The sequence below is a fragment of the Paenibacillus cisolokensis genome, assembly GCF_018403665.1.
GTDB lineage: Bacteria > Bacillota > Bacilli > Paenibacillales > Paenibacillaceae > Paenibacillus_AH > Paenibacillus_AH cisolokensis.
In genome coordinates, this window is sequence record NZ_BOVJ01000106.1 from 1 (window position 1) to 48,070 (window position 48,070).

Sequence of the window (48,070 nt, forward strand, 5' to 3'; positions counted from 1 at the left end):
GAGGTCAAAAATTCTGTATTATCGCAGAAATTTGAGCGTTCGGGCTGTTAATAGCGGAGAAAAAACTGCACTTTTGCAGTATTGGTTTTGAGCCGGGAAAACGTATCGAATATCCCCTCGCACACCACGCTGACATATGAGCCATGAACATGTGAGACAGCCTCTTCGACTTGCTGCACGCCGCGTCGTCAATTCGTATTTTTCTCGAGCAGCAATCGTTCGCCGGGCGCCATGACTTTGCCCTTCAGGCCTTTCTCCGCCAGCATCCGGACGAACGTCTCGGCGTCCTGCTTGATCAAGTCGAATGTATTGTAATGGACAGGCACAACCAGCTTCGCCCCGAACCATTCGGCCGCCTGCACCGCATCTTCCGGCCCCATCGTGTAATTATCGCCGATCGGCAGGAAGGCGAGATCGATATCGTACCGGTCGCCAATCATTTTCATGTCGCCGAACAACGCCGTATCGCCCGCATGCAGCACCGTCAGCCCTTCGGCCTTTATAATAAAGCCGCCCGGCATGCCGCCGTAAATGATCTGCCGCTCGTCTCCCAGCACGATGCCCGAGCTGTGAAACGCCTGGATCATTTTCGCTTTGGCAAAGCCCAGATCGACGGTTCCTCCGAGGTTGATCTCCTTCGTTTTCAACCCTTTCCATGCCATATAATTGGCCAGCTCGTAAGTCGCAACGACCGTGGCGTCGTTCTGCCGGGCAACCGGCTCGGCATCGCCGATATGGTCGCCGTGCGCATGCGTCAGCAGCACGTATTCGGCTTTAATCTCTTCCGGCTTGGTGACGGCAAGCGGGTTCCCTCTCAGAAACGGGTCGATGACGAGCGAGTGCGTGCCGACCGTCAATTGGACGCACGAATGTCCGTGATAAACAATTTCCATTATGTATCCCTCCCTCAAAATTAAGGTTTGTCTCCCGACGAGCGTTCTACGGGTGTTCTATATCAAATTATGAACGGGATCGGAACAAACTGCAACCCATGGCAAACAGGCCTTACCCTGTCAAGGATAAGGCCTGCCGATGACGGTCCCGGCAAGAGACGGTCAAATCCACGCTTTCAGGTTAATTTGACGGATGAAATCCTCCCGCGACTGAACGTCTTTGCTGCCGCCCGATTTTTCCGACTGGTCTCCGCCGTTCATAATTCTGCGAAACAACTCTTCGTTGCGGGTCGCCAGCGCAAAATCGATCAACGCTTCCCGTTCCACACGGTCGACTTCCTGCGAAATGAGCGTTTCTTCCAATTCCACATCGTCGCCCGGCACGAGAAAATTGCGATTGACCTTCGGCACCCGCACCACGTAGTCAAACACATTATCCGCGTTGCGATCGTAAGCAATAATATAGCCATACTCCCCGACGGGGAGGTTCTGTTCGAATCGGTCGGACACAATGACCACTTTCTGGCCCAGTTTCAGCATATTCGCTTGCCCCCTGTCACAAAACCGCTAGTCTGTCGGACGATATAAGTCAGACGATAAGTTAAGATTCTACTAAAAATGATTCTACTAAAAAAAGTAACGGTGTCCATGAATGGGGCAAACAAGTCGTAACTGAATCGGCCGAACTTGCGAAAACGGGCTTAATCCGCCGGATGAGCGCGCACCGCCCGCACCGCGATCAAGACGGAGCCGATGACGCAAAGCGCCGTGACGGCAACCGTCGGCCAGAGCGACCCGGCGGCGCCTTCCAGCAACAGCTCCCGGGATGCCGCAGGCAGTCGTCCGGGCGACCAGGCCAGCTGCCGCGGAAAGAGCGACGTCAGCAGCGCCAGCGCAGCGAACGTGCCGAGCGCCGAGAAAGCCGCGGCAGCCGGGCTTTTCCACAGAGCGCTGAACATAAGGGCGGAGCTGCCGACGACGAGCAGCCACAGCGCATAAAGAGCCGCGCCGGCCATTGCGTTCCCGACCGCAACGGGGCCGATCAGCACGACGGTATAATACCAGGATGCTGCATAGCCGGCGGCCAGCGATGCCGCGACGAGCGCCGCCATCGCCAGCCACTTGGACAACACGAAAGCGGCCGGGGAAACCGGCTTGACCAGAATAAGAGCGCCAGTCCCGGTATTCCGCTCCTGTGAGACGGCCCCCATGAATGACAGGGCGATAATGAGCGCGCCGAATATGCCGTACTGCTCGAGCGTTCCGGCCAATATTTCGCCGCCCGACGGCAGCGGGATCGAAATGACCGCCCCTTCCGGCAAGTTGCCTGCCGCGTCCAGCAGCTGCGGGAGGAAATAATACGACACCGGCTGCATAATTCCTAGCAGAATGAAAACGAGCGGAACCCACAGCCATTTCCAGCTCCTCGCCAGTTCCAGCCATTCCTTGCCGAGCATCGCCGCCAATCCGCGCATCACGTCGACACCGCCTTCATAAATACGTCTTCCAAAGTCGAATATCCGGCTTCGATCCGGGCCACCTTTACTCCTTCGTCCGCCATTTCGCGAAGCAGCAAGCGCCGGGCCGCATCCAGATCGGAAACGGCAAACCGGATGCCGTCCTCAAACGGCAAAGCCGATACGACCGGTCCGCCTGCCTTGCCGGCGCGTCTCTTCACCCATTCGAGAGACGCTTCGTCCCGTTCGGTACGAACCGTAATGACCGGCTCGCGATAGCGTTCCCGGATATCCGGCAAACTGCCCTGCACGACGATCCGTCCGTCGCGGACAATCATAATGTCGTCGCAAAGCTCCTCCGCATCGGGCAGGACATGAGTGGAAAACAGAATCGTCGTCTCACGCTTCAGTTCCTTCAACAGCTCCAGCACCTCTCTTCTTCCGACCGGATCGAGCGCAGAGACCGGCTCGTCCAGCACAAGCAGCTTCGGCCGATGAACGAGCGCCTGGGCCAGCCCGAGCCGCTGCTTCATGCCCCCCGAATATGTGGCGATGCGGCGGCGGCCGGCACCGGCCAGTCCGACGCGCGCCAGCAGCTCGTCCGCCGTCCGTTTGGCGTCCGCCGCGCGCAGACCGCACAGCCGCCCGGCGTACATCATATATTCGCGGCCGCTCATCCAGCCGTAAAAGGAAGGCGACTGCGGCAAATAGCCGATATGCGCCCGAATGTCGCTCCGCTCAGGCAAGCCGGTAAAGGCGATCCTGCCTTCCGTCGGGCGGAGAAGTCCTGCCAGCATGCGGATCGTCGTCGTCTTGCCCGCTCCGTTCGGCCCGAGCAATGCCGCACACCGGCCTTCGCCGATGGCGAAGCTGATGCCGTCGACCGCGCGGACGCCGCCGAACGATTTCACCAGTTTTTCTGCCGTCAGCAGCGGCTTCATCCGTCCATCCTCCTGCCGAACAGGAAGAAGGCGACCGGACCGATAATATTGACGACGACGATGACGATCGCCCATACCCATTTCGGGCCGCGCGTATGTTCCGCCTTGATCAGCGCCGTGAGCGCCGCGACCATCAGGATCAGCTGCACAACAACGACCGGACCGATAATTTGCCACAGCTTCGGGTCCGACCAATGGAAATCCATATCATTCACTCTCCCTTAGCTTCCTTCACTTCACTTTGCGCTTGCGGCGAACGAGCAGCCAATAGAAGAGGAGCGGCAGCGGAAACTGAATCAGTCCCCACAGCCCCCAAAACCACGGATACCGCTTCCGCTTGCGGGCATCGATAAACAGCCATGTCGACTGGGTGAGCATGATCGGGGCGATGACGAGCCAAACCCAATACTCGACTTCGGCCAGTTCTTTCAACGATTCGGCCAATCGCGCTTCACCCGCTTTCCGAACCGTCTGAAGACGAACCACAAAGCGCCGGCCAATCCTGCAGCCTGCAGGACGGCGAACAGAGGCAGATCGTAGTTCAGCAGCCAGAACATGACGGACAGAACCGCAAACGATGCCAGCCAGAACAGCCCCAAGTCCCGCCACAGCGTCCGCTTGAGCCGCCGCCGCTCCTCAACGAGCGCTTTGAACCACCATTCCGGCGGAACGCCCGGCTCGTGAAGCTCTTCCATACGGTCCAATGCCCCTTTGATTTTGCTGTGAAACCACAGCTCATCGCGATCCCGTTCACGCATCGTCGCCCAACTCCTTCCGCAGTTCGTTTATTCCGTTATGAACTCTCGATTTGACGGTTCCCGCCGGTATGCCCATCATCGCGCCGATTTCATCGTATCCGTAGCCGTAATAATGCTTCAGCAAAATCGCCATCCGCACGCCCGGCGGCAGTCGGCCGAGCGCATCCATAGCAGCCGGCCATTCCCCTTGCGCCTGCAGCGTCTCGTAACGGAGCGAGCGCGCTGCGTACTCGTCCTGCCGCCACCTTCGTTCCCTCTTGCGCCGCCGGGCGGCGTCGATGACGAGCCGCGACGCGATGGCGACAAGCCAGGTTGAAAACTTCGAGTCGCGCCGGAACGCGGCGATGCTCTCGATGGCCCGGATCATCGTCTCCTGCGCGATATCTTCGGCGAGCGGACGGTTCATCGTCACCTTCAGCAAATAGTTCATGACGAAAGGGTAATGCTCCCGAAGCAGGGCGGCCAGCGCATCCGCATCTCCGCGTACCGCACGGGCTATGCGAACATCCTCGTTATCCAAGCGAGAACATCCTTCCTTCTGTATTCTGTATTCTGTGACGAATATTTGCATTTGCCAGTATGACGTACAGGATGGCCAAAACGTTCACAGCGATGCAAACCGTTTCGAAAAAACATCTTTGCAAATAACACGGAAGCGGAAGCTCCGCTTGGAGGAGCTTCCGCTTCCCATTCGCTCATTACGGCAGAACGATAAGCCCTTCGGGGTAGCAAGTCAACGGCCGCGGCCCGCCTTCCGTTACAAGATACGTATCCTCCACACCGACGACGCCGCGGCCCGGGAACGCAAATTTCGGCTCCACCGCAACGGTCATGCCGGGTTCGAGCGGATCGTCGAAACCGTTCGCCAGCACAGGCCATTCGCCGACCTCAAGCCCGATGCCGTGGCCGAGAAACTTGACCCGATCGGCGCCGAACCCCATAAAATGTTCCGGCCATCCGGATTCGTCCGCCAGCCGCAGTGCTTCCTGATACAAGGCGGAACATCGCACGCCCGGAACCATCCTCCGCCTGGCTGCCTGAAGGATCGCTTCGGACCGCTTGTACGCTTCGGCCAGATCATCGGGCAATGCGCCGATGACGGCCGTGCGCGTCTGATCGATAACATAACCGTCGACGCAGCAGCCGATATCGATCAGAATCGGCTCGTCGCGCGCGAACGTCTTGCCGCTGACGCCTTGGGCTGCGGCGGGGCCGAGACCTCTTCCGCCCGCCGGCCCGTCGAAAGCGGAAGGCTCGGCCGCCGCGGCTCCCGAGCCGACCATACCGGTGACAATCTCCTGATTGTAACCGCGCACGCGCATCATGCCGATATGCCCGCGAATCCGCAGCTCATATTCGAGACGGGCCATCCAGGCAAGCTCGGTTACGCCTTCGCGCAAATCGTTCAAAGCCTCGGTCAGCGCGTCGCTGACGATGCGCGCGGCCCGCTCGATGCGCGCAATCTCCCAAGGCGTCTTGACCGCCCGGACCCGCCTTACGAGCGCTGAGCCGTCCGCCAGCGTCGGCGCGGAAGCCGCTTCCCCGCTCCGCAGTGCTTCAAGGAGCCGCAAATAGGTTTGCGCCGGCATCGTATCGAGATCGGCGGCCAGCGTCCTGCCGCCGCCCGCCGCAAACAGCTGCGGGCAATCCCGCTCCAAGGCGGCCCGGAAGCCGCGGAGCGAACCGAGCGGCGCCGTGCGGACCGCAGACTCCCGGGCCGCCCGCGTCAGACTGCGGCGGACGTAGAATACCGCTTCCCCCTCGGCCGGGATCACCGCATAGCCCGTCTGCATCGACCCGGTAGCGTACAAAATATCGACGTTCTGCGTCAGCAGCAGCCCGTCGTATCCTTCCCGCCGCAGCGCCTGCTGCAGACGGACGATGCGTCCGTGCACTTCTTCTCTCGGTATGCGATATTGGTCCTCTATCATGAAGCAGCTCCTCTCAAGTCCTGACTTTCTCCTTTCATTAGAGCAGGTCGGCATCCGGCTCGTCAACCTCATCTCTAAAGCCTTCCTGTCGTCCGCTGTCGCGAAAGGGATTGTCCGCGAGATCGGCGGGACCGAGTGAACATACGAATAAAATGGCCCGTTGCGGTCATGATAAGGTTTGAACTTTCACCTATGTGAGGAAGCATGCTATGAAATGGAGAAACTGGTTTTCGAATCGATCCGATCAATCGAATTCCCGCACCGATCATAACGGGGCGCTTCCCGATGCGAGCGGTCCGCCGACGCTGGAAAACATCAAGTTATTGTTTCAGGATATTCACGATGCGCATGTCCATGAGCTAATGGCGGACGGTCAAATCGTGAAGCTGTTTTATATCCGCTCCCTGGTAGACGGAACCCAACTGCAAAGCGATATAGTGTTTCCGGTACTTCACAGTACCGCAGGTCAAACCGGGTGGAAAGTCATATCCGACGACGTTATACAAGTCAAGACATTATCGCAGGCGCAAGAACAGATTTTGACCGGATCCGTGCTCGTTATTTATGAAAACGGGCTCGTCTACGCGGTCAATAAAAAGAATACTCTCGGCCGCTCTATCGATACTTCCGAACAGGAAGCCATTATGTACGGTCCGAAAGACAGCTTGAGCGAACAACTCGAAAACAGTTTGACGTTAATTCGCCGCAGACTTCCGGTCCCGAACCTGAAATCGAAAAAATATTCGCTCGGTTCATTAAGCAAAACCACGGTCATCCTTCTTTATATGGAAGGCATCGTCAATCCGGAATTGGTCCGAATAGCCGATCAAAAAACGAAGGCGATCGATTTCGACGCCTTTTTCGATTCGGCGCATCTTTCCGCTTTTCTGGAGGATCACGTGTTCAGCGTTTTCCCCCAATTCCAGCAAACGGACCGGCCCGATGTTTTGGCCTCGGCGCTTTCAAGCGGCAAATTAGTTTGGGTAGTCGACAATACGCCGTTCGCATTGGTTGCGCCCGTTACCTTTTTCGACCTTTTCCAGACTCCCGAAGACTACGTGCATCGATGGATGGTCGGCAGTTTTCTGAGGGGTCTTCGATTTGTTGCCTTTATGATCGCACTTGTTTTGACACCGATCTATGTGGCGGTCACCGTGCATCATTATCAAATGATCCCTCTGGAAATGTTGTTTGTGCTCATGCAGTCCCGAAGCGAAGTTCCGTTCACTCCGCTATGGGAGGCTTTGTTAATGCTTTTGACGCTTGAAATTTTGAAGGAAGCGAGTTTGCGTATGCCGACCAAATCGGGCCAAACCCTAGGCGTCGTAGGAGGTATCGTAATCGGACAAGCTGCGGTCCAGGCAGGGATCGCCAGCAATATCCTGATCATCTTTATTTCCATATCCGCCATCGCGTCCTTTTTGGTCCCCAATTATTTGATGACCAACTCAGGAAAATTAATCCAGTTTATTTTTCTCATTTTGGCCGCATGGCTCGGAATGTGGGGCGTCGGGTTCGGAATATTTTGGCTTTTCATCCATCTGCACGGTCTGACTTCGTTGCGCCAGCCTTATCTGGCGCCATTAGTCCCGTTTTACAAAGGCGACTGGAAGGACACCATTGTCCGCTTCCCGATCAAGGCACTCAAAACCCGTCCCCGTTACTTAAAACCGTTGGCGCTATATAAAATATCCAAAAGGAGGACATGATGCATTCCAATGTCCGTTCTATCGATTTGTTTGCGATTTCCAAGCCGATCAACCCGCTGACATGGATGTTTCTTGTCAACCGTCTGCAGACGCTGTACTATATCTTTTTTTGCCGAACATCGTGACGGACCCGTCCATGATCTGGCTCATTCTGCTTGCCGCGGCATGCTCGCACTTCAATATATGGCTGCTCGGCAACTGGTTTCGGCAGGAAGGCTTGCCCGAAGGATATTTGGGAACCTTCCGTCTGTTCGGCAGGAAGGCGTTATGGCTCCTCTCGTTAATCGGTCTGCCTGTTCTTTTGATAAAGTGCGCCTTGATGATGCTTGGCTACGTGGAAATCGTGCATTATATATTGTTTCCCTCCCTGACTCCGAAACTGTTTGTCGTGCTGCTGCTGTTCGCCTGCTTGTATCTGGCGCGATTGGGCATGGAACAAACGCTGCGTTTTAGCGTCATCGCTTTTATCGGAACCTTTTGGATTATCGTGTTCTATATTCCGTTCATTTTACCGCCGAAAGCCGACTACTATCATCTTCTGCCCTTGATTCCGGATCGGGTCGTCCCGTATTCTTGGCAGATGTTTTTGATGCTGTGGACGGCTTTTGCCGGTCCTGAATACTTGCTGGCGCTGCCGAAAAAGCAATGGACGATCGACGGTTCAAAAGATATTTACGGATTGGAAATGTCTTGAGCGCCATTGAATATGTCTTCTTTATCGGCATAGCCTTATTATTTTACGGGTCGGAATATTTGCAGAAACTGGATTTTCCAGTCGTTCAACTCATTCGCTACATACAACTTCCGATTGCCGAACGTCTGGAAATGTTTATTATTCCGGCATACGCCCTTTCCGTCATTTATGTTGTAGCCGTTTTTCTGCTGTATGCAACGGGGGCACTCCAGATTGTAACCGGCACTTCACACCGCTGGTCCAAACGAAATCTGGGGGTAACGTTTGTGCTTCTTCTTTCGACGACGCTTGCGATACAACACTGGGGGTGGGCAAACGAAACGGGGAAGGTTCGGTGGATCGAGTGGCATAACTGGCTTGATGCATCGACCTATGCCGCTCTCCCTCTTCTCCTTCTTATTGCAAAATTACGGATCCAAAAGCGAGGGGCTCGCCATGCAACCCATAAGCCGACAAATTAAACGAGGGATACTTTTTCTTTTTTTCCTGATCAATTGCGGCTGTTCTTCATTTAGCGTAAAAGCGAACACAGTCGATGAGATATCCCCGATCATCATGCAATATATTGACCAGAAGGACGGCCATTTGCAAGTATCAACGATTATCCCTCCATTGAAAAAGGAGCAAAAAAGGGTCGTTACGACTCAAGCAGCGTTAATGGAGGAAGGGAGATACAAATTGGATCATAAATATTATCGGGAAATGAAAAACGGGCAATTGCGAATGGTGCTGATCTCCAAGACATTGGCCCGGAAAGGTCTTATCAATGTGATCAATACTCTTATACTTGATCCGGAAATCTCGGATCGAATTTATCTCGCCGTCGTGGAAGGCGATATGATCGGCTACTTAAACGGCCAATTGCAAAGAAGGCAGGAACAGATCGATTTTTATTTGTACAGGATGATGAGCCACCATGAAAAGCAGAGGGAATTGACGATCATTAATCTTCATCAATTTATGGAAAATTGTACGACCCCTATGCCGATCCGATCATGCCTTTATTTTCTGTCGAAGGTAAGGATTTTGTTTACAAAGGTACGGCGTTGTTTCAAGACGACCGGATGATTGACGTAATCCATCCGCCGGAGGACTTGTACTTTCAGATGCTCTCTCGAAAAAACCGTCAGCTCAAAATTATCCCGATGCCGGCTATGCAAACGGCCATCGGCGAAGTGTACACGACCCGCCATATTCGGTTTTCCCGTTCGTTCCGTGAAGTCCGGATCGATGTCACCCTAAAGGGAAGGGTAGAAGAATACAAGGAAAACACCAACTTAAGCGATTCGGCAGATACGGCTTCCTGGGTCCGTTCACTGGAAAGCCACGTCGAGTCGGAGATGAACCGGTTAATTCGCCGGATCCAGTCGCAGTCTATAGATCCTATTTCCGCGGGAAAGCATACGCTGGGACTTGCAAGCCGACCATTTAGCGGAGAAAATGGAGGCAACGTTGGCCTCATATACAGGTTCGCGTGAAGGTACACGTGAATCTGGAAAATATGGGTACGCTGAAACCGGGAGAATCCAGATTCACGCCAAGACATAACTACAATCTTTTTTGACATACGGGCAACATCTCGTCTTCTTCTTCGATCAAACGATGATGACGGAGATGGACGCCAACGACCGATGTCGAGGTTACCCGCGTCAGGCCGCCGCTCGATGCGAATGGAAGCTTCGCGCTCGACCAATCGATCGCTTCCGGCCAGTACAAAGAGAAATTGCTGTACGTTCTCGCCCTGGGCAGAATATTCGAATGAACTCGCTTCCGCTTCGCCGAACATCGGGAAATCGGACGGAGACACCCGGAACACTTCAACCGTACACCAGCTCCGCCGCCCCTTTCACTTCCCACTCGATCGGCTCCAGCACGCTGAAAATACGCGGATATTGAAGCCGGATAATCATGACGACGCCCGGACGCTGCAGCGTCACCTCGTAGCCGTATTGTTCATTGCGGTACGTGTAAGGAAACGTCCGGTCCGCATTGACGATTTCGAACGCCAGCACGTCGACTCTGTCCCGCCAATAGCTCCCGGGCAGCGGCTGACCGTTCGTATCCAGCCGCAGGTTGGCTTGCAAATAACGGAGCGCCTCTTCGGCGGCCCGCTTCTCGTCGATGCGGAAGCGCCCCGCCGCGAGCGCCGCCTCATCCAGCTGCTGGGCCGCCGCGTGGACGGCGCGGTTGACCGCATGCTTCCCCTGGAAAAGCGCCTGAACCGCCATTTCCTCGTCGATCTGCAGCGCGCCGCCCCACAGCCATATCCCCATCATCAGCAGGAGAAGCAGCAGCTTGTACAACCGATCTCCTCCTTTCGCACCTTTTTGCCTTATGGTACGTATTCGCTCATTTTCAGCCCGCCCGCGCTCATCCGCTCGTCCGGCGACGGCGGGGCGAGGCCGATCAGCCGGTCGATTTCGAACAGCCGCTCGAACGGGTAGCTGATCGCAAGCCCCAGCCCCGTGCCGCGCGGCAGCGGCTGACCCGGATCGTCGGCGGGCCGGCCGTCCGTGGCATAAACTTCGTACTCGAGCCGTTCAGGCCGCATGCCGAATGCGGCCAGACGAAGACGGGACTGCTCGATCATACGGCTGTCGATATAGCCGTGATCGCCGTTCGCCCCGATCTCCAGCATGTAATCGACTTCTTTCTGCAGCACCGCCTGCCGGACGATCAGCACATGCTTGTAAATCGGAGAGAACATGACCCAACACAGCATGCCGGCGAACAGAACGAACACCAGGATCTGCTTCATGGGCTGAGCCGCCTCAGCGAATCGGCGAACGCCCCTCCGGCTTGCTCGAGCTGCCGCTTCGTCCCGCTCTCTCCCCCGGCAATGCTCGTGAACAGAACGATGGCCGTCACGATCAGCAGCAGCGTCATTAACAGCGCTCTCATAGCGGATTCCCCCCAGTCGTCAGGCTGCCGGCTCTACGGCACCAACGTGCCGATGCTCGTATTGGCCGCGTTGCCCTGGCTTTGAATCTGCGCGCGCGTCCCTGTCGTATCTTTGGCGATAATGTTGTTGAACAGAAAAATGACGACCACGAGCAGCATCACCGTCATCAAAATATTCCGCATCCGATCACCTCCCCGATCAAGCTTCAAGCCGGAACAGAGTTACCCGTTCAGCGATGAAAACAGCTTCTGCCCTTCCTGCACCCAGGGATAAATGAAAACCTGAAACGTGTACAGGATCGGAATACCGGCCAGCACGAACAGAACGTAAGAGGCCGATTCCTTGCGGCTTTCCTTCGCGAACTCCAGCTTATCCTTATAGTCCTGAATCCGCTCGCGAAGCAGCCTGTAATAATCTTCGCTGTCGTGAAGCCGGAGCGAATCGATCGTTTCGACGAAGCTTACGCCTTCGTCGGTTCCGATCCGCCGCTTGAACCGGCGCAGCGCTTCTTCGGCGTCGTGGTACCATTCCGCGAGCAGCCGCTGCATGTCTCCCCGCAGGGCATGCGTGAAAGGCAGGCAGCGCATCAGCTTCGCGTGGATATGCAGCGACGAGCCGGACAAATAAAGCAGTTGGTTGCTGACGACATAGATTTCCTTCATAATCCGCTGCGCCCTCAGACGGGACAGCGAACGCAGCCAGATGCGATCCCACAACGCCGCCCCGTACAGCACGGCCAATCCCGACAATACGGCAAATGGCGACAGACGAATCCACGCGTCCAGATCGAGCAGAACGTACGCGGCCGCAACTGCGGGCGCCGTTACGACAATGACGCGCCTGGCCAGCACGTAGACGGCGGCGTCTCCCGTATAGCCGCAGCCTGCCAGCAGCGCTTCCCGCTCGGCGAAGGCGGGCTTGTCCCGCTCGATGCCGAACGCGCGCAGCCAGCGGTCCGATACCGCCCGCCCGTACCGCTCCGCTCCGCTTAGATGCGTCCAGCGCGGCAGCCGTTTCGGCAGCATACGCAGCAAGAACAGCAGCGCCAAAAACGCGAACAAATACTGTCCCGCCAAAGCGGCGCCAAAAACGGCTTTCGAAATCCAATCCTGCATGAAGCGGCCTCCTTTACATTTTTTCGGGACAGCCACAAGCCCATCAGAAACGAAGCGAAAATCAGCACCGCGGCGTTCAGCAGCATATCCCGTCCCTGCGGGTCCAGCACGTAGTACAGATAGGAATTGTCAGGGTTGTAATGAAAATTGATGCCCATAAACAGCGCCAAAAACAAAATCGGCGTAAAGTTGGCCAGCCGGATTTCCAGCAGCCTGGTGCGTTCCTGCTCGTTGGCGCGGCGCGCCTTGCGCATATCCGTTATCAGTTCCTTGACATTGTCGGTGACGGGGTGCCCCTCCGTCAGCGCCGCGCTCAATATATTGACAAAATAATCGGCCCAGACATGCCCGAGCGACGCCGCGAAGATCCGCAGGCTTGCTTCGTCGTCGCCGCGCACCGACAAATTGCGGTACAGCTGCTCGAATACCGCCTGTATCTGCGCCGGCATCCGCTGTTCCTCGACCGCCCGCTGCAGAGCGGTGCGGATATGCCGTTCTCCGGTTACGAGGTAGCACTGATAGAACAGTTCAACCGCCGGCAAAAAATCAAGTCTGGTCTGCATTTGCCGGTGAACGAGCAGCGTCCGCAACAGCGTATAAGGCAGCAGGGCGAGCACGGCGCCGAGCAGCAGGCATCCTTTCACGCTCTGAAACAGCAGCGCTCCCGCTGTCATGCCGGCGAGCATCAGGAGCCCCGACAGCATCACAAGCCCTTCCGGCCGCATCGGCACGCGCATCGATTCGAGCAGCTCGGACAGATGTCGGTACGGACGTTCGAAGCGCCTGACCGAGTTCGCAACATACAGGTAAAGACGGTGGCGGCGGCGATAAACAAGCCGTCCGGCATAATGGCGGCTATCCGTCCAAAGCCGAAGCAGGCTGAAAAAACATAGAAACAGCAAAACGAACAGCAGCGCCCCCGCCCCTGCCGCAGCCAGCGCCGTCATCCGGCATCGCTCCATCCTTCAGCCGCGGCTGCAAGCCGCTGAGCGGCGCGCGGAGACGGGGCGGAGGGATAAATCCATTCGCCGGCCGCTTCGTCGTAACGGACCCAGTCGCGCACGATTACGGTTCCGTCCTGCCAGCCGATCTCCCCGATGCGGACGATGCGCCGCCGGCCGCCGATCTGCCTCATCTCGACGCCGATCTGGGTGACGTACTCCGCAATTCTGCGCGTCAGACGTCCGGCGTCCATCCCCCGGCCGTCGAGCATGCACATGTCGGCGATCGCGTCCGGCACATCTTCCAGCGCATTCGCGTGCACCGTCGTCATGCTGCCGGCATGGCCGCGCGTGCAGGCGCGGACGTAGATGTTGGCGTCGTCGTCGCGGATCTCGGCATGAATGATGCGCTGGGGAGATTGACGAAGGGCGAGCTTGAACGCCTGGGCCGAGCCGTGAAGCGGGTCGTCCTCGTCGATTTCGTATTCGATCGCGTTCTTCGCAGGAAAGTCGCGGCGAATCATCATCTCCAGCCTGCTTTCGATCGTCACGATTCGCTCGGCGTCCGGCAATTCGGCCACGAGCGCCTTCAGCAAATGCGTCTTGCCCGAATTCGTCGGACCGATGACGACCAGATTGAAGCGGGCTCGCAGCACGTCCAGCAGCATCTGCCGGATCCGCCCGTTGATCGTGCCGTAACGGGGCTCGCACAGCGCCTCCAGGCTGAAAGAGCGGACCGTATAGAAACGGATCGTCAACGTCGGTACGGCGGTAAAGCCGAAGCCCGTCATCGTCACGCGCGAGCCGTCCCTCAGCATCACCTCCGCCCATCGTTTGCGCGGATTGATCCGATCGTTGTTGTACAGCACCAGGTTTTGCTGGATGCGCTCGACGTCCCGCACGGACTCGAACGAATACGCCGAAGGCCGGGCTTCCCCGCCGCGCACTTCGAATATGTCGGTGCCGACGACCTGAATCTCCTCAAGCCCTTCCCGGTGCTGCAGCACAAGCTCCAGCACGTTCATCCCGATCACCTCGGAGAAGAGCGCTTCGGCCAGCGACTGGTACGGATGGCGGAACCCGGGAAGCTCGTGGATGCGGCGCCGGATCAGACGGTCGGTAATGAGCGCCATAATTTCCGCCCGTTCACGGGGGAAGCCGAGCACGGCCCGGTTCAGCTTCTCGCCGTACAACCGCCGCTCCTCTTCCGTGGCGCCGCGCGGCGCGGCCAGATAGGCGCGGATATCGTCGGCAAGGCGCTCGAAATCGCCGGTTTCCTGTACGGCCAGCGCCGCCGGCTGCCATTCGTCCGAATCGGCCTCCGGAAGCTCCAGCCGGATTCGGGCGGAGAAGGCCGAAGGCGAGAACTTGCCGGCTTGTCCGGCTGCGCTCTCCTTCATGACCCGGCTCCGTTGCGGTATGCGAGCAATTTGCGATACCATGGCTGCGATCCGGCGGCCTGACGCCGCGCGATACCGTACCGGCCAAGAATCGCATCGGCCGTCTCCCGCATCGCCTTGCGGCCCTGCTCGTCGCTCCGCAGCCATTCCTCGATCCGCCCGCTGTCCAGCTGGGAAAACAGCGATTCCGTCAGCCGCAGCTCGCCGATTCGGGTTAAACCCATCTCTTTGCAAATATCTTTCACGCTGTATCCTCCATTCTTCCAAGGGGGGTGTATAATAATTGCTTCATACGCTTGCGGCGGAATGCCGAACAAGGGCGAGACCTGGCCGATCCAACGCTTCCCGTCTTCCTGAAAGTGCGACAGCGCGCCGGTCGTTACGAGCATGCGGGCGTCGGCCCTGCGCAGCGAACAGACGGTTGCGGCATTGTCCCAATATGCCCCGAGGTCCAACGTAACGAGCGAATAGGTGGAGGCGGCCACCGCAAGCAGATGATCGGCCTCCTCCGGCGTAAAAATTCGGCCTGGTCCCGCAGCATGTTGCCAAACAGCACATGCAGGTTTGGCATACCTTTGACCCGGTGCGAAGCGTGCAGCAGCTTCTCCGGCGTCAGCGACCCGGCGCGCAGCTCGGGGCGCAAGCCGTCGAGCGTCGAGGACGGACCGTCCATTCCGAGAAACCGGTGAATCTTGGCGCTCTTCAGGTTCATGCACAGAAAACCGACAGGCTTGCCGCTCGCTTCGGCTGTCCGATAAGCGAAGGCGAAAGCCGCCGAAGTGACGCCGATATTCGGGGTCGTGCCGACGAATGCGATTAACGGAGCAGGCTTCACCTTCCGCTCACCTCCGGCGCCGCGCCGGTTACGTCCAGCGACAGCGGGCTGTAGGCGATGACCAGCTTGCTCTCGCCTGTTCTGCACAAATTGTCGATGGTCAGCCATTGCTGCTCGGTCAGATTCAGGTTAATGTAATCGATCATGCCGTTCGCGTCGCGGCGCGACGCATACATCCGCTCGCGGTCTCCGCGCGCCAATGACAGCAGGTTCGGATTGCTCAGATCATCGATCTCCACATTGCCCGACGTCTTCACGGAAGCGACGGTCACGACATCCTCAAACAGTCTGGCCGATTCCGTCGGCCCTCCCGAAACGTAAACGACGACTTTGTCGCCGGCGCGAATGCCGTTCGATACGGAGAGCACATATTCGCGCGGAATTTGGAAGGTCGATTGATCGCTACCCGGCATCAGCCGGAAACGGTCGATCTTCCACAAGAGCAGCGGCTCTCCTTGCCCGAGCGGAACAACCGCCTCCATTCCTTCGACCTGCGACGCATCGAGCAGCATCTGTTCCGCATCGTACGACGACCTGGCGATAGCGCGATATTCGAAGTCGTCCGCCGATAGCCTCGCTCCGGCAGGGAGCAGCCGTTTCGGCACGACGACGCGCACCGTCTCCTGCCGTTCGAGCTGCTGCAGCTGGAACGAATAGATTCCGTACACGAGCAGACCGGACAGAACAGCCGCCGCCAGACTGATCATTGCATTTCTCCTTCTGTTCATCGTCACTCCTCTCTCCCCGGCAAGCGAACAAAAAAGAACGCAGGCAGGAGCCGCACGGGCTCTCCGCTTGCGTTCTTCGCAAAGCGTTCGCTTAATCATTCTGAAGGATTCATAATATCGAGTGACTATATATTACCAGCGGATTTCGATTTTGTCCACACTTTTTATACAAAATTCTCCTTTTTTGCGAGTTATCCACCTATTATGTCGAATAATCGCGAAAAATCGTCCGGCAGCAAATGTGGTACGGCCGCCCCAAATCGGTTATGATGGGGAAGTAAAAGCCGCCAATCAGCGGTAAATGCGGCCGACCTGCCGCATCATCTGGAGGAAATAACGAAAAGATTATGAAACGGCTTGCCAAATCTCTGTCATCCAAAATTACACCGGCGCGCATACTCGTGCTCGGCTATCTGATCGCCGTCATCCTGTCGTCCGTCGTTCTGACGCTGCCCATCAGCCTTCAGGAAGGCGTTCGTATCGGCTGGTTCGATGCGCTGTTTACGGCCACCAGCGCGGTAAGCGTCACCGGCTTGACCGTCGTGCCGACGGACTCCACGTTCAGCTTCTTCGGGAAGTTCGCGCTCATGTTTATGTTCCAGCTCGGCGGAATCGGCATTATGACGATGGGCGCGTTTGTGTGGCTTATTCTCGGCCGCAACATTACGCTGTCGCAGCGGCGGCTTATTATGGTGGACCAGAACCGCCCGCAACTGTCCGGACTCGTTAACGTCATGCGGATGGTGCTGATGATGTCGCTCATCATCGAAGGAACCGGCACGCTGATTCTGACTTTTTATTTCAAAGCCGCCGGATACCACGAGGAATGGCTGGAAGCGCTGGGCTTCGCGATTTTCCACTCCGTCTCCTCGTTCACCAACGCAGGCTTCGACATTTACGGCGATTCGCTTTACCGTTTTGCCGCGGACTACTTCGTCCAGTCTGTCACGATCGTGCTGCTGGTGCTCGGAGCGATCGGCTTTCCGGTTCTGATCGAGCTGCGCGAATATTGGCTTCGCCGGAATGAGAAGTTTCGCTTCTCCCTGTACACGAAGATGACCGGGCTGATGTATATGCTGCTTGTGGTCGTCGGCACCGTCGGCATCCTGCTGTTCGAGAGGGGGCAGCAGATGGAGTCGCTGCCTTGGCACGAGCAGCTGTTCTATGCGCTGTTTCACTCCGTCAGCACGCGCAGCGGCGGGCTTGCGACGACGGACGGGAGCTTCTTCAGCCTGCCGTCGCAGCTTCTGCTCGCCATACTGATGTTCATCGGGGCCAGCCCGTCCAGCGTCGGCGGCGGCATCCGCACCACGACGTTCGGCGTCATGCTGCTTACGCTGTACAATTATGCGCTCGGGCGCAATGAAGTGCGCGCATTCAACCGGGCCATCAAGCAGGAGGACGTCACGAAGAGCTTCGTCGTTTTCTCCGTGGCGTCGATACTTGTACTCGGCAGCACGATGCTGATCGCCAGTATGGAGCCGCCTGCCATGTCGCTGGCCGCGATCCTGTACGAGGTATGCTCGGCATTCGGAACGAGCGGTCTGACGCTCGGCATTACGACCGAATTGTCCTTGGGGAGCAAAATCGTGCTGATCGTGCTGATGTTTATCGGCCGGATCGGCGTACTGGTGCTGCTGTACCTGTTCCGCAGCCGCAAGCAGAAGCAGCTCGTCCACTATCCGAAGGAAGACATCATCATCGGCTGAACGGTCGGCCGAGCGTCCGCAGTCCGCGCAAAAAAAACAAGAGCTGTCTCCTTGCAGATTGTGCAAAGAGACAGCTCTTGCCTGCGAAATGCCGGCGGTTTAAAAATCGATCAGTCCGACACTGATCATAAGGGATTCGTTCACTTTCCGCATCATGTCGTCGTCCAAATGGGTAATTTTGTCCGTTAAACGCTGCTTATCGATCGTGCGGATCTGCTCCAACAAAATGACCGAGTCTCTGTCAAATCCGTGCGCGGCGGCATTGATTTCGACATGGGTCGGCAGTTTCGCTTTTTGGATTTGAGCCGTAATAGCGGCTATAATGACAGTCGGGCTGAAACGGTTGCCGATATCGTTCTGGATAACGAGCACCGGCCGCACTCCGCCTTGTTCCGATCCCACCACGGGCGATAGGTCGGCAAAAAAAACATCACCGCGTTTTACAATCAAGCTCTACACCCCGCTTACGAGACGGCCGAGTGTATGGTCGGCATCTTCCTCCGCATGAAAAGCTTCCGAGGCCATGTTCAGATTGATGATCGCCATCTCGAGGTACCCGCGCTGCATCGATTCCCGGATTTGCCGCTTTCTGCGCTCCATAATATACAGCTTCATAGCCTGACGGATAAATTCGCTGCGATTTCCGTTCTCCTTGGCGACAATTCCGTCAACTTCCTCTAACAGCTGGTCTGGCAGGCTGATCATAATCCGTTTCGTATTCTGTACGTTGGCCACCGAACTAGCACCTCCAAAACTTTTCCAATACCATCATTATGTCAATAAAAGCCGCGCACTATACTTCATCATATCTATGAACTGCATGGATTCGATATGCAGCTTTCCCCTGCAAGCTATTATTTTCGCCTTTACCCTCCAAAATCCTCCACGAAAGACAAAAAAATTCGAGAAGAAATATCTTACATCCCGAACCGACCGTCATGGATTCGCCAGCATATTCGTAATCGCCACCGTTTGGCCGTTGCGAATGTAAACCCTTGGCACGCGGGCGGCGATCATGCACGTCACCTCGTAATGGATCGTGCCGAGCCATGCGGCAAGGTCGTCGGCATGAATCGTTTCCCCGCCCTGGCTTCCGATCAATACCGCCTCTTCTCCCGCTTCGACAGGGCCCAGGCGGTCCGAATAGGCCGGATCGAGGGCGATCATGCATTGGTCCATGCAGATCGTGCCGAGCACCGGCACCTTCACGCCGCGCACCAGCACCGACGCCTTGCCCGACAGCATCCGGCTGTAGCCGTCGGCGTAACCGACCGGAAGCGTACCGATCCGCTCCGTCTTCTCCGTCACGTACCGGGTGCCGTAGCTGATGCCGGAGCCCGGCGGCGCATCCTTCGTCATCACAATTTCCGTCTTGACGGACATGACCGGCTCAAGCCGGATGCGCGTACGGTTCACTTCGTCGGACGGATACAAGCCGTACATGCCGATACCGAGACGCAGCATGCCGCCGCCCCATTCGGGCGTATCGATTCCGGCCGCGCTGTTGCCGGCGTGCACGAGCGGCAGCTCCACGCCTTCTCGGCGAAGTTCGTCCGCCAGCGCCCGAAACCGTTCGTGCTGCATGCGGGTGTAGCTCTTGTCGCGTTCGTCCGCCCGCGCATAATGGGTGAATAGGCCTTCCACTTCGAGCTGCGGCACGGCGAGCGCCCTCCGGATAAACGACAGCGCGGGCCGGCCAGGCGGCAAGCCGAGCCGACCCATGCCCGTATCGATCTTGATGTGAACCTTCAGCCGTTTGCCGCCGCCCGGCAGCGCCGCCGCGGCCTCCAGCACATCGTCGCGGAAAAGCGCAATCGTGATGTCCGCCTCCCGCGCGACGGCCAGCGCCGAAGCCGGAACGTATCCGAGCACGAGAATCGGCGTACGAATGCCGGCTCTTCTGAGCTGCAGCGCTTCGTCAAGAAACGCCACCCCCAAATAATCGACACCCCATGCCTCCGCTTCCCGGGCGATTTCGACCGCTCCATGGCCGTAAGCGTTCGCTTTGATGGAAGCGAGCAGTTTCATATCCCGGGGGATGGCGGCCCGGTAACCGTTCAAATTGTTCCGCAGCGCATCCAGCGATATCTCTGCCCTGGTCGGGCGATAGTATGCATCCATACGCTTCACCTTCTCCTCTTCCCTCGAAAACCCAATAGCATTAATGTTAATGGTTGAGGATAGCACTGTCAATGAAATGGAGCACACCGCCCGCAGGTACAAAATGGAAACGTGCCGGATGCGCTATTTCGTCATTTCGTCGCTTCGTTCTGGACGGATTGGGCGATTTTAATCATCTCTTCCTCGGTCAGATCGCTGCTCGTCAGCCGATATTCCATTCCGTCGTACGTCCAGGTCAGCGTCATCGGCTCCTCGCCGCTAATCGATCCCATCGTAAAGCCCAGGTCGATCATAAAGCCCGGTACGAACGATGCGGCCACATCTTTCGGCTGCGTCTGAATGAGCGTATAATTGTACGTTCCGCCATAACGATGCATGACGCCCGCGTTGCCGCCGAATACGATATCGATCGAATCGATATGCGATACGCCTTCCGGCAAATAGGTCGGTTCGCTGGCGACGAACTCCGGGGCCACATCGGCGGACGCGCCGGCATCCGGATCGGAACCGATTTCCGCATCGCTCTCCGATTCTTCCTCGCCGGACGTGCCAGCCTCCGAGCCCGTCTGGGCGTCCTGACCTTCGCTCGTCCCGGCTTCTCCGTCCGCACCGCTTTTCGGGCCGGGAGCGGCGACATCCTCTCCGCCGGTCTCCGGCGTTGTCGCGGCTTCTCCGCTCTTGGCATCCGGCGCTTCCGTCTCCGGCTTGCCGCCTTCACCGGACGCATTGCTGCCGTCGGCGCCGGCCGTCCCCGCATTCAAATTCGTTTGCGTATCGAATGCGCTCTTGTCAAATTGCGTATCGAATTCAAAGCTGTCGAATTTGACCTGCACCATAACCGTCGCATTGCTGTCGCTCACTTCAACCTGACGCGGCGCATAGTCCTTTTTATCCAACCAAATTTTCTGGCGGGCGAGCGAGCCGTTCTGGTAGCTGGCCATGACATCGAACACATAAGCGTTGTCGTCGACGGCAAACTGGCGCGAATTGTCGAGCACGATGCTGCGGACGAGCGTCTGATACAAATACACTTGCCCCTGATTTTGCGGCCAGTCGCTCTGGAACCGGAACACCTTGTTCAGTTTGGGCGTCAGGACAAACACGCCTTCGTCGTTGCGCAGCACGATCTGGGTGATATCCTTTTTGGCGTTCGTGAGGGCGATCCGGTAATACTGCGGCTTCTGGTACCATACTTCAACCTTGTACTCCAGCGGCTCCTGGCCGGTATGGAGCGTCATCGTCCCGCTTCCTTTGTAGCTTTCCATGCCTCCGACGACTTTGTCGAGTTCCTTGACGATGGAATCGGCGTCTTTGGCTCCGCAACTGGCGAGCAGCATCGATAAGCAAGCGACGATGGCCGCAATCCATGTGATGCGACGCATTGACAATCATCCCCTCTGCACAATGTTTTTGCAACTGGTTCATGTCTATGAGGGAACTTGGACATTTATGCGGACTGGCGTGAACAAGCGTGACAAGTTTTGAGGAGGGGACGCAACCGAATTGCGTCCCGCGCGAATCCGTGCGGAGAAGAGGGGTTCCGTCCGGACCGTAACCGGGCATGGTTACGGTGATTGCAGCATTCGTGCCGCTATGTCGTACCGGAAGAGCAGGGAGGAGGGGGGAAACGATGCCCGGACCCGCACGCCTCGTCAGCCGGCTAGTTGGCGCGGCCGTCCGGCGTCTTCATGCGGACCGTGAACGCGAATACCGCTCCGCGGGGCTTGTTGCTCCGCACTTCGATCCGCCCGCGCATCAGCTCGACCAGGTTTTTGCATATGGCAAGCCCCAATCCGGTGCCTCCGTATTTGCGGGTCATCGAAGAATCGAGCTGTGAGAACGGCTGGAAGAGGAGCGGCCTTTTTTCCTCGGGTATGCCGACCCCCGTATCGCGAACTTCGAATTCCAGCTCGACGACTTCACCGTCGGAACGAACCGGGCGGACGAGGACGTGAACGCTGCCCTCGTTCGTAAACTTGACGGCGTTGCCGACCAGGTTGATGAGCACCTGGCGCAGCTTCGTCACGTCGCCGACGACATATTCCGGCAGCGCCGGGTCCATGGAATAGCTCAGCTCAAGATTTTGCTTTCTGGATTTCGCCACGAACAGATCGATCGCTTCATTCATGCATGACTCGAGATGAAACTCCACTTCCTCAAGCTCCATCTTGCCTGACTCGATCTTGGCATAATCGAGTATGTCGTTGATGACCGACAGCAAAGCGTCGCCGCTATTCTTGATAATTTCCGCGTATCCCCGCTGCTCCTCGTCCAGATCGGTTTCCAGCAGCAAGGCCGCCATGCCGAGGACGCCGTTCATCGGCGTGCGGATTTCGTGGCTGACCATCGCCAGAAAATCGGTTTTGGCGCGCGCCGCGATTTCCGCTTCCTCCTTGGCTGCGACAAGCTCCATCTCGCTTTGCTTGCGCTGGGTAATATCGCTGACCGTGCAGGCGTATATCCGCTCGTTGTCGACGATCGTGCCGCCCAGCTTGATTTCCGCATCGAAGACGCTGCCGTCCTTGCGCACAAGGCGGATTTCGAGCGGCATCGAAGCGCCGGACGGGCCGTCGGCGCCGCCGACCATATTGGTCGGGATAAGATCTCCGCTCATCAGGGAAGGGAGAAGCATCGTAACCGACCGGCCGAGCACTTCGGTTTCGGTATACCCGAACATCGTTTCCAGCGCCGGATTGACGGACAGGATGCGCCCTTCCTGATCGAACGTGATCATCGTATCGACCGACGTGCCGTTGACGATCCGCGCCTGGGCTTCCGCCTTGGACAGCTGGTAGGCGGTGCGCATCAGTTCCTTGTTGATTCGCTCCAGTTCCTTCGTCTTCTGATGGAGCAGTTCGCTTTGCAGCTGCAGCTTCTTGTTGTTGACGAACATGCTGACGAACCCTTCGATCTTGGTCCGCAATATTTGCGGGTCGAAGGGCTTCAGCATGTAATCGATCGCGCCCACGGCGTAGCCGGTAAACTGATGGCGGTTGTCGTTGCCCGCCGCGGAGATGAAAATGATCGGAATTTCCTTCGTTTTCTCATGCGACTTGATCAGCCGGGCGGTTTCGAACCCGTCCATGCCGGGCATCTGCACATCGAGCACGATAACCGCGAAATCGTCGTACCGCAAGCAGCGAAGCGCCTCTTCCCCGGAGAGGCATTTGACGAGACGATAATTCGAATCCCCCAGCACCGCTTCAAGCGCCAGCAAATTTTCCGGATTGTCGTCGACCAGCAAAATATTGATGGGACCGTCAAACACGACCATGCCTATCACCTGCCTGATCATAAATTTTACCATAAAGCCGATTCTGCCAATCCGGTTCTTATTAGTCCGATGCTCACTATATACCACGAGTCGGAAGACGCCAAACGGCAAAGAACTGCGCCAAAAGAAGGATATATTTGAATCCATTTTCCTACATGCCGGTAGGCTTTACGTTTCATTTTTTTCCAAACGGCGGAGATTTGCCGGTAAACGTGGACCTGAAAGCTTTTCTGCGCGTAAATGTACATATGATACATTAAAATTTTATATGGAAGAGGAGGAATTATATGAGGAAATACGGACTGCAACGGAAAATTTGGGGAAGTTTGCTTGCCGCCAGCGTCTTCATTGGCACCGTATTTGCGCCGGCTGCCGCTTCGGCCGCAGACTCGAAATTCGTGGATTCGATCTGGAAACGCTATACCAATATCGAGAAAGCGGAAGAAAAGCTGTACCTGGAAACTCTCAAACATCGGACACTGGAGTTCAAAACATTGCTGCAATCGGCAACCGAACAGCAGAAGGAGCTGGAACGCATTATCGCGGAGGACCAGAAATACCTGGAGAACTTGTACGAAGAGGATCTTGAACAGCTGGAGCGCACATACGGAGACAATCGGGACTACAGGGCAAAACTGGCCGACTACAGGAGGCAGCTCAGTCCAAGCTATACGCCAGGGGTCATGTGGGACTACTATAAGGCGGCCAACAAGTCCTACACCTCGAGCGCGCACTGGAAATTCGACAAAGCCGTTTCGCCAAGCTATTCGATGGGCGTCATGTGGAAATACAGAAATGAAGTGAATCCGTACTACTCGACGAGTACGATGTGGAAGTACCGCAATACGGTCAATCCGCATTACTCGACAAGCACGATGTGGAAATTGCGCAATGAGGCGAACGAGAACTACAGTGCCGGCACAATGTGGCGCTATGCCAAGGGGAAAATCACGAAAGCCGCCGCCCAGAAACAAATGGATCAAATATTCCGTGACGCCCAGGCCAGTCTGCAGCAATTCCGTTCGGATACGAAGCGCAAGCTCGACAACGTCCGCGACAGCTCGGTACGGCAACTGACGGAAATCCGTGACAGCATGATCGTGACCATTCTGGAGAAGCGCGAAAACGCGATCACGAAGCTGAACGAGATGAGACAGTCGTCTTTCGGCGGAACGCTGACCGTCCGACCGCTTGAAATCAAATTCCCGCCGCTCTCCGCAAGAGTGCCGGCGCCGAACGAAATCAAAGTCTATATCGACGGCGAGCTGCAATCGTTCGAACAGCCGCCCGTCGTCATCAATGGCAATACGCTTGTGCCGATGCGCGCGATCTTCGAGCGGCTGGGCGCCAAAATAACGTGGAATTCGGCGACCCAAACGGTAACCGCAGTTAAAAACGGCACGCAAATCGTGCTCAAGCTGAAAAGCAAAAAAGCGCTCGTCGGCGGGGCGGAAGTCGAACTGTCCGTTCCGGCGCAGGCGATCCGCCAAACGACGATGGTGCCGCTTCGTTTCGTAAGCGAAGCGTTGGGAGCGGAAGTCAAGTGGAACGCAGCGGAAAGAACGGTAACGATCCGTACAGATCAATAATAATAGAAGAAGGGGCTGCCCGCGGCAGCCCCTTCGCTTTCGTTTGTTCACGACCGGGAAGCGTTGTTCCGAAGCTTCTCGAGATGCTTTTTCCGCAGCTCTTTTTTCAGCTCTTCCCATTTGTCCTTGTTCGCTGCTTTCGCCTTGCGGATATCCTCACGCAGCTGTTCCTTTGTCTTGCCCTCAACCGGCAGTCCGAAATACCGGGCCACGTATTGCAGCCGCGCCATCTCTCTCGCTTCCCGGTCTTTGTCGCATTCCTTGCGTTGCTTATGCACCTTGCCGTCCGCAGCGTCCGGAGCCCGTTCGGCGGAGGAAGGCTTCGGCTCTGCAGCCTGCGGCGGCTTGGCGGCCCCGGGCGCTTGCTCGGCAGCTTGCGGCGCCGTCTCGGCTGCCTGCGGCGCCGCAGCGAGCGCCGATGCGCCGCCGGCCGTCAGCGCAATAACGATTGCGGACACGAGCAGTTTTCGATACATGGATGCTCCCCTTTCTTCAGTGCGGCACTGGCCGCTTTTTCCATGTATAGAATACCCGGCGTGGTAAAGTTTCATTCGAGCGGGGTTTTTCCGTCAGCGGCGGGGAGACACCAGACCAAATGCAGCATGCCGGACATATAATGTTCCGCTTTTACAATCCTTAGCGGAGACGCCTGAATGAGCCCCATGATGTCCCGGTTATGATGGCAGCCCGCAATCCGGTAGGCCAACGGGTCCAGTATGTTTTGGGCTAAAGCGATCGCCTTGTTGGAACTGAGCCCATGCTCCATCAACAAGATTTGGCCTCCGGGCTTGCACCAGCGATTAAGATTATGTAAAACGTTTTCCGGATTGCGATACGCGCATAAAGACAGGGTGGAGACGACCGTATCGAACGATTGTTCAGGCAGAACGAGACGGTCCACATCCCCTTCGATATACGTTATGTTCAGACCGTATAGCCGATTGCCAGCTGTCTTTGCTTTTTCAAGCATGGCCGGACTAAAATCGACCGCAGTCAGCTCCACGCCCTGAGGGTAGACGGGAAAATTCGCTCCCGCTCCGACCCCCAGCTCCAATACCTGTCCGTGGGCCGAACCCAGCAATTTCCTGCGAAGATGACCGAGCTCTTGCGTCATTCGTTTTTTTCATATCGCTTCGCTTGCCGATTAAATTTTTTTACTTGCTTCTCGACGTTCATCACCTCACTCTCACCTCATCAACACTATATTCAAATACTTATAGGTTTGTAAATATAATTTTCATTTTTTATTTTTTGTCGGCCTTATGATGCGCGCGCTGCCGCCATACGGCAGGCGTCACGCCGGTATACTTTTTGAACGCTTTCGAAAAAGACGGCAGGTCGGGATATCCTACCGATTGCGCGATTTCGGCCAACCTGTAGTCGGTCTGCTCCATCAACAGCTTCGCTTCGTTCATCTTCAAGCTTTGCAAGTATTTAAGCGGCGGCATCCCGTATGTCCGCGTAAACTGCTTGGTAAAATAGGTCCGTTCGACGCCGACATAGTCGGCCACGCCCTCGATCGAAATCCCGTCCGCATAGTGAATTTCCAGATAGTCCTTTCCTTTCTGCAACCAATTCCGCGGCTCCTCGGCGCGCGCACCGCTTGCATAAGTTGCGGCCGTCACGGAGTCCAGAATCCGGTAAAACATGCTCAGCCTCGCCAGATCGGAATGCGCGTCCGTCTCGACAAGCTTGAAAAACTGCTCGATCAGCTCCAGCGTATCTTCCGTCAGCGCGTTCTCAATATGCGAATGGTAAGGCCCGAGCCCGATCCGTTCCAGCAATTGCAGCGCAAGCTTGCCGTCAAAAGCGAAGAACACTTTTTTGAGCAATTTGCGGGGGTTTGTATAATATTCGTGCGTCACCTGCGGAAACAGGCAAAACAGGTCGTTCGGACGCAGACGGTACGTCCGGTTCCCCTGGATGAACGTCCCTTCCCCTTCAACCACAAAAAGCAGATAGTAGTATGGCGTAATGCGCGGACCGATATGATAGTTGGGCTTGGCGATATTGGCGCCGAGCCGGATCGGCCAGGCCGCGCCCGCGCGCTCGAAAGCGGACGGAGTGAAATAGTGGATTTCCAGCAGTTCGTGATGATCCTCTTTCATGTTGTTGAACATACGACCACCTCATAGGAATCTATATGCAATGAAAGATATGGCAAAACCACAAAATGACAAACAATTTCCGCCACGAATTGCCATAGACGACGGCGGAAGCGACCTGCTATGATCATTATCAATATTAATCCTATCATTTTAATCGGTTATATACCAGACATCTGGTTATGGCAATTCGGGAAATCACGATTATTACGAAACATCGCGTACAAAGGGGCTCGAAAACATGGCAAAGCAAACCAAAGTCGAATTCGGTTGGTTTATTCCAACAAACGGGGACGGCCGATATTTGGGCGTCAAGCCGGAACGGGAACCTTCTCCGCAATATTTCGTTCAGGTTGCGCAGGCTGCCGAACGGGCCGGATACGAGTTCGCACTCATTCCGGCGGGAGGAGATTGTTGGGACGGCTGGATCGTCGGCTCCTGGGTGGCGGCATCGACCACCAGGCTGAAGCCGCTTGTCGCCGTGCGGCCCGGTTTGCTGACGCCGGGGCTTGCCGCCCGCATCGCGGCGACGCTGGACCAGATGTCGGGCGGACGGGCGCTGATCAATGTCGTAACCGGCCACTATCCGGAAGACTTGAAAGCGACGGGCGATCCGCTCTACGGCGACCATGACGAGCGCTACGCGCGCACCAAAGAGTTTCTGGACGTGTTGACAGGGGTATGGCAAACGTCTGCGGAGTCCGGCGGATTCCATTATGAGGGACGGCACTACCGGATAGAAGGCGGTGTCTGCAAGCCGTCTGTAGTGCAGCGTCCGTATCCGCCGCTGTATTTCGGCGGCAGCTCGCCCGCGGGCAAGCGCGTCGCGGCGGAAATGGCGGATGTGTACCTGATGTGGACAGAGCCGGTGGACTGGATCCGCGAACAAATCGCCGAAATGCGCCGCTATCTGGACGAGGTGGAGACGGAAAAGGCGTCAAGCGCGAACTGCGCTACGGCATCCGCGCGCAAATTGTGGTGCGGGAGTCGGAAGACGAAGCGTGGGAAGCAGCATGGAACATTTTGAGCAAAGCCGACCGCAAGCTGATCGACGAACGGGAAAAGCGCCATGCCAACACGGACGCTGTCGGCCAGAAACGGCAAATGGAGCTGTTCGCGGGCGCCAAAAACAAGGATTATCTGATCGGCCCGAATCTGTGGTCCGGACTGTCGGCGGTGCGCGGCGGCGGCGGCGTGACGTTCGTAGGCACGCCCGAGCAGGTGTCCGACCGCATTGTCGAGTTTGTCGAGGCCGGCATTACGTCGTTTATTTGTCCGGATATCCGCATCTTGAAGAAGCCGAAATATCCGGCAAGCTGTTTCTGCCGCTGGTCAAGCGGAAACTGGCTGACAAAGGTTACAGCGTCACATGACGATGCGCGCACATCGCGGAACGGGATGACATCCGCGCCGCATTTTTACAGAGAAAATAGGCAGGAGGGGCATATCGAGATGAAGATCGGAATCACCAAAAACGCAAATTCGTGATGTTATGGGCACTGACGCTTGCCATGACCTTGATTTTGGCGGCCTGCGGCTCATCCGGCAACGAAGCGGGCGAAACATCGTCTCCCGCAGGCGAATCGTCCGGCAAGCAGGTGACGATCAGCTTTATCCACTGGCGGGGCGAGGATAAGGAAGTGCTGGATCGTATCATCGGGAAGTTCGAAGCGGAAAATCCCGGCATCAAAGTCGCCACGCAAATCTTCCCGTCGGAGCAATATCAGTCGACCGCGCAAGCCAAACTGCTGGACGGCTCGACCGGCGACGTATTCACCGCGTTCCCCGGCGCGCAATTCGAAGCGATTGCCAAGGCGGGCCTGTTTGCCGATTTGAGCAACGAATCGTTTATTGACCGTTTCGTACCGTCGCTCATCGAAGCGGGACAGAAAGACGGGCAGCAGCTCGCCATCCCGTACCAGCTGGTGTACAACATTCCGATTTACAACGTCGAGCTGTTCGAGAAATACGGCATCGAAGTGCCGAACGACTGGGACAGCTTCCTGAAGGCTGCGGAAACGCTGAAAGCCAATGGCATCATCCCGATCGCCTTCCCCGGAGCGGACATCGGACCGGGTCAGTTCATGAATCCGATGGTGATGAACAATGCGCCGGATGAAGAGATTTTCGCCAAACTGGAAGCGGGAACGGCCAAATTGACCGACGAATGGTGGGTCAAGACGCTCGAACAGTTCAAGACGCTTAACGACAAAGGATATTTCCAGAAAGACGCGCTGGGTACGAAAGGCGATGCCGCCATTGCCCTGTTTACCCGGGGAGAAGCGGCGATGCTGGCCACCGGCTCCTATCAGCTGGCCGGCAACAAAGCGATCAATCCCGATCTGAAGCAAGGTTTGCTGGCGCCGATTACCGTGCCGGCCGACCAGGCCGTCTATGAAGGCATTCATACGACAACCTTCATGCTCGCGGTCAACAGCCGCTCCAAGCATCCGGAGGAAGCGAAAAAGTTCATCGAATTTCTGAGCCGGCCCGAAATTGCGGCGGAATACGCCAACGGAACCGGACAGAACGTAACGGTGAAGGATGTGGAATATACGAGCGAGGAACTGCAAATTGTGTCCGAGTGGACGAAGAAGAAGACGCGCTTCCAGCCGCGCTTTACGATTACGAACGCCGAAGTGCAGAAGGCCGTGCTGAGTTCCATCCAGGCCGTACTGGGCGGAACCGATCCGCAGAAGGCTGCGGCCGACGCGCAAACGATCGTGGACCAACAGATAGGAAAGTAACGCCATGAAAAGGTATGTAAAACTGCTGCCCTTCTATCTTCCCGGACTGGCGCTGTATCTCGTATGGTTCATCTATCCGACGCTCACAGGGTTTTATTATTCCTTGACCGACTGGGACGGCCTATCGCCGTCCTATCGGTTTGTCGGCCTGGACAACTACGGCGCGGTGGCCGGGGATATTCTGTTTCATAAATCGTTCGTCAACAATATCAAGTTTATGCTTACGGTCGTCATCCTGCAGACGGTGCTGTCGCTGCTGCTCGCGCTGCGGCTGTCCAGGCAGAGCAAGCTGAACATCGGCCTGCGCGCGCTGTTTTCGTGCCGACGATTCTGTCTTCCGTATCGGTCGGTTTTATCTGGACGTTCGTCTACGATCCTTCGCTCGGACTGCTGAACGGCGCGCTGAAAGCGGTCGGACTGGAATCGTGGACGCATAACTGGCTCGGCGACGCCAAAATCGCCATCTTCTCGGTGGCGGCGGTGCAGGCGTGGGCGCATATCGGCCAAATGCTGATTCTGTTTGTCGCGGGCATCCAGGCGATTCCGCATGAGCTGATCGAATCGGCAAAACTGGACGGAGCCGGCCCGCTCCGGCTGTTCGCCAGCGTCATGTGGCCGCTGCTCGCGCCGGCGGCCGCAATCGTCGTGTCCTACACCACGATTCAGTCGTTCAAGGCGTTCGATCTCGTCTTCACCATGACCGGCGGCGGCCCGAACTACGCCACGGAAATTTTGTCGACGTATATTTACAACTCCGCATTCATGAACTATACGTTCGGCAAGGCTTCCACCGCGTCCGTATATTTTCTTGTCCTGATTTCGCTGATGACGTACCTGCAGTTCCGCACGCTGCGGACGGAACGTATATCTTAAGCTAGGCTGGTGACATGATGACACTGAAATGGCTCGGCAACTTGCTCGTGATTTTGTTCGCTATCCTGATCATCGCGCCGCTGCTGATCGTGCTGTTCACCTCGTTCAAAACCACGCCGCAATTTTACGCCAGCCCGCTGGGCTTTCCGGAATCGCTGTCGTTTCACAATTTCATCGCGCTGTTCGAAGGACAGCCGATGCTCGCCTATTTTCGCAACAGCATTGCGGTCACGCTTTCGACGGTCGCGCTGGAACTGCTGACGGCGGGCTGCATCGCCTATGCCATCTCGCGCTCCGGCAAGCGGATCGGCAATCTCGCATTCGGCCTGTTCGCGCTCGGTCTGATGGTGCCGTCGCAGATCAACATGATTCCGATTTACGCCATGATCCGCAGCCTGGGCTGGACTAACAGCCTGACCGCGCTCATTGTCGTGACAAGCGCGGTACTGCTGCCGCTGGCGGTGTTCATGCTGACCGGCTTCATGAAGACGCTCCCGAAGGAGATACTGGAGGCCGGCGAAATCGACGGCGCGGGCGAGTGGCGGCTGTTCACCCGGATCGCCCTGCCGCTTAGCGCGCCATACTTTGCGGCGACGGCCGCTTTTCTGTTCGTTATCGTGTGGAACGACCTGCTGTTTCCGATGCTGCTTCTGAGCGGCAAGGACAAGCTGACGTTGCCGCTGGCGCTGCTCAGTTTTCGCGGCGAGTACGTCTCCAACTATCCGCAGCTGCTCGCGGGCGTAGTCGTTACGGCGCTGCCGATGATTGTGCTGTTTGTGCTGCTGCAGCGGTATTTCATCTCGGGAGCGCTGGCAGGATCGTTGAAAGGCTGAAACTTATCCGGCTCTGATTTCAGTTGTTCAGCACATAACCGCAATCAACGGCGCTGCCTTAAAGCGCCAATAGCGACAATAGCTGCGGATGCTTCTTCGGCTACAGCTTGAATACGACCGTCTTCCGCTTCAGGCCGACGGCCTCGTCCCTCAGCAGTTCAGAGGAAGCGGAAATTTCCTGCATGATGGCCGTCTGTTCCTGGGCCGCGTGGGCAACGCGGGAGCTGCCGTCAGAGATCGAGAATGCCGTATCCGCTATTTGTTTCGCCATCTCAAAGGTGCTGTTTATTTGTTCGGTCTGGGAAGTGATATGCTCGACGATGCTGTGCATGGCGCCGGCCGCTTCATTCACGGATGCGATGACTTCGTCCAGCACCACTCTTGCGCTCTCCCCGGTCGCCGTTTCGCGGCGAATCAGTTGCGCCTGTTTGTCCGTTTCATCGACGACCGTCAGCGTCTGCTCCTGCATCTGTTTGACAAGCTGATTGATTTGTTCCACTGCGGACGCGCTATCTGCGGCCAGCTTGCGTATATGATGCGCGACGACAGCAAAGCCCTGGCCGTGTTCGCCCGCGTGAGAAGCTTCGATCGACGCATTCAGCGCAAGCAAATGAGTTTGATCGGCGATGTGTCCGACAAGCATCGAAATTTGGCCGATTTCGTTCGCCTGATGCTCAAGGTTGCGGACGATTTCCAGCGTCTTCTCGCCGGCTTCCGAAATGTGGAGCATGCCGTCCACAAGAGAGCGAAGCCGGGCTGCGCTGTCTGCGATTGTGCTGACCATCGTTTCAGTAAGCTGTATAGCATGTCTCGCTTCGCTGCTGATTCCCTGTGCCGTCTTGGCCGATTGCTCGGCAGCGGCCAGCATCTTCTGAGCCGAGTCGGCCTGTATGGAAGCGCCGTCCGCCATACGGTCAATCGTGACGGAGATCGTTTCGATCTGTCCGGCCGCTTGTTTAATCGCCGCATCGAGCGTGTCGACGCTTCGGTCCGTAACGTTAATGCTTTCGGAAACTTCCGAAATCATTCTTTTCAGATTATCGAGCATCACCTGGAAGGAATGGTGCAGGGTTCCGATCTCATCTTTGGAACGATATGCAGGGATCGTTACGCTCAAATTGCCTTCGGCGACACTGTCGACGACACGGGTCAGACGAAGCAGGGGCCTTATGATCAGCTGGGCAGCGATCCATCCGAGAATGCCGGTCCATAATACGCCCAAGACGAGGACGCCGGAAACATAGACCCACTCTTTCATATCGGGAGCCAGCAGCGGCTTCAACTGAAAAATAAAGAAGGCGCTGGTTCCGTAGGTCGTAATCGAAACAACCAGTATACCGAGAACAAGCTTAAATACAAGACTGAGCTTCAAGCGAAATCCCCCTAGTTGTTTGTAATATTTTTCAACGAAATGATACCATGATTTTCTAGCGCTTAAAATGCAATACTATCGAATTGTAAGCGTTTTACCATATATGTTCGATAAATATACAAAATTGTCCAAATATTTAAGCGCGAGATGAAAAGAAAACTCTTGTACAAAGCCTCACCTTCCACAATCCAATAAAAAATCCCTCCGGGCACGCCGACCAAGCGGACGCTCTCCGGAGGGAATCTTTTCTTCGATAAGCGATCGGCGTAACGGATCGCGCGTGCCTAACCGACCGTTACCACTTCCTGCATGATTTCGCTCTCGACCTTCTTTATATCGGGAACATAGCTTTTTAAAACTTTCATTTTTCCTTCAAACGTATATTTGCCCAATCGCGCAGGGATCAGAACGCTCTCGCCGCTGCGGACCGTTTCAACCCCGGTCGTCTCCGGAGGCTCGGCAGAAATATAGTCATACTCGAATCCTTCGAGAGCGACCGCGCCGCCCGTCCCCGTTACCTTGATCTCGAGCACATGCACGCCGACGGGGAGACCGCTTTTGCTGAACACTCTCCTCTTCCCGCTGTTTCCGTTCGTGTCGACCGAAGCTTGCTTAACGCCGTCCAGGTATACGTCAAATCGGCTGCCTCCGCTGTAGTAACGGGCATATAGCGCAACGGCATCGCCCTCGAACGTGAAGGTCAGCGTCTGACCCGGACTGGCGGCCGTATACATCCAGCTCCAGCTGTCGGACCACCAGCCGCCGTTGAACGTAAAGTAGTCGATCGGCTGGGAGCTTTCGTCAAAATTATTCCAGCTATTGTTGGTCTCCCCCGGCCGAATCACGTAGGGATAGGTAGCGGCGTCGACCATAATCAACTCTCCGTTCCCGGCAATCGGCGCGGCTTCCGGCGCATCGGGCGCTTGAACGGTAATTCGGATCGGGTCGAACTCGCCGTCGGCAGTCGTCGGCGTAATGACGACTTTGCCGCCCTTATCGGCATAGCCGTCCGGAACTTTCAGAATAATCGGATCCTCGTAACGATTCGTCGAGAACGTCTGACTCGCCGCGGACTTCCATTCGTCGCCGTCCCACAGCAGCCATCCTTCGGACGGGAAGACAAGGGCATATTCGCCGAATTTCGTGCCCGCTGCGCCGTTGCGGCGGATCGTGACGGCGATTTCATCACCCGGTCCCGCCACAAAGTGCGTTTCGTCGGCCCAAAATTTCGGTACGGTAGGATCTTCGATATACCGGTACTCGAACCCGTCAATCCGGATATACCGATTCGCCGGCCCGTCGACGCCCACAATCTCAACCGTATGCTCGCCTTCCGGAAGCCCGCTCTTTTCAAACGCGCGTACCGGTTTTCATCCGTGGCATAGCCGTCGAATCGTTTCTGCAGCTCCCCGTCCAGGTAGATGTCTACGGCGCCGCATGCTTCGCACTGCATCATATCCGCGGCGACCGCAATGCCGTCGAACGTAAACTGCAACCGGGAATTGGAGTTCGCCGCGACGTACATCCAGCTCCAGCTGTCCCGCCACCAGTTGCCGCTTGTGAAAGTAAAATAATTTTCCAAATTGGTGTCCGGATCGTAATTCTGCCACGAACCGGCCGTTTCTCCGGTCGTGCTTCTGTACGGGTACGTGTTGCGGTCGACGCGAACGAGCTCGCCTTCCGGATTGCCGGCCTCCGCCCGGATGATGACCGGCAAGTGTGCCGTGCCGTCGCTCGAAACCGGCGTAATGTTGATGTTCTCCGTTGCCGTATAATCGTTCGAAACAAGGAAGGTGATCGTATCGATCGTACGGCCCTCTGCAAACGGCGTTTCGTACACGCCGTCGACGTCGACGAAGCTGTCGCCTTCGCGAACCTTCCATCCGTCGGGCAGCTCGATGCTGTACGTTCCGGACAATTGTGAGGCCGGCGCATTACGGTGAATGGAGATATTTACCACATCACCGGCAAGCGCTTTTACCGAATGATCGCTTTCGAACCGCGCCGTACCCGGCGCGTCCTGATACACCCGCACCCAGTCCACATACGTTTCGCTTTCGTTGCCGTAACGCGTGAACCCGTCCGGGATGTCAAAGTTTTCGAACGGATCGCCGCTGTTCGGGGAAATGCCGTAGTGATCCGACAATGCCGCGTTGATGATGAAGTAATTGCCGTATTCCCAGCTATACGGCAATGTTTTATGGCGAACCACCTCGATATTGTCGCAATAATAATAAGTCCATTCCTTCGTAACGTAGACGCCCAACGTATGGAAGCCCATCGCCAGGTTGATATGACCAAACGCCGGCGTATCCAGATTGACCCTATATCCGCCGCCCAACTTGCTCGGATCGTAGCCGGAATCGGGGTCCCGGTCGTAGCCCCATGGATGCCAGGCGATCTGGTAACCGGCCGGCGTTCCCATGTAGCCTTCAATAATATCCAGCTCGTCGCTCGGCTCGTTTTGCATATTCGGATTCTGGACATACCCGTTCGCGGTAAGCGTCCAGAACGCCGGCCACATGCCGGGGTTCGGTCCGAAGAACATTCTGGCCTCGAAATATTGGTTTCTGCCTCCTTCAGTATGGAAGCCCGTTCCTGCCTGGTTTTCGGAAGAAAGAAATCCGGTGCTGACCTTCTGCTTCCAATAATCGTTCCGTACATAACCCGTCGGATGGTAAGTTGTCGTAATCTTCATATATTCGTCGCCGGCGATGGCAAACGGGTTATAGGGACCGTCATAGTCCTCGAACGCCGCCCAGCCGAACATGCCGCCCCTCGTTTCGTCGATTTTCGCGGAGGCGTATCGGGTGCCGATCCCGGTTTTCGAAATCGTCGGCATCGTCTTGAAATCATCCGCAAAAACAACGTCCATCCCCGCCGTTACCGGATTTTCGGGAGCATGCTCAAGACCTGTCTTCCATCTTACGCCGACATGGTTGTAAAGCTGCAAATAAGCGTTGTCTATTTCCGTGCCATCTTGAAACACTTGGATCCGCAACGAAATCGGACCATACGGATACTCGGATGCTTGAAATTCGACAGAACCGTATCCGTCAATCAGCTCGACTTCGCCGACGACATCCCGCAATCCGTTGCTGTCGGGGTTCAAATCGTCAGGCTGTTTCTGCGAATAGACGATAGCCGACGTTCCGATCTTATTATAAAATTCGACAGTAACGGTATCCTCATTGATTTCCGAACGGTAAGCCGGGGAAATGACCGAAGTGATCCGATCTCCATCGCCGGCCGTCAACTCCTCCGCCTGGACGGTTTGCAAGCTCGGGTTTCCGAAGACAGTCGCTGCCAGAGCCAACATCAACATCCCCACGGATCGGCGCATCCGTCTGATTTTGCTCATCCCTGACATTTGTACTCCTCTCCTTCCCATAATTCACTTGCGTTCGCAAGCTGAATCATACTGATCCCTTACAACACCCCCCTTCATAAAAGTAAAGCTGATCCGATGAACCGTTTTATCCTTTCACCCCGGTTGTTACGATCCCTTCGACGACGTACCGCTGCCCCAGGAAGAAGGTAACGAGGACGGGGATCATGAAGATGATGCCGGCGGCGATCGAAACCTGGCTGATGATCTGCTTCGACCCGTTGGCCTGATAACTGATCATGCTGAGGGCGGTAGCCAAAGGGTAATGATCCTGTCTGAGATACATGAACGGCGTAATGACATCACCCCAAGTGTTTTGAAAGTTCATAACGGCTACCGTCGCGACGACCGGGAAGGACAACGGAACAAATATGCTCCAATATGTCCTGAAAATAGAACACCCGTCGATTCTCGCCGCCTCCTCCAGCTCCTTCGGAATGGCGGAAAAGAATTGCCGGTACAGAAAAATAAAGAATGCGTTGCCTCCGATACCGCCAAGAATCCAGGGCCAATACGTATCGATAAAGCCGATCTTGTAGAACAGAATGTAGGTCGGAATCTGGGTGACGATGCCCGGCAGCATCATCGTCGACAGGACGATCATAAACAACACATTGCGGCCGGGCGCCTGGATTCTGGCGAAGGCGTATCCGACCAATCCGCTCGTGAACGTCGCTGTCGCCAGCGAGATCAGACAGAGAATGACGGAATTTCGCATAAAGCGCCAGAAAGCAATAAGAGTTGTAGCATACGCGAAATTTTCCCAGCGAAAACCGGTCGGCACGATCGTCGGGGGCGAGTACCAGGCGGTAAGCGAATTGACGATTGCCAAATACATCGGAAAAAGAAAGATGGCGGAACAGATGAGGATCAATGCATAAATGACGACGTTCCCCGGCGTGCTCCTCCAAGTCGCTCTTGCTTTCATCTTTATCTCTCCTGATCCGTTTCGTAATAAACCCAATATTTGCTCGTAATGAAAACGACGATGGACAGCGCCAAAATAACGACGAACAGCACCCAGAGCAGCGCCATCCCGTAGGCGAACCGCTGGGATGCGAAAATTTGCTGGAACGCATGTACGACATACATATAGTTCGGTTGGATCGGCCTGGCGAGCAGCTCGGAGCCGTTGAGCAGAATCGGCTGCAAATATACCTGCAGCGAACCGATAATGCCCATGAGCACATTGAAGAAAATGATCGGCGTCATCAAAGGCAGCGTAATGCGCCGGAAATTCTGAAACACTCCGGCACCGTCGATGGAAGCGGCTTCGTACAGATCCCGCGGGATCCCCTTCAATCCGGCCAAATTAATAAGAATTCCGCCGCCTGCCCCCCAGAGGCTCATAATAATCAAAGATGTAGTCGCATAGTCGTACCCGAACCAATTGATCGGTTCGATGCCGAACAAGCCCAGAATGGCATTCAGGACGCCGCCGTTGCTGGAAAATATAATCTTCCACATGAGAATCGTGGAGATCACCGGAACAAGGGAGGGCAGGTAGAAGATTGTCCGATACACGCCCCCGCCCGGGATATGCCGATTTAACAAAAGCGCCAATCCAAGCGCGATGGCCGTACTGAGGGGGACGGTGACGGCGGTGTAATACAGCGTCCGGCCCAGTGCGTACATCGCGTCGGTGTCGGTAAAGACAAGACGATAATTGTGCCATCCGACCGTATCAAGGTCTTGCATGTTAAACCCGTAATAATTGGTGAAGCTCAGGTACAGTCCGTACAGCAGCGGAAACAGTCCCAAGAAAAGAAAGATCAGAAACCACGGAGAAATCATCAGGTAGAATGCCGCAATTCTCCGGTTTTTCTCTGTCATGTCTGCCACTCCCTACAGCAAAGGGAGAGCTCGCGGAAACTCTCCCTTTGTTTTCCTAGTTATTGTCCTATCGCGTTCTTCGCTTCCGTAACGGCAACGTTCGCATCTTTCGTTATGCCGATAACCGCTTCGTCTACGGACGATTTATCGAAATAGAGCGGCTGTACGTACTTGTCGAAGATGCCCCACCCGCCGTTGGCGAGATACGGGTTGACAGGAAGGAACTGGGTATAGTTCATCTCATCCTGCAGTACCGCATTGACCTGTTGGTCGAAGCTCGTTTCTTTCGGGAGCAACTCCATCTTGCTCTTGAAAGCCGGCAGACCCCAGCCGGTTTTCGCGCGGTCGTCCGCAGGCTTGCCGGCGAAGTACCATTCGAAGAACGTCCACGCTTCCTCCGGATGCTTGGTGTTCTTGTTGATGATCGCGCCGGTTGCGCTGCCCGTAGGAGCCACGCGCGTTCCGCCGGGAGCGATCGGCGTCGGCAGCATGCCGAAGTCGTCCAGATGCGATTTCGTGTTTTCATTGCTGCGGATGACGCCGCCGTACCAGTAGCCGTCGATCAACATCGCCGCTTTGTCCGAGAGGAACAAGTCGCCTCCCGACGTCTGGTCGTTATTAAGCAAATTCGGACCTACATGGCTCTTTACCGCGTCGACCCACATGTTGATAAAATCTTTCACCGGTTGGATGTTGAAATCCATGACGCCGTTGTCTTCCGCACTGATCGAGCCTCCGGCGCTAAGCACATACTGAAGCAGGAAGTTGAAGTTCGGTTCCGTTCTGCCCCACTCCGTCGCGGCAAGGCCATATTGCTTTACGGTGTCGCCTTCTTTAATCGTAAGCTTCTTGGCCAATTCCATAACTTCATTCCAAGTCAACGGCACGGCCGGGTCCGGAATCGGCACACCCGCTGCGTCGAACGCCCGCTTGTTATACCAGATGGCATAATCGTTCGACCAGTCTTTCGGCAATCCGTATATCGGACCTTGCCCGACCGTCTGGCCGTCGAAGCGGAACACATTGGCCGCCGGCGCCAGGTCGTCCAAGTCGATCATGGCGCTTGTCTCGATCCGTTCTGTGAGGTCCATCGCAATCCCGCGAATGATATAAGAAGGCGCATCGAACACGCCGCTGATCCGGATTACGTCCGGCGCGCTGTTCGTTGCGAGCTGCGCCGCGAGCTTTGTCGCATCGACCGGATCGATCTCGATTTTGATGTTCGGGTGCTCGGCTTCGAACTCCGCGATTTGCTCCTTGGAAAGTTCTCCATCGCTGATGCTGGTGCGGATGGTCACCGTTTCGGCCGACCCGCTCCGCTTCGGATTGTCCGTTTCCGTGTTGTTCGCGGGAGCGGCCTCGTCGTTCGTCGCGCCATTGGTATCGCTTCCACATGCGGCCATAAGTACGATCAACATGGCGGTGACTAGCAGGGTTGCGATTTGCTTCATGTCGTATCCCCCCTGATTCATTGGATAGTGATCGGCGCGCCTCTTCCTGAAATCAGGATACCACTTTAAGTGTAAGCGCTTGAATAAGGTAAACCTCTGATTTCTATGGCAGTCGTCCGAAGTTGCGATAGTGGCCGTTTATCATGACCCCCGGTATTTGTGCGGCGATTGTCCCGTATACTTCTTGAACAGTTCGGAGAAATAGGCGGGATCGCTGTAGCCGACCCGCTCCACGACCTCATACACTTTCATCGCAGGATCGGCGAGCAGCTCCATCGCTTTCTGCATACGGATGGAGGTCAGATATTTCAGATAGGTTTCCCCTTTCTTCTTAAAAAGGGCGGACAGGTGGCTTTGGGAGAGATGAACGTGCTCGGCCACCTCCTTGAGCGTAAGACTGCGATTGTAATTTTCGCGTATATATTGTTTTGCCTTTTTCAGAAGGAGACCGTCATGCCCGCCGCCTTCGCCGGTCGCCGGCAGCGGGACGTCTTGCCGTCCTTGAGCCTGCGGTATCGCGCGCAAGCGTTCGCCTGCGAAGGTTTCCTCGTAACGGGCAATCGAAGCTTCGTCCGCTGTTGCGGCCAGCGTCTCGCATGCGGTTTGGGCGCTGATGTAAATATCGGCAGGACGTTCGACCGTTCGGCCGATACCCGCCGATATTGTGGATTTGAACAGACCAATATACCGCTGCAGCTGGCGGATGACCGCGGAGAAGTCCGGCAACGGGTCTTCCGAGGCGGACAAGAGCATGAACTGGGCCGTATCGCGGTCTACCAGATGATACCCTAGCCCGCGGGCTTCCCAAATGTCCTGCAAAATATTGTCCAGCGCAAAAGTGAGCAGCCGCATCTCGCGTTCGGAAACGTTCCGCTTGAAGAGGTGAATCCGGTCCAGCCGGTAACAGGCGACCGTAAAGTTCGTTCCCTCCAGCAGCACTTCCCCTTCCGAGCTCCCCTGCTCCAGGTCGTCCGGATACATGTAATGTTGAAACAGCCGGCGCAGGAAATCCTGACGAAGCACTTTTGCAAGCATCTGCTCCTTGCGCTGCAGCACGCGGAGCCGGTGCTCCGTCTGCTTCCGCTCGTTCAGCTTAAGGACAAGCTGCGCGAACGTCGACGTCAACGCCTCGTGCTGAACCGGCTTCAGCAGATAGTCCGATGCGCCGTGCTGAATCGCCTTCTTGGTGTAATCGAAGTCGTTGTAGCCCGACAGGATGATCACGTGAATGAACGGATAATCGCGGCTAAGCGCCTCCATAAGCGCCACTCCGTCCATGAACGGCATGCGGATATCGGTCAAGACGATATCGACCGGCGTTTCCGCGATGAATTGAAGCGCTTCCAGTCCGTGGGCGCATGAACCCGCCGACTCCAGTCCAAGCGTCTCCCAAGGCCATGCGGCAAGTCCCTCGCGAATTTCTTTCTCATCATCCACGATCAGCAATTTATACATCGAATCAGCACCTTTCCTCTGCCTCGACGGCTAACGGGAGCGTTATCCGAACGACGGTTCCTTTCATCAGTGCGCTCTCGATTTCCATCGACATGGCGTCTTGATAATACAATTTCAGCCTATAGAACACATTTTTGAGTCCGATTCCTCTTTTCTCCTCATTTCGCTCGTCCCAATCGCCATCAAGAGACTCCCTCAGACTGCGAAGCGCATCGCTGTCCATGCCGACTCCGTTGTCGCTCACCTCGAGCGTGAGACGCCCCTCCGATATCCGGGCCGTGACCTGAATGATTCCGCCTTCCTCCCAACCCGCAAACCCATGTTTAATCGAGTTTTCGATGATGGGCTGAAGAAGGAGCTTCAATACGCGCACCCGCATCAGCTCGTCGGGGACGTCGAATCGGGCTTCAAAGCTGTGTCCGAACCGGAATTGCTGGATCGTCACATAATTCGCCGCATGCGAAAGCTCCTTCCCGAGCTCTACGACGTCCGATCCTTTCGATATGCTGTACCGGAACAGGTCCGCAAGCGCGCCGACAATGGTGATGATCTCATGATTGCCGCTTTTCATGCTTCGCATATTGATCGATTCGAGCGTATTGTACAGGAAATGCGGATTGATTTGGGCTTGCAGCATCAGAAGTTCGGCACGCGTTTTCATCGAGCGCAGTTCGTTTTCCCGGATTTTGTTTTGCGCATTCTCTTCCATCATCCGCATATTCTGTCCGATCGTCTGCTCCAGACGGGCAATCATCCGGTTATAGCTCTTGATAATGTCTCCGATCTCGTTGTCGCCTTCGTACTCGACGCGCGCGCTCAAATCCCCGACGCCGACGGCAGCCATCGTATCCTTCAGCCGTTTGATCGGTTTGACCAACAGGTTGGCGATGACGAATGCGCAAGTGACGGAAACGAGCAATACGACCAACATGCACAGCAAATATTGATCATGCAGCATCTTTTTCTTTTCTATGACTTCGGTGAGCGCGTATTCGACGGAGATGTGCCAGTCCGTATCCGGAATTCTCTTTCTAAAAGCTACCGACGCATTGGCATCAGACCGGACAGGTGGCTTCGACCGATAGAGCGTCTCCCCTCCTTCGGCGGATATGAGATAAGAGGCATCGAAGAGCCCCGTTTCCACATCGGCGAACAGCGAGTCTTTCGGGACTAGCAGCAAGTAATTCGCGGCTGTACCCGCCGTCCCGAGTTCGAGCCGCTTGACGACGGCGGCCGACGGCTGATTGAACACGGTCTTATAGTTGTAAATCCAATAGGCGTCTTCTGCGTTGCGAAAAAAATCGGATCGGTTTGGAAAATATCCCTGCTGTTCGAGTAGATCGAAGAATAAATGCTGTTTCCCGACTCGTCCAACAGGACGAAATAGGAAACTTCGTTGAGTCCCGGGAACATGGTCAAATTGATCGTCTTCATGCTTCCGATCGTCGGAAACGGGACCCCCGACGTCAGGTGCCCCTGCAGCTGCCGGCTGACGGACAGCTCATTCAACGTGTTCTCCATGAATCGCGCCCGGTTGCGTACGTTGACGGCAGCGAAATCGGCAATAGCCTCCATGGACGATTCCATCTTGCGCTGCACGTCCTGATTCAGCAGCCGGGCGTACAGGAGGCCGTCGGCCACAGATGGAACGCTCACGGCAGCGAGCAGCACGAGAATGAACTTGTTGCGCATCGAAATCGAATGAAACCCTTTGCGGAATAAATTTTCCGGCAGCGACCGCAGCACCAATTCTTTCCCGTTCGTTACGGATTGGTTTTTGAGCTTTGCGGAAATGATCCGGAACGGCCGCAGCACCCTTTTCACATAGATGAAACTGATTAACAGTGAAAAAGGAGCGTCAGCAGCGATATCCCCGCCATCTTGAGCAGCAGTTCCGTGTCGAACCGGTACGGACCGTATTCCCGCACCGTGTGGATCACGCTGAGCCGGAACGGCGACAGCTCCTTGACCGCATGCCGGTACGTCGTTCCCTCCGTGATCGTTTCCCCTTCGGACAGTTCCGGCACGTACGCCGGGAACGGCCCAGGCGCCGTAGACCACAAGATTCGCTCCCCGTTCGCAACGGAGAAAAAGGAGCCCGCAACATCCTGCTCGGGGATCGCCCGACCGAAGAAGCCGTCTTCCAGTACAATGACGATAAACACGCCGTTGGCATTGCCGTTTGTCATCACCACCCTGCCCTGGATCTCCTTCATAAACCGCTGAAGCCCGGCGATGTCGGCCGAACTGAGCAGCTCGCTGTCGGTACGGAACCGCCGCATCAAATCCTCTTCCGTATACACAATCAATTGATCGCGGTCGGGGAGGAATACATTTTCCAACTTCGAATGATGAAGGAGCTCCATATGGAGATTCGGAAGTTCCTCTACCCCTGGGGATGCCGCCTGCTTGCGGTACGATAACTGATTGACGTTGGCACCGATGAAGTAAACCGCATCCACCATGTAAGAGGAAAGTCGGAGCGTCTCCAGCTTGTTCAACAGCTGCTCCTTCTCCGCAAGGACGACTCGCTCGTCGCGAAGCCGCATAAAGTTTTTAAAAAATCGCTGAATTCCGGCGTTTGAAACAGCAGCATCAGATTGTTAATGCTGTTTAATTGGCCCAGCATGTTTTGCTGGTACTGCCTAAGCATGGCTTCCGCGCGTTTGTCGTTCAGACTTTGGTCGATCGAATTCGTATAGACCAAGCCGATGTAACAGAGCACCAACTGCACGGCAAACGTGAGCGCTACCGACAGCAGGACGATCCGGCCGAGCGTGGGACTGTATAAACCGGATTTATGCATGCTTACACCTCTCCACGGTTCCGATTTTTACGCGGCGTTTCGATGGTTTTTAGAGTGAAGCGCTTCCATTTTGGCGGTCGGCGGAGATGCGGGTAGGCGTCTCCTACCCGTACAACATGAAGTAGATATTAATTCGGCATTTTATAATAATCTCCTCTATTGTCACGCTGGCGGATTGGAGCGGAGTGCAGTTGGGTAAAAACGAAGCAACTGTATACACTGAAGTGCACACAGTTGCCTGCTAAAGTTAATTCAATCGATGTGCCAAAGTACCAAAGACAGTATATCGCATCATTCTCTTCCCGATCGGATCTTCACTTCGATATAAGGCGTTGACCGGAGTCACCCCGTATTCGCAAACGGTCCCGGTAGCCCGCCTTTCGGACGAGAGCTATGCAACTTCAGCGCCGATATACGAGTGGGTTGAGCGGACTGACGGCAACATCGCCCGCTTTGCAGCCCGGCAGCCACCCGGCGAGATCGTTGCGTCTGGCGTTGCTGTCCGGTTCGGCCACCCGGGTGCCGTCCGCATAATAAATGATCGTCATGACCTTGCGCGTTCGATTCGTCGGATTGCTCGGAGCGCTGTGCAGCGTCCATCCGGCATGGAACGTGGCATCCCCGGCGTCCATGGCCCCGTAGTTGACCTGGGGGATTTTCTTCGCTTCAATAAATTGCCCGAGAGTCTTGTGGGATTCGTCGGAGATTGCGAGCTTGCTGATATAGCCCAAATGATGGGACCCGGACGCAAATGTCATCGTTCCCATTTCTTCGGAAATCGGAACCAGCGGCATCCACAGGGTGATCGTTTTGTCGGAATCCAGCGGCCAGTAGATTTGATCCTGATGCCAGGGCGTGTGTCCGCCGCCCGGTTCTTTATACAGAGCCTGGTCGTGATAGATTCGGACACCCTCCACGCCCATCAGGTCTGCGGCAATTTTGGCAAACCGCTTCGCCATGACAAACCGTTTTCCGGCTTCACTCATTGTCCATATATTGCCGATTTGAATAAATGCTTTGCCGTACGTATCCCGTTCCGACACAGGCTTGTCATGGTAATTTTTTTGTTCGACAATTTGGCTGATCACCGGTTCATACTGCAGTATTTCCGTCTGCGAAGCCACATTGCGAAGAAGGATATGGCCGTCCTTTTGATAGCTCTCGATCTGTTCCCGGGTCAACTCATACTCGTCGTCCATGATCGGTAATTCGTCCATATGAACGTTATGAATCATTCGATTTTCTCCTTTTACGCATTTTACTGTTTCGTCTTTCGCACCGGCGATCGGATTCGAAATAGATAACCGCTCATGTTCTTTCGCTTCGTTCCCGCTACCGCCTGTTTTCTTCTGCTGCGAAGCTGCCGACTTGGTTCCAGGACGTTCCGTACGGAATAGGTCCCCCACGGTTCGGCAGTTGGACAAGACCGACGTCGCAGCGCACGGCACCGAGACGGCTTCCGCAGATGAGCAGGCCGGTGTCGTCGAAAATCGTGTCCGCAAGCTGGTGCGCATCACCCGCCCGATACGAGAAAACAAGACCTCTGCGCGGTCTGCCCGAGATGTTGGCGTCCGAGCCGTGCAGCGTAAGGGCATGGTGGATGCTGATCCCGCCCGCTTTGGGCGTAATATCGACTACCTCGTAAGGATCGTGCCAATAGGAGTTATCCTGGCATTCCGAAACGAATCGTCCGTCTCTCTCATGATTCAGGACGCCGAACTTGTGGCTGCCTCTTACCATCTTCATGCAGCCGTTCTCCGGAGTGGCATCGTCCAGCATAACCATGACCGACAGCAGATCGGTATTCGTATGCGGATAGAACGCATAGTCCTGATGCCACGGAAACGCCCCGACGCCCTTGGTGGGCGGCTTCGTTGCCAACTTGGAGTGCTGCAGCTGAATATGGGGACCCAGCAGCGGCCGGATTTTGGCGACGATGGCAGGGTGTTTGGCCAGCCTAAGAAACGCGGGATGCCGGGATGTAATGCCGAGTGCGTGAACCGTCCTGGATTCATATTCTTTCTGGGTGCGCATAGCGACAATCTGCGGCTGCTCGCAAGCCGCGCGGAGCTCCTCTACCTCCTCGTCCGTTATGACGTTGTCGAATACGAGGAATCCGTCTTCCCAATACCGTTCTACTTCCTGTTCGCTCAAGCCGATCTCCTTTTGGTCGAGAATGGTTCTTCACTCCCCGCAGATGGATTGACTTTACACTTATCATATTAGGGATGACAACGCTTACGGAATATAATAAACTGTGGTAAAAATATCAGGATCCGGCGAAAGGTGCTGAACACCGTGAACGGCAAGCTTGAATTTTTCTACTACAAATCCGAGAATGCCGGCAGCTATGTGGACTTTCACAAGCATAACTGCTACGAACTCGTATACTATGTAACGGGTACAGGAACGATGAATCTGGACGGAGAGTTGCTGCGGTACACGCCGAACACCATGACGGTGACACGGCCGAATTTCATGCATGACGAACGGCACGACGAGGCGACGGACGTCATCTTCTTCGGTTTTCGGTATGACGACTTTCCCGTACCGCTCCGCAATGGCTTGGTGCCGGATTCGGAGCGGCGCGATATTCTGAGGCTTGTGCTCAGCATGAAGGAAGAGCTTCTGGAGCAGAAACGCCACTATGATTATCGAGTCGACTTGCTCCTGAACGAGACGATTTTGCTGATCGGAAGGTTGGCCAATCTGGACGCCGAGGACAATCGGCCGGAGAAGCTCTTCTATGCGCGACGTTACCTTGACGAAAACTTTACCCAGCCGGTCAACATGCAGACGCTGGCCGAATTGTCGGGCTACAGCAGCGACCACTTTCGCCATCTGTTCAAGGAACGGACCGGCATGTCGCCCTCCCGCTATGTGTTGAATAAACGGTTGGAGGCAGCGAAGCATATGCTGCTGAACACGAACGCAACCGTTAGCGCGATCGGCCTGGAATGCGGGTTCTCGACGACGTCCCAGTTCATCGAGCTGTTCAAGCGGGAAACCGGGAGGACGCCGCTGCAATTCCGGATTAAGGGGATACAGACTTATTGAAACGGCCGTTCGCATGAAAATGAAAGCAGCCCCGCTCCCTTTTCCGCAGCTGCGCGAAGGAAGCGGGGCTTTCCCGCCTTAAAAATATTGCATCTCCGTTCCGTTCATGAGTGCGATTCCAGGCTATGAAGCCGTGCGCGCAGCGCTTCGCGATCGAACCCTTCCCCGATAAACACCGCCACGTTATGGACGGTGCCTTGCGGCGTAATGCGCATGAAGTCTGTTTCCCGAAACGCATATTGAAACAGAAACCGGCTGTTCGTATCGCGAAATTCGACGATGCCTTTGGCCCGGTATACGTCCGGCGGAAGCGAACGAAGCAGCGCCTCGAATGCATGGCTGTCCACCGCTCCGCGGAAATAATGCGTAAGCGCGGATACATGGGCATGCGATTCATGAGCATGTTCGTGATCATGTTCATGTTCGTGATCATGCGATTCGTGGGTATGCGGCTTTTCTTCATGAAGATGGCCGCATGCCGGACCGCAAGAGGGACCGCAGCCGTCTGGCGCATCCCGGCGGTGCTGCGCGTTCGCAAGAGACGTCCCCTCCGGCCGCAGCACCGCGGTGTCTTCGCCGAGCAAGGTAGCGGGATCGCCGCCCGTAAGCCAGGCCAGATCGGCCATGGCGCGGACGGTCGCGACGATCGGCGCATGCGGGTTCCATTCGCGCAGCAGCTGCTGCGCTTCCACCAGCTCTTCCGGGTCGAGCCGGTCCGTCTTGTTGAGCACAAGCCGCGAAGCACAGCGAATCTGCTCCCGCATCAGCCGGAACGTGCGGCTTTGCCCGGCGCGGCGGCGGCGCAACAGTTCCGGCCCGTCCGCGACGGCGATGACGGAGCGAAGCGCCGTCCGCACATACATCGAAGAATCGGCTACGCCGTCCATCAGCTCGAGCGGATTGGCCGCTCCCGTCGCTTCGATAATGAGGACGTCGGGCCGATACTGCTCCGCCAGCGACTTGATAGCAAGCCCCAGGTCGCCGCGCACGGTGCAGCAGGCGCAGCCGCCGAGCAGCTCGGCCATCGGCCCTCCCTCCCCGATCATCTCGCCGTCGAGGTTCGCCTCGCCGAGCTCGTTCATAATGACGGCGGGCTGGAGTCCCCGCTCGCGATATTCCTCCAGCATGCGAAGGAGCAGCGTCGTCTTGCCGC

Annotated in this window: 54 protein-coding genes and 1 pseudogene; 15 read left to right on the forward strand and 40 right to left on the reverse strand. The window is 56.1% G+C overall.

The genetic code is table 11. The features are described from left to right. Window positions 1-188 precede the first annotated feature (188 nt). The 9 genes from PACILC2_RS14950 to PACILC2_RS14990 form a co-directional block, all read right to left on the reverse strand. Window positions 189-893, reverse strand: coding sequence for a metal-dependent hydrolase (locus PACILC2_RS14950; protein WP_062495283.1), 705 nt, complete (start codon window positions 891-893; stop codon window positions 189-191). A gap of 162 nt (window positions 894-1,055) precedes the next feature. Beyond that, the gene (locus PACILC2_RS14955; RefSeq protein ID WP_062495286.1) at window positions 1,056-1,433 is read right to left on the reverse strand and encodes a hypothetical protein; all 378 of its coding nucleotides are present in this window, start codon (window positions 1,431-1,433) and stop codon (window positions 1,056-1,058) included. 161 nt (window positions 1,434-1,594) lie between these two features. Beyond that, complete coding sequence (locus PACILC2_RS14960; protein ID WP_244863540.1) at window positions 1,595-2,368, reverse strand: ABC transporter permease; 774 nt, start codon at window positions 2,366-2,368, stop codon at window positions 1,595-1,597. Next, window positions 2,368-3,291: an ABC transporter ATP-binding protein gene (locus PACILC2_RS14965; protein WP_213529307.1), complete on the reverse strand. Its 924-nt coding sequence runs from the start codon at window positions 3,289-3,291 to the stop codon at window positions 2,368-2,370. The genes PACILC2_RS14960 and PACILC2_RS14965 overlap by 1 nt, the downstream gene beginning before the upstream one ends. Further along, complete coding sequence (locus tag PACILC2_RS14970; protein WP_213529308.1) at window positions 3,288-3,497, reverse strand: PLDc N-terminal domain-containing protein; 210 nt, start codon at window positions 3,495-3,497, stop codon at window positions 3,288-3,290. The genes PACILC2_RS14965 and PACILC2_RS14970 overlap by 4 nt, the downstream gene beginning before the upstream one ends. A 25-nt stretch (window positions 3,498-3,522) precedes the next feature. Continuing rightward, window positions 3,523-3,735, reverse strand: coding sequence for a hypothetical protein (locus PACILC2_RS14975; RefSeq protein ID WP_062495294.1), 213 nt, complete (start codon window positions 3,733-3,735; stop codon window positions 3,523-3,525). Further along, a complete protein-coding gene (locus PACILC2_RS14980) occupies window positions 3,720-4,049 on the reverse strand; it encodes a YxlC family protein (RefSeq protein ID WP_062495296.1) in 330 nt (109 codons plus the stop codon). Before PACILC2_RS14980 ends, PACILC2_RS14975 begins: the two co-directional genes overlap by 16 nt. Then, entirely contained in the window at window positions 4,042-4,569 is a 528-nt protein-coding gene (sigY, locus tag PACILC2_RS14985) for an RNA polymerase sigma factor SigY (RefSeq protein ID WP_244863533.1), read from the reverse strand. The genes PACILC2_RS14980 and sigY overlap by 8 nt, the downstream gene beginning before the upstream one ends. Window positions 4,570-4,747: 178 nt before the next feature. After that, window positions 4,748-5,980: a M24 family metallopeptidase gene (locus tag PACILC2_RS14990; RefSeq protein ID WP_213529310.1), complete on the reverse strand. Its 1,233-nt coding sequence runs from the start codon at window positions 5,978-5,980 to the stop codon at window positions 4,748-4,750. A gap of 209 nt (window positions 5,981-6,189) precedes the next feature. Here PACILC2_RS14990 and PACILC2_RS14995 point away from each other — a divergent pair, with 209 nt between their 5' ends. The 6 genes from PACILC2_RS14995 to PACILC2_RS15010 all read left to right on the forward strand — a co-directional run bounded on the left by PACILC2_RS14995 (window position 6,190) and on the right by PACILC2_RS15010 (window position 9,861). Continuing rightward, complete coding sequence (locus PACILC2_RS14995; protein ID WP_213529311.1) at window positions 6,190-7,689, forward strand: spore germination protein; 1,500 nt, start codon at window positions 6,190-6,192, stop codon at window positions 7,687-7,689. Further along, window positions 7,686-7,814, forward strand: coding sequence for a hypothetical protein (locus PACILC2_RS28035; RefSeq protein WP_280515322.1), 129 nt, complete (start codon window positions 7,686-7,688; stop codon window positions 7,812-7,814). The genes PACILC2_RS14995 and PACILC2_RS28035 overlap by 4 nt, the downstream gene beginning before the upstream one ends. 11 nt (window positions 7,815-7,825) lie before the next feature. Beyond that, on the forward strand, window positions 7,826-8,383 hold the full coding sequence (locus PACILC2_RS15000) for a GerAB/ArcD/ProY family transporter (RefSeq protein ID WP_213529312.1): 558 nt from the start codon (window positions 7,826-7,828) through the stop codon (window positions 8,381-8,383). Continuing rightward, the gene (locus PACILC2_RS15005; RefSeq protein ID WP_244863534.1) at window positions 8,380-8,844 is read left to right on the forward strand and encodes a GerAB/ArcD/ProY family transporter; all 465 of its coding nucleotides are present in this window, start codon (window positions 8,380-8,382) and stop codon (window positions 8,842-8,844) included. Before PACILC2_RS15000 ends, PACILC2_RS15005 begins: the two co-directional genes overlap by 4 nt. A 94-nt stretch (window positions 8,845-8,938) precedes the next feature. Next, window positions 8,939-9,451 carry a Ger(x)C family spore germination protein gene (locus tag PACILC2_RS29755; protein WP_443678851.1) on the forward strand — a complete coding sequence of 171 codons (513 nt, stop codon included), beginning with the start codon at window positions 8,939-8,941 and terminating at the stop codon, window positions 9,449-9,451. Beyond that, window positions 9,352-9,861 carry a Ger(x)C family spore germination C-terminal domain-containing protein gene (locus tag PACILC2_RS15010; RefSeq protein ID WP_213529314.1) on the forward strand — a complete coding sequence of 170 codons (510 nt, stop codon included), beginning with the start codon at window positions 9,352-9,354 and terminating at the stop codon, window positions 9,859-9,861. The genes PACILC2_RS29755 and PACILC2_RS15010 overlap by 100 nt, the downstream gene beginning before the upstream one ends. A 339-nt stretch (window positions 9,862-10,200) precedes the next feature. On the opposite strand, the gene PACILC2_RS15015 is transcribed toward PACILC2_RS15010, so the two are convergent. From PACILC2_RS15015 to PACILC2_RS15055, 10 genes are read right to left on the reverse strand one after another with little or no spacing between them, the layout of a single operon-like run. Beyond that, window positions 10,201-10,686, reverse strand: coding sequence for a hypothetical protein (locus tag PACILC2_RS15015; RefSeq protein WP_062495314.1), 486 nt, complete (start codon window positions 10,684-10,686; stop codon window positions 10,201-10,203). 29 nt (window positions 10,687-10,715) lie between these two features. After that, window positions 10,716-11,141: a hypothetical protein gene (locus PACILC2_RS15020; RefSeq protein ID WP_062495316.1), complete on the reverse strand. Its 426-nt coding sequence runs from the start codon at window positions 11,139-11,141 to the stop codon at window positions 10,716-10,718. Then, window positions 11,138-11,284, reverse strand: coding sequence for a hypothetical protein (locus PACILC2_RS15025; protein ID WP_160327841.1), 147 nt, complete (start codon window positions 11,282-11,284; stop codon window positions 11,138-11,140). Before PACILC2_RS15025 ends, PACILC2_RS15020 begins: the two co-directional genes overlap by 4 nt. 33 nt (window positions 11,285-11,317) lie before the next feature. Next, on the reverse strand, window positions 11,318-11,467 hold the full coding sequence (locus PACILC2_RS15030) for a hypothetical protein (RefSeq protein WP_201024046.1): 150 nt from the start codon (window positions 11,465-11,467) through the stop codon (window positions 11,318-11,320). 39 nt (window positions 11,468-11,506) lie between these two features. Beyond that, window positions 11,507-12,346, reverse strand: coding sequence for a hypothetical protein (locus tag PACILC2_RS15035; RefSeq protein WP_244863535.1), 840 nt, complete (start codon window positions 12,344-12,346; stop codon window positions 11,507-11,509). Continuing rightward, window positions 12,274-13,347, reverse strand: a complete 1,074-nt coding sequence (locus PACILC2_RS15040) for a type II secretion system F family protein (protein WP_244863536.1) — start codon at window positions 13,345-13,347, stop codon at window positions 12,274-12,276. The genes PACILC2_RS15035 and PACILC2_RS15040 overlap by 73 nt, the downstream gene beginning before the upstream one ends. Continuing rightward, a complete protein-coding gene (locus tag PACILC2_RS15045; protein ID WP_062495322.1) occupies window positions 13,344-14,741 on the reverse strand; it encodes an ATPase, T2SS/T4P/T4SS family in 1,398 nt (465 codons plus the stop codon). The genes PACILC2_RS15040 and PACILC2_RS15045 overlap by 4 nt, the downstream gene beginning before the upstream one ends. Beyond that, a complete protein-coding gene (locus PACILC2_RS26995) occupies window positions 14,738-15,130 on the reverse strand; it encodes a hypothetical protein (protein ID WP_244863537.1) in 393 nt (130 codons plus the stop codon). The genes PACILC2_RS15045 and PACILC2_RS26995 overlap by 4 nt, the downstream gene beginning before the upstream one ends. Beyond that, on the reverse strand, window positions 15,121-15,576 hold the full coding sequence (locus PACILC2_RS27000; RefSeq protein WP_244863538.1) for a hypothetical protein: 456 nt from the start codon (window positions 15,574-15,576) through the stop codon (window positions 15,121-15,123). Before PACILC2_RS27000 ends, PACILC2_RS26995 begins: the two co-directional genes overlap by 10 nt. Beyond that, window positions 15,573-16,304 carry an SAF domain-containing protein gene (locus PACILC2_RS15055; protein WP_213529315.1) on the reverse strand — a complete coding sequence of 244 codons (732 nt, stop codon included), beginning with the start codon at window positions 16,302-16,304 and terminating at the stop codon, window positions 15,573-15,575. Before PACILC2_RS15055 ends, PACILC2_RS27000 begins: the two co-directional genes overlap by 4 nt. A 347-nt stretch (window positions 16,305-16,651) precedes the next feature. Here PACILC2_RS15055 and PACILC2_RS15060 point away from each other — a divergent pair, with 347 nt between their 5' ends. After that, window positions 16,652-18,013, forward strand: coding sequence for a TrkH family potassium uptake protein (locus tag PACILC2_RS15060; protein WP_062495328.1), 1,362 nt, complete (start codon window positions 16,652-16,654; stop codon window positions 18,011-18,013). A gap of 99 nt (window positions 18,014-18,112) precedes the next feature. On the opposite strand, the gene PACILC2_RS15065 is transcribed toward PACILC2_RS15060, so the two are convergent. From PACILC2_RS15065 to PACILC2_RS15085, 5 genes and pseudogenes are all read right to left on the reverse strand, one after another. Continuing rightward, window positions 18,113-18,463, reverse strand: coding sequence for a type II toxin-antitoxin system PemK/MazF family toxin (locus tag PACILC2_RS15065; RefSeq protein WP_062495330.1), 351 nt, complete (start codon window positions 18,461-18,463; stop codon window positions 18,113-18,115). A gap of 3 nt (window positions 18,464-18,466) precedes the next feature. After that, window positions 18,467-18,748, reverse strand: a complete 282-nt coding sequence (locus PACILC2_RS15070; RefSeq protein ID WP_062495331.1) for a CopG family ribbon-helix-helix protein — start codon at window positions 18,746-18,748, stop codon at window positions 18,467-18,469. A 201-nt stretch (window positions 18,749-18,949) separates the two neighbouring features. Beyond that, window positions 18,950-20,134 carry an alanine racemase gene (gene alr / locus PACILC2_RS15075; RefSeq protein ID WP_213529316.1) on the reverse strand — a complete coding sequence of 395 codons (1,185 nt, stop codon included), beginning with the start codon at window positions 20,132-20,134 and terminating at the stop codon, window positions 18,950-18,952. 131 nt (window positions 20,135-20,265) lie between these two features. Further along, window positions 20,266-21,516 (reverse strand): outer membrane lipoprotein-sorting protein, encoded by a 1,251-nt coding sequence (locus PACILC2_RS15080; protein ID WP_213529317.1) that lies wholly within the window; start codon window positions 21,514-21,516, stop codon window positions 20,266-20,268. A gap of 365 nt (window positions 21,517-21,881) precedes the next feature. Further along, window positions 21,882-23,555: pseudogene (locus tag PACILC2_RS15085) on the reverse strand (ATP-binding protein); the annotation flags it as partial. A 140-nt stretch (window positions 23,556-23,695) separates the two neighbouring features. Here PACILC2_RS15085 and PACILC2_RS15090 point away from each other — a divergent pair. Beyond that, window positions 23,696-24,997, forward strand: a complete 1,302-nt coding sequence (locus PACILC2_RS15090; protein WP_213529319.1) for a copper amine oxidase N-terminal domain-containing protein — start codon at window positions 23,696-23,698, stop codon at window positions 24,995-24,997. 47 nt (window positions 24,998-25,044) lie between these two features. Here PACILC2_RS15090 and PACILC2_RS15095 read toward each other — a convergent pair whose 3' ends face one another. The 3 genes from PACILC2_RS15095 to PACILC2_RS15105 form a co-directional block, all read right to left on the reverse strand. After that, the gene (locus PACILC2_RS15095; RefSeq protein ID WP_213529320.1) at window positions 25,045-25,473 is read right to left on the reverse strand and encodes a hypothetical protein; all 429 of its coding nucleotides are present in this window, start codon (window positions 25,471-25,473) and stop codon (window positions 25,045-25,047) included. Window positions 25,474-25,544: 71 nt separating this feature from the next. Then, the gene (locus PACILC2_RS15100) at window positions 25,545-26,111 is read right to left on the reverse strand and encodes a class I SAM-dependent methyltransferase (RefSeq protein ID WP_244863539.1); all 567 of its coding nucleotides are present in this window, start codon (window positions 26,109-26,111) and stop codon (window positions 25,545-25,547) included. A 130-nt stretch (window positions 26,112-26,241) separates the two neighbouring features. Next, a complete protein-coding gene (locus tag PACILC2_RS15105) occupies window positions 26,242-27,117 on the reverse strand; it encodes a helix-turn-helix transcriptional regulator (RefSeq protein WP_213529321.1) in 876 nt (291 codons plus the stop codon). A gap of 226 nt (window positions 27,118-27,343) precedes the next feature. On the opposite strand from PACILC2_RS15105, the gene PACILC2_RS15110 reads away from it, so the two are divergent. Genes PACILC2_RS15110 through PACILC2_RS15125 form a run of 6 tightly spaced genes read left to right on the forward strand, consistent with a single transcriptional unit; the run spans window position 27,344 to window position 31,555 of the window. Further along, window positions 27,344-28,129 carry an LLM class flavin-dependent oxidoreductase gene (locus PACILC2_RS15110; protein WP_307860598.1) on the forward strand — a complete coding sequence of 262 codons (786 nt, stop codon included), beginning with the start codon at window positions 27,344-27,346 and terminating at the stop codon, window positions 28,127-28,129. After that, the gene (locus tag PACILC2_RS28740; protein WP_307860599.1) at window positions 28,081-28,590 is read left to right on the forward strand and encodes an LLM class oxidoreductase; all 510 of its coding nucleotides are present in this window, start codon (window positions 28,081-28,083) and stop codon (window positions 28,588-28,590) included. The genes PACILC2_RS15110 and PACILC2_RS28740 overlap by 49 nt, the downstream gene beginning before the upstream one ends. Continuing rightward, entirely contained in the window at window positions 28,590-29,849 is a 1,260-nt protein-coding gene (locus PACILC2_RS15115) for an ABC transporter substrate-binding protein (protein ID WP_213529333.1), read from the forward strand. Before PACILC2_RS28740 ends, PACILC2_RS15115 begins: the two co-directional genes overlap by 1 nt. 4 nt (window positions 29,850-29,853) lie before the next feature. Next, window positions 29,854-30,243, forward strand: a complete 390-nt coding sequence (locus PACILC2_RS28745) for a carbohydrate ABC transporter permease (RefSeq protein WP_307860600.1) — start codon at window positions 29,854-29,856, stop codon at window positions 30,241-30,243. After that, window positions 30,168-30,722, forward strand: coding sequence for a carbohydrate ABC transporter permease (locus PACILC2_RS28750; protein ID WP_307860601.1), 555 nt, complete (start codon window positions 30,168-30,170; stop codon window positions 30,720-30,722). The genes PACILC2_RS28745 and PACILC2_RS28750 overlap by 76 nt, the downstream gene beginning before the upstream one ends. Window positions 30,723-30,736: 14 nt before the next feature. After that, window positions 30,737-31,555, forward strand: coding sequence for a carbohydrate ABC transporter permease (locus tag PACILC2_RS15125; protein ID WP_307860602.1), 819 nt, complete (start codon window positions 30,737-30,739; stop codon window positions 31,553-31,555). 100 nt (window positions 31,556-31,655) lie between these two features. Here the strand turns inward: PACILC2_RS15125 and PACILC2_RS15130 are convergent, their stop codons facing one another. From PACILC2_RS15130 to PACILC2_RS15185, 12 genes are all read right to left on the reverse strand, one after another. Continuing rightward, window positions 31,656-32,927, reverse strand: a complete 1,272-nt coding sequence (locus PACILC2_RS15130) for a methyl-accepting chemotaxis protein (RefSeq protein WP_062495347.1) — start codon at window positions 32,925-32,927, stop codon at window positions 31,656-31,658. Between the two features lie 1,018 nt (window positions 32,928-33,945). Then, window positions 33,946-36,258, reverse strand: a complete 2,313-nt coding sequence (locus PACILC2_RS15135; protein WP_213529322.1) for a LamG domain-containing protein — start codon at window positions 36,256-36,258, stop codon at window positions 33,946-33,948. 145 nt (window positions 36,259-36,403) lie between these two features. Then, a complete protein-coding gene (locus PACILC2_RS15140) occupies window positions 36,404-37,243 on the reverse strand; it encodes a carbohydrate ABC transporter permease (protein WP_062495351.1) in 840 nt (279 codons plus the stop codon). A gap of 2 nt (window positions 37,244-37,245) precedes the next feature. Beyond that, window positions 37,246-38,148: a carbohydrate ABC transporter permease gene (locus PACILC2_RS15145; RefSeq protein ID WP_062495353.1), complete on the reverse strand. Its 903-nt coding sequence runs from the start codon at window positions 38,146-38,148 to the stop codon at window positions 37,246-37,248. A gap of 59 nt (window positions 38,149-38,207) precedes the next feature. Further along, entirely contained in the window at window positions 38,208-39,599 is a 1,392-nt protein-coding gene (locus tag PACILC2_RS15150) for an ABC transporter substrate-binding protein (RefSeq protein ID WP_213529323.1), read from the reverse strand. 141 nt (window positions 39,600-39,740) lie between these two features. Beyond that, window positions 39,741-41,054: a response regulator gene (locus tag PACILC2_RS15155; protein ID WP_213529324.1), complete on the reverse strand. Its 1,314-nt coding sequence runs from the start codon at window positions 41,052-41,054 to the stop codon at window positions 39,741-39,743. Between the two features lie 4 nt (window positions 41,055-41,058). Further along, window positions 41,059-42,306: a sensor histidine kinase gene (locus tag PACILC2_RS15160; RefSeq protein ID WP_213529325.1), complete on the reverse strand. Its 1,248-nt coding sequence runs from the start codon at window positions 42,304-42,306 to the stop codon at window positions 41,059-41,061. After that, window positions 42,225-42,878, reverse strand: a complete 654-nt coding sequence (locus PACILC2_RS15165) for a hypothetical protein (RefSeq protein WP_213529326.1) — start codon at window positions 42,876-42,878, stop codon at window positions 42,225-42,227. The genes PACILC2_RS15160 and PACILC2_RS15165 overlap by 82 nt, the downstream gene beginning before the upstream one ends. 14 nt (window positions 42,879-42,892) lie before the next feature. Then, the gene (locus tag PACILC2_RS15170; RefSeq protein WP_213529327.1) at window positions 42,893-43,555 is read right to left on the reverse strand and encodes a hypothetical protein; all 663 of its coding nucleotides are present in this window, start codon (window positions 43,553-43,555) and stop codon (window positions 42,893-42,895) included. Next, window positions 43,552-43,860, reverse strand: a complete 309-nt coding sequence (locus tag PACILC2_RS15175; protein WP_213529328.1) for a hypothetical protein — start codon at window positions 43,858-43,860, stop codon at window positions 43,552-43,554. The genes PACILC2_RS15170 and PACILC2_RS15175 overlap by 4 nt, the downstream gene beginning before the upstream one ends. Before the next feature lie 401 nt (window positions 43,861-44,261). Beyond that, a complete protein-coding gene (locus tag PACILC2_RS15180; protein WP_213529329.1) occupies window positions 44,262-45,095 on the reverse strand; it encodes a phytanoyl-CoA dioxygenase family protein in 834 nt (277 codons plus the stop codon). Between the two features lie 97 nt (window positions 45,096-45,192). After that, on the reverse strand, window positions 45,193-46,014 hold the full coding sequence (locus PACILC2_RS15185; protein ID WP_213529330.1) for a phytanoyl-CoA dioxygenase family protein: 822 nt from the start codon (window positions 46,012-46,014) through the stop codon (window positions 45,193-45,195). A 132-nt stretch (window positions 46,015-46,146) separates the two neighbouring features. Between PACILC2_RS15185 and PACILC2_RS15190 the strand changes: the two genes are divergently transcribed. Further along, the gene (locus tag PACILC2_RS15190; protein ID WP_213529331.1) at window positions 46,147-46,917 is read left to right on the forward strand and encodes an AraC family transcriptional regulator; all 771 of its coding nucleotides are present in this window, start codon (window positions 46,147-46,149) and stop codon (window positions 46,915-46,917) included. Window positions 46,918-47,021: 104 nt separating this feature from the next. Here PACILC2_RS15190 and PACILC2_RS15195 read toward each other — a convergent pair. Further along, window positions 47,022-48,070 (reverse strand): CobW family GTP-binding protein (locus tag PACILC2_RS15195; protein ID WP_213529332.1); only part of this gene is annotated, 1,049 nt, incomplete at its 5' end.

Bases quoted from the DNA above. Each gene is read 5' to 3' on its own strand.
- PACILC2_RS14950 (WP_062495283.1), bottom strand. From the start codon at position 893: ATGGAAATTGTTTATCACGGACATTCGTGCGTCCAATTGACGGTCGGC.
- PACILC2_RS14955 (WP_062495286.1), bottom strand. From the start codon at position 1,433: ATGCTGAAACTGGGCCAGAAAGTGGTCATTGTGTCCGACCGATTCGAA.
- PACILC2_RS14960 (WP_244863540.1), bottom strand. From the start codon at position 2,368: ATGCGCGGATTGGCGGCGATGCTCGGCAAGGAATGGCTGGAACTGGCG.
- PACILC2_RS14965 (WP_213529307.1), bottom strand. From the start codon at position 3,291: ATGAAGCCGCTGCTGACGGCAGAAAAACTGGTGAAATCGTTCGGCGGC.
- PACILC2_RS14970 (WP_213529308.1), bottom strand. From the start codon at position 3,497: ATGGATTTCCATTGGTCGGACCCGAAGCTGTGGCAAATTATCGGTCCG.
- PACILC2_RS14980 (WP_062495296.1), bottom strand. From the start codon at position 4,049: ATGCGTGAACGGGATCGCGATGAGCTGTGGTTTCACAGCAAAATCAAA.
- PACILC2_RS14990 (WP_213529310.1), bottom strand. From the start codon at position 5,980: ATGATAGAGGACCAATATCGCATACCGAGAGAAGAAGTGCACGGACGC.
- PACILC2_RS14995 (WP_213529311.1), top strand. From the start codon at position 6,190: ATGAAATGGAGAAACTGGTTTTCGAATCGATCCGATCAATCGAATTCC.
- PACILC2_RS28035 (WP_280515322.1), top strand. From the start codon at position 7,686: ATGATGCATTCCAATGTCCGTTCTATCGATTTGTTTGCGATTTCCAAG.
- PACILC2_RS15000 (WP_213529312.1), top strand. From the start codon at position 7,826: ATGATCTGGCTCATTCTGCTTGCCGCGGCATGCTCGCACTTCAATATA.
- PACILC2_RS29755 (WP_443678851.1), top strand. From the start codon at position 8,939: ATGCAATATATTGACCAGAAGGACGGCCATTTGCAAGTATCAACGATT.
- PACILC2_RS15020 (WP_062495316.1), bottom strand. From the start codon at position 11,141: ATGAAGCAGATCCTGGTGTTCGTTCTGTTCGCCGGCATGCTGTGTTGG.
- PACILC2_RS15025 (WP_160327841.1), bottom strand. From the start codon at position 11,284: ATGAGAGCGCTGTTAATGACGCTGCTGCTGATCGTGACGGCCATCGTT.
- PACILC2_RS15030 (WP_201024046.1), bottom strand. From the start codon at position 11,467: ATGCGGAATATTTTGATGACGGTGATGCTGCTCGTGGTCGTCATTTTT.
- PACILC2_RS15040 (WP_244863536.1), bottom strand. From the start codon at position 13,347: ATGACGGCGCTGGCTGCGGCAGGGGCGGGGGCGCTGCTGTTCGTTTTG.
- PACILC2_RS15045 (WP_062495322.1), bottom strand. From the start codon at position 14,741: ATGAAGGAGAGCGCAGCCGGACAAGCCGGCAAGTTCTCGCCTTCGGCC.
- PACILC2_RS26995 (WP_244863537.1), bottom strand. From the start codon at position 15,130: ATGCTCGTAACGACCGGCGCGCTGTCGCACTTTCAGGAAGACGGGAAG.
- PACILC2_RS15055 (WP_213529315.1), bottom strand. From the start codon at position 16,304: ATGAACAGAAGGAGAAATGCAATGATCAGTCTGGCGGCGGCTGTTCTG.
- PACILC2_RS15060 (WP_062495328.1), top strand. From the start codon at position 16,652: ATGAAACGGCTTGCCAAATCTCTGTCATCCAAAATTACACCGGCGCGC.
- alr (WP_213529316.1), bottom strand. From the start codon at position 20,134: ATGGATGCATACTATCGCCCGACCAGGGCAGAGATATCGCTGGATGCG.
- PACILC2_RS15080 (WP_213529317.1), bottom strand. From the start codon at position 21,516: ATGCGTCGCATCACATGGATTGCGGCCATCGTCGCTTGCTTATCGATG.
- PACILC2_RS15090 (WP_213529319.1), top strand. From the start codon at position 23,696: ATGAGGAAATACGGACTGCAACGGAAAATTTGGGGAAGTTTGCTTGCC.
- PACILC2_RS15095 (WP_213529320.1), bottom strand. From the start codon at position 25,473: ATGTATCGAAAACTGCTCGTGTCCGCAATCGTTATTGCGCTGACGGCC.
- PACILC2_RS15100 (WP_244863539.1), bottom strand. From the start codon at position 26,111: ATGACGCAAGAGCTCGGTCATCTTCGCAGGAAATTGCTGGGTTCGGCC.
- PACILC2_RS15105 (WP_213529321.1), bottom strand. From the start codon at position 27,117: ATGTTCAACAACATGAAAGAGGATCATCACGAACTGCTGGAAATCCAC.
- PACILC2_RS15110 (WP_307860598.1), top strand. From the start codon at position 27,344: ATGGCAAAGCAAACCAAAGTCGAATTCGGTTGGTTTATTCCAACAAAC.
- PACILC2_RS15115 (WP_213529333.1), top strand. From the start codon at position 28,590: ATGTTATGGGCACTGACGCTTGCCATGACCTTGATTTTGGCGGCCTGC.
- PACILC2_RS28745 (WP_307860600.1), top strand. From the start codon at position 29,854: ATGAAAAGGTATGTAAAACTGCTGCCCTTCTATCTTCCCGGACTGGCG.
- PACILC2_RS15125 (WP_307860602.1), top strand. From the start codon at position 30,737: ATGATGACACTGAAATGGCTCGGCAACTTGCTCGTGATTTTGTTCGCT.
- PACILC2_RS15140 (WP_062495351.1), bottom strand. From the start codon at position 37,243: ATGAAAGCAAGAGCGACTTGGAGGAGCACGCCGGGGAACGTCGTCATT.
- PACILC2_RS15145 (WP_062495353.1), bottom strand. From the start codon at position 38,148: ATGACAGAGAAAAACCGGAGAATTGCGGCATTCTACCTGATGATTTCT.
- PACILC2_RS15150 (WP_213529323.1), bottom strand. From the start codon at position 39,599: ATGAAGCAAATCGCAACCCTGCTAGTCACCGCCATGTTGATCGTACTT.
- PACILC2_RS15155 (WP_213529324.1), bottom strand. From the start codon at position 41,054: ATGTATAAATTGCTGATCGTGGATGATGAGAAAGAAATTCGCGAGGGA.
- PACILC2_RS15175 (WP_213529328.1), bottom strand. From the start codon at position 43,860: ATGCATAAATCCGGTTTATACAGTCCCACGCTCGGCCGGATCGTCCTG.
- PACILC2_RS15180 (WP_213529329.1), bottom strand. From the start codon at position 45,095: ATGATTCATAACGTTCATATGGACGAATTACCGATCATGGACGACGAG.